General features: G+C 71.7%; 50 protein-coding genes and 2 pseudogenes (1 of these 52 cut by a window edge). 16 read left to right on the forward strand and 36 right to left on the reverse strand.

Going from position 1 to position 55249, the window contains the following annotated elements; all coding sequences use genetic code 11:
• Window positions 1-553: pseudogene (locus ACZ56B_RS10240) on the forward strand (class I SAM-dependent DNA methyltransferase); its annotated part reaches 125 nt to the left of the window's first position; the annotation flags it as partial.
• Window positions 554-684: 131 nt separating this feature from the next.
• On the opposite strand, the gene ACZ56B_RS10245 reads toward ACZ56B_RS10240, so the two are convergent.
• Together ACZ56B_RS10245 and ACZ56B_RS10250 are read right to left on the reverse strand one after the other, a co-directional pair.
• Window positions 685-2730: an AMP-dependent synthetase/ligase gene (locus ACZ56B_RS10245; protein ID WP_468788239.1), complete on the reverse strand. Its 2046-nt coding sequence runs from the start codon at window positions 2728-2730 to the stop codon at window positions 685-687.
• 186 nt (window positions 2731-2916) lie between these two features.
• The gene (locus ACZ56B_RS10250; protein WP_468788241.1) at window positions 2917-4203 is read right to left on the reverse strand and encodes an acetyl-CoA C-acetyltransferase; all 1287 of its coding nucleotides are present in this window, start codon (window positions 4201-4203) and stop codon (window positions 2917-2919) included.
• Window positions 4204-4327: 124 nt separating this feature from the next.
• Between ACZ56B_RS10250 and ACZ56B_RS10255 the strand changes: the two genes are divergently transcribed.
• Together ACZ56B_RS10255 and ACZ56B_RS10260 are read left to right on the forward strand one after the other, a co-directional pair.
• On the forward strand, window positions 4328-5635 hold the full coding sequence (locus ACZ56B_RS10255) for a 3-oxoacyl-ACP reductase (protein WP_468788243.1): 1308 nt from the start codon (window positions 4328-4330) through the stop codon (window positions 5633-5635).
• 98 nt (window positions 5636-5733) lie between these two features.
• Entirely contained in the window at window positions 5734-6573 is an 840-nt protein-coding gene (locus ACZ56B_RS10260; RefSeq protein ID WP_468788244.1) for a MaoC family dehydratase, read from the forward strand.
• Here ACZ56B_RS10260 and ACZ56B_RS10265 read toward each other — a convergent pair.
• The 8 genes from ACZ56B_RS10265 to ACZ56B_RS10300 form a co-directional block, all read right to left on the reverse strand.
• Window positions 6543-7382: a TetR/AcrR family transcriptional regulator gene (locus ACZ56B_RS10265; protein WP_468788246.1), complete on the reverse strand. Its 840-nt coding sequence runs from the start codon at window positions 7380-7382 to the stop codon at window positions 6543-6545. The genes ACZ56B_RS10260 and ACZ56B_RS10265 overlap by 31 nt on opposite strands.
• A 186-nt stretch (window positions 7383-7568) precedes the next feature.
• The gene (locus ACZ56B_RS10270) at window positions 7569-8888 is read right to left on the reverse strand and encodes a dicarboxylate/amino acid:cation symporter (RefSeq protein WP_468788248.1); all 1320 of its coding nucleotides are present in this window, start codon (window positions 8886-8888) and stop codon (window positions 7569-7571) included.
• A gap of 80 nt (window positions 8889-8968) precedes the next feature.
• Window positions 8969-9148, reverse strand: coding sequence for a putative leader peptide (locus ACZ56B_RS10275; RefSeq protein ID WP_468788250.1), 180 nt, complete (start codon window positions 9146-9148; stop codon window positions 8969-8971).
• 72 nt (window positions 9149-9220) lie between these two features.
• Entirely contained in the window at window positions 9221-9532 is a 312-nt protein-coding gene (locus tag ACZ56B_RS10280) for a DUF4229 domain-containing protein (protein WP_468788390.1), read from the reverse strand.
• Window positions 9533-9680: 148 nt separating this feature from the next.
• Window positions 9681-10205 (reverse strand): GNAT family N-acetyltransferase, encoded by a 525-nt coding sequence (locus ACZ56B_RS10285; RefSeq protein WP_468788252.1) that lies wholly within the window; start codon window positions 10203-10205, stop codon window positions 9681-9683.
• Between the two features lie 182 nt (window positions 10206-10387).
• The gene (gene mqnE, locus ACZ56B_RS10290) at window positions 10388-11551 is read right to left on the reverse strand and encodes an aminofutalosine synthase MqnE (RefSeq protein WP_468788254.1); all 1164 of its coding nucleotides are present in this window, start codon (window positions 11549-11551) and stop codon (window positions 10388-10390) included.
• A 71-nt stretch (window positions 11552-11622) separates the two neighbouring features.
• The gene (locus ACZ56B_RS10295; protein WP_468788392.1) at window positions 11623-12090 is read right to left on the reverse strand and encodes an Lrp/AsnC family transcriptional regulator; all 468 of its coding nucleotides are present in this window, start codon (window positions 12088-12090) and stop codon (window positions 11623-11625) included.
• A 137-nt stretch (window positions 12091-12227) separates the two neighbouring features.
• Entirely contained in the window at window positions 12228-12908 is a 681-nt protein-coding gene (locus ACZ56B_RS10300; RefSeq protein WP_468788256.1) for a UbiX family flavin prenyltransferase, read from the reverse strand.
• Window positions 12909-13043: 135 nt separating this feature from the next.
• Here ACZ56B_RS10300 and ACZ56B_RS10305 point away from each other — a divergent pair, with 135 nt between their 5' ends.
• A complete protein-coding gene (locus tag ACZ56B_RS10305; RefSeq protein WP_468788258.1) occupies window positions 13044-13649 on the forward strand; it encodes a rhomboid family intramembrane serine protease in 606 nt (201 codons plus the stop codon).
• A 172-nt stretch (window positions 13650-13821) separates the two neighbouring features.
• On the opposite strand, the gene mqnP is transcribed toward ACZ56B_RS10305, so the two are convergent.
• Both mqnP and ACZ56B_RS10315 read right to left on the reverse strand, forming a co-directional pair.
• Window positions 13822-14727, reverse strand: a complete 906-nt coding sequence (gene mqnP, locus ACZ56B_RS10310; RefSeq protein WP_468788260.1) for a menaquinone biosynthesis prenyltransferase MqnP — start codon at window positions 14725-14727, stop codon at window positions 13822-13824.
• Window positions 14724-16175: a menaquinone biosynthesis decarboxylase gene (locus tag ACZ56B_RS10315; RefSeq protein ID WP_468788262.1), complete on the reverse strand. Its 1452-nt coding sequence runs from the start codon at window positions 16173-16175 to the stop codon at window positions 14724-14726. The genes mqnP and ACZ56B_RS10315 overlap by 4 nt, the downstream gene beginning before the upstream one ends.
• A gap of 88 nt (window positions 16176-16263) precedes the next feature.
• Here ACZ56B_RS10315 and ACZ56B_RS10320 point away from each other — a divergent pair, with 88 nt between their 5' ends.
• The gene (locus ACZ56B_RS10320) at window positions 16264-16605 is read left to right on the forward strand and encodes a PLD nuclease N-terminal domain-containing protein (RefSeq protein ID WP_468788264.1); all 342 of its coding nucleotides are present in this window, start codon (window positions 16264-16266) and stop codon (window positions 16603-16605) included.
• 674 nt (window positions 16606-17279) lie between these two features.
• Window positions 17280-18023 carry a TioE family transcriptional regulator gene (locus ACZ56B_RS10325; RefSeq protein ID WP_468788266.1) on the forward strand — a complete coding sequence of 248 codons (744 nt, stop codon included), beginning with the start codon at window positions 17280-17282 and terminating at the stop codon, window positions 18021-18023.
• 366 nt (window positions 18024-18389) lie between these two features.
• Here the strand turns inward: ACZ56B_RS10325 and ACZ56B_RS10330 are convergent, their stop codons facing one another.
• The 14 genes and pseudogenes from ACZ56B_RS10330 to ACZ56B_RS10395 all read right to left on the reverse strand — a co-directional run.
• Window positions 18390-18788 (reverse strand): SRPBCC domain-containing protein, encoded by a 399-nt coding sequence (locus ACZ56B_RS10330; protein ID WP_468788268.1) that lies wholly within the window; start codon window positions 18786-18788, stop codon window positions 18390-18392.
• A 238-nt stretch (window positions 18789-19026) separates the two neighbouring features.
• Window positions 19027-20097 (reverse strand): c-type cytochrome biogenesis protein CcsB, encoded by a 1071-nt coding sequence (ccsB, locus tag ACZ56B_RS10335; protein WP_468788394.1) that lies wholly within the window; start codon window positions 20095-20097, stop codon window positions 19027-19029.
• A gap of 71 nt (window positions 20098-20168) precedes the next feature.
• Window positions 20169-21977, reverse strand: coding sequence for a cytochrome c biogenesis protein ResB (resB, locus tag ACZ56B_RS10340; protein ID WP_468788270.1), 1809 nt, complete (start codon window positions 21975-21977; stop codon window positions 20169-20171).
• Between the two features lie 4 nt (window positions 21978-21981).
• Complete coding sequence (locus ACZ56B_RS10345; RefSeq protein ID WP_468788272.1) at window positions 21982-22755, reverse strand: cytochrome c biogenesis CcdA family protein; 774 nt, start codon at window positions 22753-22755, stop codon at window positions 21982-21984.
• A 1-nt stretch (window position 22756) separates the two neighbouring features.
• The gene (locus tag ACZ56B_RS10350) at window positions 22757-23386 is read right to left on the reverse strand and encodes a TlpA family protein disulfide reductase (protein ID WP_468788274.1); all 630 of its coding nucleotides are present in this window, start codon (window positions 23384-23386) and stop codon (window positions 22757-22759) included.
• A 64-nt stretch (window positions 23387-23450) separates the two neighbouring features.
• A complete protein-coding gene (locus tag ACZ56B_RS10355; RefSeq protein WP_468788396.1) occupies window positions 23451-24761 on the reverse strand; it encodes a polysaccharide deacetylase family protein in 1311 nt (436 codons plus the stop codon).
• 181 nt (window positions 24762-24942) lie between these two features.
• Window positions 24943-25590: a histidine phosphatase family protein gene (locus ACZ56B_RS10360; RefSeq protein ID WP_468788398.1), complete on the reverse strand. Its 648-nt coding sequence runs from the start codon at window positions 25588-25590 to the stop codon at window positions 24943-24945.
• A 41-nt stretch (window positions 25591-25631) separates the two neighbouring features.
• Complete coding sequence (gene hemL, locus ACZ56B_RS10365; RefSeq protein ID WP_468788276.1) at window positions 25632-26948, reverse strand: glutamate-1-semialdehyde 2,1-aminomutase; 1317 nt, start codon at window positions 26946-26948, stop codon at window positions 25632-25634.
• A 326-nt stretch (window positions 26949-27274) separates the two neighbouring features.
• Window positions 27275-27598: an SCO5918 family protein gene (locus ACZ56B_RS10370; protein ID WP_468788278.1), complete on the reverse strand. Its 324-nt coding sequence runs from the start codon at window positions 27596-27598 to the stop codon at window positions 27275-27277.
• A 60-nt stretch (window positions 27599-27658) separates the two neighbouring features.
• Window positions 27659-28009: a CBS domain-containing protein gene (locus tag ACZ56B_RS10375; RefSeq protein WP_468788280.1), complete on the reverse strand. Its 351-nt coding sequence runs from the start codon at window positions 28007-28009 to the stop codon at window positions 27659-27661.
• 71 nt (window positions 28010-28080) lie between these two features.
• Entirely contained in the window at window positions 28081-29580 is a 1500-nt protein-coding gene (locus tag ACZ56B_RS10380) for a DEAD/DEAH box helicase (RefSeq protein WP_468788282.1), read from the reverse strand.
• Between the two features lie 190 nt (window positions 29581-29770).
• Window positions 29771-29974: a cold-shock protein gene (locus tag ACZ56B_RS10385; protein ID WP_468788284.1), complete on the reverse strand. Its 204-nt coding sequence runs from the start codon at window positions 29972-29974 to the stop codon at window positions 29771-29773.
• Between the two features lie 432 nt (window positions 29975-30406).
• Entirely contained in the window at window positions 30407-31363 is a 957-nt protein-coding gene (locus ACZ56B_RS10390; protein ID WP_468788406.1) for a hypothetical protein, read from the reverse strand.
• Between the two features lie 477 nt (window positions 31364-31840).
• Window positions 31841-32128: pseudogene (locus ACZ56B_RS10395) on the reverse strand (helix-turn-helix domain-containing protein); the annotation flags it as partial.
• A gap of 70 nt (window positions 32129-32198) precedes the next feature.
• Between ACZ56B_RS10395 and ACZ56B_RS10400 the strand changes: the two are divergent.
• From ACZ56B_RS10400 to ACZ56B_RS10415, 4 genes are all read left to right on the forward strand, one after another.
• Entirely contained in the window at window positions 32199-33008 is an 810-nt protein-coding gene (locus ACZ56B_RS10400; protein ID WP_468788286.1) for a DUF4232 domain-containing protein, read from the forward strand.
• Window positions 33009-33337: 329 nt separating this feature from the next.
• Window positions 33338-34765 (forward strand): phosphatase PAP2 family protein, encoded by a 1428-nt coding sequence (locus ACZ56B_RS10405; RefSeq protein WP_468788288.1) that lies wholly within the window; start codon window positions 33338-33340, stop codon window positions 34763-34765.
• A 118-nt stretch (window positions 34766-34883) separates the two neighbouring features.
• Window positions 34884-35432: a SigE family RNA polymerase sigma factor gene (locus tag ACZ56B_RS10410; protein ID WP_468788290.1), complete on the forward strand. Its 549-nt coding sequence runs from the start codon at window positions 34884-34886 to the stop codon at window positions 35430-35432.
• Window positions 35429-36379, forward strand: a complete 951-nt coding sequence (locus ACZ56B_RS10415) for a hypothetical protein (RefSeq protein WP_468788292.1) — start codon at window positions 35429-35431, stop codon at window positions 36377-36379. The genes ACZ56B_RS10410 and ACZ56B_RS10415 overlap by 4 nt, the downstream gene beginning before the upstream one ends.
• A 258-nt stretch (window positions 36380-36637) precedes the next feature.
• Here ACZ56B_RS10415 and ACZ56B_RS10420 read toward each other — a convergent pair whose 3' ends face one another.
• Window positions 36638-37249: a TetR/AcrR family transcriptional regulator gene (locus tag ACZ56B_RS10420; RefSeq protein ID WP_468788294.1), complete on the reverse strand. Its 612-nt coding sequence runs from the start codon at window positions 37247-37249 to the stop codon at window positions 36638-36640.
• Window positions 37250-37338: 89 nt separating this feature from the next.
• Between ACZ56B_RS10420 and ACZ56B_RS10425 the strand changes: the two genes are divergently transcribed.
• The 3 genes from ACZ56B_RS10425 to ACZ56B_RS10435 all read left to right on the forward strand — a co-directional run bounded on the left by ACZ56B_RS10425 (window position 37339) and on the right by ACZ56B_RS10435 (window position 41459).
• Window positions 37339-38106, forward strand: coding sequence for an SDR family oxidoreductase (locus tag ACZ56B_RS10425; RefSeq protein WP_468788296.1), 768 nt, complete (start codon window positions 37339-37341; stop codon window positions 38104-38106).
• Window positions 38107-38299: 193 nt separating this feature from the next.
• Window positions 38300-39946: a helix-turn-helix domain-containing protein gene (locus tag ACZ56B_RS10430; protein WP_468788298.1), complete on the forward strand. Its 1647-nt coding sequence runs from the start codon at window positions 38300-38302 to the stop codon at window positions 39944-39946.
• A 211-nt stretch (window positions 39947-40157) separates the two neighbouring features.
• On the forward strand, window positions 40158-41459 hold the full coding sequence (locus ACZ56B_RS10435; RefSeq protein WP_468788300.1) for a type III PLP-dependent enzyme domain-containing protein: 1302 nt from the start codon (window positions 40158-40160) through the stop codon (window positions 41457-41459).
• 823 nt (window positions 41460-42282) lie between these two features.
• Here ACZ56B_RS10435 and ACZ56B_RS10440 read toward each other — a convergent pair.
• The 4 genes from ACZ56B_RS10440 to ACZ56B_RS10455 all read right to left on the reverse strand — a co-directional run bounded on the left by ACZ56B_RS10440 (window position 42283) and on the right by ACZ56B_RS10455 (window position 46455).
• Window positions 42283-43371: a hypothetical protein gene (locus ACZ56B_RS10440; RefSeq protein ID WP_468788302.1), complete on the reverse strand. Its 1089-nt coding sequence runs from the start codon at window positions 43369-43371 to the stop codon at window positions 42283-42285.
• A 32-nt stretch (window positions 43372-43403) separates the two neighbouring features.
• Entirely contained in the window at window positions 43404-45671 is a 2268-nt protein-coding gene (locus tag ACZ56B_RS10445; RefSeq protein ID WP_468788304.1) for a DUF6571 family protein, read from the reverse strand.
• Between the two features lie 47 nt (window positions 45672-45718).
• Window positions 45719-46171: a hypothetical protein gene (locus ACZ56B_RS10450; protein WP_468788306.1), complete on the reverse strand. Its 453-nt coding sequence runs from the start codon at window positions 46169-46171 to the stop codon at window positions 45719-45721.
• Between the two features lie 68 nt (window positions 46172-46239).
• The gene (locus tag ACZ56B_RS10455; protein WP_468788308.1) at window positions 46240-46455 is read right to left on the reverse strand and encodes a hypothetical protein; all 216 of its coding nucleotides are present in this window, start codon (window positions 46453-46455) and stop codon (window positions 46240-46242) included.
• A 652-nt stretch (window positions 46456-47107) separates the two neighbouring features.
• Here ACZ56B_RS10455 and ACZ56B_RS10460 point away from each other — a divergent pair.
• Complete coding sequence (locus ACZ56B_RS10460; RefSeq protein ID WP_468788310.1) at window positions 47108-47470, forward strand: type II toxin-antitoxin system RelE/ParE family toxin; 363 nt, start codon at window positions 47108-47110, stop codon at window positions 47468-47470.
• Complete coding sequence (locus tag ACZ56B_RS10465) at window positions 47467-47805, forward strand: XRE family transcriptional regulator (protein WP_225627202.1); 339 nt, start codon at window positions 47467-47469, stop codon at window positions 47803-47805. Before ACZ56B_RS10460 ends, ACZ56B_RS10465 begins: the two co-directional genes overlap by 4 nt.
• A 252-nt stretch (window positions 47806-48057) precedes the next feature.
• Here ACZ56B_RS10465 and ACZ56B_RS10470 read toward each other — a convergent pair whose 3' ends face one another.
• The 5 genes from ACZ56B_RS10470 to ACZ56B_RS10490 form a co-directional block, all read right to left on the reverse strand.
• Complete coding sequence (locus ACZ56B_RS10470; protein WP_468788312.1) at window positions 48058-48294, reverse strand: hypothetical protein; 237 nt, start codon at window positions 48292-48294, stop codon at window positions 48058-48060.
• Between the two features lie 138 nt (window positions 48295-48432).
• A complete protein-coding gene (locus ACZ56B_RS10475) occupies window positions 48433-48921 on the reverse strand; it encodes a DUF6650 family protein (RefSeq protein WP_176154797.1) in 489 nt (162 codons plus the stop codon).
• A gap of 438 nt (window positions 48922-49359) precedes the next feature.
• Window positions 49360-50817, reverse strand: a complete 1458-nt coding sequence (locus ACZ56B_RS10480) for a hypothetical protein (protein ID WP_468788314.1) — start codon at window positions 50815-50817, stop codon at window positions 49360-49362.
• Window positions 50818-51294: 477 nt separating this feature from the next.
• Window positions 51295-52746, reverse strand: a complete 1452-nt coding sequence (locus ACZ56B_RS10485; RefSeq protein ID WP_468788316.1) for an ApeA N-terminal domain 1-containing protein — start codon at window positions 52744-52746, stop codon at window positions 51295-51297.
• A gap of 416 nt (window positions 52747-53162) precedes the next feature.
• Window positions 53163-54257, reverse strand: coding sequence for a DUF1152 domain-containing protein (locus tag ACZ56B_RS10490; protein WP_442650721.1), 1095 nt, complete (start codon window positions 54255-54257; stop codon window positions 53163-53165).
• A gap of 85 nt (window positions 54258-54342) precedes the next feature.
• Between ACZ56B_RS10490 and ACZ56B_RS10495 the strand changes: the two genes are divergently transcribed.
• Window positions 54343-55083 (forward strand): GntR family transcriptional regulator, encoded by a 741-nt coding sequence (locus tag ACZ56B_RS10495; RefSeq protein WP_468788318.1) that lies wholly within the window; start codon window positions 54343-54345, stop codon window positions 55081-55083.
• Window positions 55084-55249 lie beyond the last annotated feature (166 nt).

Here is a 55249-nt window from a genome sequence, read left to right on the forward strand (position 1 = left end):
GGCCCAGCCCCTGGACCGGGCGTTACTGGCCGGTTTCGCCGGGCTGACCGGGAAGGACGGCCAGGTGGCCGACCTGGGGTGCGGTCCGGGCGGGGTGACCGCGTACCTCGCCTCCCTCGGCCTCCCCGTCCTCGGCCTCGACCTGTCCGCCGCGATGGTCGGGATCGCCCGCCGCGAGCACCCGGAGCTGCGCTTCGAGCAGGGTTCGATGCTGGAGCTGGACCTCCCGGACGGCGCTCTGGCCGGCATCGTCTCCTGGTACTCGACCGTCCACACCCCGCACGACGGGTTCCCCGCCCTCTTCGCCGAGTTCCGCCGGGTGCTGGCCCCCGGAGGGCATCTGCTGCTCGCCTTCCAGGTCGGCGACGAGCCCCGGCGCTACGAGCGGCCCTTCGGCCACCCGGTCCCCGTCGAGTTCCAGCGCCTCCGGCCGGAGCGGATCGCCGGGCTCCTGGAGGAGGCCGGGTTCACGATCGTGCTGCGCTCCGTGCGGGCGGCGGACGAGGGCCTCGGCGAGTCCGCCCCGCAGGCGCTCCTGATCGCCCGCCGGCCGCCCCGCACCCCCGCTCAGCACCTTTCGTCGGGCTCGGGCCGGGCTCGCGGGGTCCGGCCCGATCCCGACGGAAAGGCCCTGGCCGCGTCGAGTCCTCCGAGGGGGCCGGCCCGCCGCGCCGCCCCCTGGCCCTACCCCCCGTACAGTCCCTCCACCTCCCGCGCGAAGTCCCGCATGATCGCCTCGCGCCGCAGTTTCATCGACGGGGTCAGGTGGCCCGCCTCCTCCGTGAAGTCCACCGGGAGGACCGCGAAGCGGCGGATCGACTCCGGGCGGGAGAGGGTCCTGTTGGCCTCGTCGACCGCGCGCTGGAGGACGGCGCGCAGCTCCTCGTCGTCGGCGGCGCGTTCCGGTGGGACCGGGGGCCTGCCGTTCATCCGGCGCCAGTGGGTGATGCCGTCGGGGTCCAGGGTGATCAGGGCGCAGACGTAGGGGCGGTTCTCGCCGATCACCATGGCCTGGGAGATCAGGGGGTGGGAGCGGAGCCAGTTCTCCAGCGGGGCCGGGGCGATGCTCTTGCCGCCCGCGGTGAGGATGAGCTCCTTCTTGCGGCCCGTGATCGTCAGGTAGCCCTCGTCGTCCAGTTCGCCGAGGTCTCCCGTGGGGAGCCAGCCGTCGGGGGCCGCGGGGACGACGCCGCCCGCCCGGGAGTCCCAGTAGCCGCGGAGCACGTGCTCGCCCGCGACCAGGATCTCGCCGTCCGCCGCTATGCGGATCCGCGTGCCGGGCAGCGGCCAGCCCACCGTGCCCAGGCGGGGCTTGAGCGGGGGCGTCACCGTGGTGGCGCCGGTCGTCTCCGTCAGGCCGTAGCCCTCGAAGACCTCGATGCCGGCGCCGGCGTAGAACGCGGCGAGGCGGCGGTCGAGCGGGGAGCCGCCGCAGATGGCGTAGCGGACCCTGCCGCCCATGGCGTTGCGGATGCGGCGGTAGACCAGGGGGTCGTGGAGGGCGCGGCTCACCCTCAGGGAGCGGGACGGGCCGGAGCCCGTCCCGGCCTGCCGGGCCTCCAGGTCCTCGCCGTAGCGGCGGGCGACCGACGCCGCGCGGTCGAAGACGGACACCCGCCCGCCCGCCTCGGCCTTGGCCCGGGCGGCGTTGAAGACCTTCTCCAGCATGTAGGGGATGGTCAGCAGGCAGGTGGGCCGGAAGCTCGCCAGGTCGGGCAGCAGGTCCTCGGGCTTCAGGCTCGGCGCGTGTCCGAGGCGCACCCGGGCGCGTACGCAGGCGACGGCGACCATGCGGCCGAAGACGTGGGACAGGGGCAGGAAGAGCAGGACGGAGGCGTCTTCGCCCGTCCGCTGCCGGAAGACGGGGTAGAGCAGTTCGACGGCGTTGTCCACCTCGGCGAAGAAGTTGCCGTGGGTGAGGGCGCACCCCTTGGGGCGGCCCGTCGTGCCCGAGGTGTAGACGAGGGTGGCGAGGGTGTCGGGGCCGAGGACGCCGCGGCGTACGTCCACCTCCTGGTCCGGGAGGTGCGCGCCGGCCTCCGCGAGCCGCTCGACGTGGCCCTTCTCGACGACCCACGCGTGCCGCAGGTCGGGCAGGTGGGGGAACTCCGGGCCGAGGGCGGCGGCCTGCGCCGCGGTCTCCGTGACCAGGGCGACCGCGCCCGAGTCGTGCAGGATCCAGCGCGCCTGGAAGACGGAGGAGGTGGGGTAGACGGGGACCGTGACCAGTCCGGCCGCCCACGCGGCGAAGTCGAGGAGCGTCCACTCGTAGACCGTGCGGGCCATGACGGCGATCCGGTCGCCCGGCACCAGGCCCTCGGCGATCAGTCCCTTCGCCACGGCCATGACCTCCGCGGCGAAGGCGGCGGCCGTCACGTCCCGCCAGCCGCCGTCCGGCGCCTTCCGGCCGAGGACCACCGCGTCCGGGTCCGCGCCCGCGTTGTCGAACGGCAGGTCGGCGAGTGATCCGTGCCGCACCGGCCTGGCGAGCGGCGGGACGGAGGCTTCCCGTACGACTCCGTCCCGCCGCAGGAGTCCGGGTTCGACCAGGACGGGTGCCCCGTAGACGGCGTCGTCGAGGGCGGAGGCGGCGAAGGGAGCGGAGGAAGCTGAGGGGACTGAGAGGACTGAGGGAACTGAGAAAGCCGAGGGATCCGGGTGTTCGGCGGAGGGGTGCGCGGGGGACACGGGGCGGCTCCTGGGGCGTGCAGTGGAACTGCTTGCTGCCATGACGTACGGGCCTCGCACGCCGAGGCGCTCATCGGCGGCGCCCGGGCAGGGGGTCGCCGCAGGCCGGACTCGGGATCGTACGGCCCCCGCGTGAGGGGCCCGTGCGGGTTCGGGGAGGGTCCGGAGCCGGGCGTGTGCAGTCTCGGGGGCGACCGCGAGGGCGGCCCGCGGCCGCCCTCGCGTCGTTCACGGGCGTTCGAGGATCGCCGTCACGCCCTGTCCGCCGGCCGCGCAGATCGAGATCAGTCCCCGGCCGGGGGCGTCCCGTTCGGCGAGGAGCTTCGCCAGGGTCGCCACGATGCGGGCGCCGGTGGCGGCGAAGGGGTGGCCGGTCGCCAGGGACGAGCCGGCCACGTTCAGGCGGGCGCGGTCGACGGGGGCCAGCCCCCGCTTCTGCCAGGCCGCCAGCGTCGCCAGCACCTGGGAGGCGAACGCCTCGTGGATCTCGATCAGGTCGAAGTCCTCCATGCCCAGCCCGGCGCGCTCCAGCATGCGCGGGACCGCGTACGCCGGGGCCATCAGCAGGCCGTCCTCGCCGCCCGCCACGTCGCCGTGCACGAAGTCCACGGCGGCCGTCTCGGAGGCGGTCAGGTACGCCAGGGGCTCCAGGCCCCGTGCCGCCGCCCACTCCTCGCTCGCCAGCAGCACCACCGCCGCGCCGTCCGTGAGCGGTGTCGAGTTGCCCGCCGTCATCGTCGGTTCGGGGTGGTCGAGGCCGAACACCGGCTTCAGCGCGGCGAGTTTCTCCGGTGTCGAGTCCGGGCGCAGGTTCTGGTCGCGGACCAGGCCGCGGAAGGGCACCACCAGGTCCGTCAGCAGGCCGCGTTCGTACGCCGCGGCCAGCCGCCGGTGACTGGTCGCCGCGAGGTCGTCCTGGGCCTCGCGGGTGATCCCCCAGGCCCGGGCGGTGACCGCGGCGTGCTCGCCCATGGAGAGGCGGGTGCGCGGTTCGGCGTTGCGCGGGACGTCGGGGAGGAGGTGGCCGGGGCGCACCTTCGCCAGGGCCTTGAGGCGGGCGACGGGCGACGTGGCGCGCCGCGCCTCCAGCAGCACCTTGCGCAGGGCGTCGTTGACGCCGAGGGGCGCGTCGCTCGCGGTGTCCGCGCCGCCCGCGACCGCGGACTCCGTCTGGCCGAGGGCGATCTTGTTGGCGGCGGCGACGACGGCCTGGAGGCCGGTGCCGCAGGCCTGCTGGACGTCGTAGGCGGGGGTGCGGGCGTCCAGGCGCGAGCCGAGGACGGTCTCCCGGGCGAGGTTGAAGTCGCGGCTGTGCTTGAGGACCGCGCCGGCGACGAACTCGCCGACGGCGCCCGGGGCCCGCAGGTCGTACCGCTCGACCAGGCCGTCCAGGGCCGCAGTGAGCATCTCCTGGTTGGAGGCGGTGGCGTACGGGCCGTCGGAGCGGGCGAACGGGACGCGGCTGCCGCCGATGACCGCGACGCGCCGCACGGCGGTCGGCTCCAGGGGACTCATCTCGACCTGCTCCTCACCGGTGACATAGGATTACCTCCGGTAACCTTACTCCGGAGTAAGCGACAGGGTAAGCACCGCGGTGCGTGTCCGGAGCGAGCTCCCCCGTCCCCGTTGGGAGTCCTGCATGGCCGACCGCTATCTGAGCTTCACCGGTACCGCGCCCGGCCGCTTCCTGACGCGCCGCCTCGGCCTGCCCCAGCCCGCGGAGCTGCGGCGCTGGTCCCCCGGGCGGCCGGACCTGGACGGCGGCCTCCTCCACCTCACCGCGGGCGGGTCCGGCCTCGACCTCGCCCCCGTCCTCGCCCGCACCGGGCTCGGCACGGACGACGCCACGGGCCGGCCCGCCGCCGTCGTCCTGGACGCCTGCGGGGTACGGGACGTCGAAGGGCTCGCCGGGGTGCACGCCGCCCTGCACCCCGTGGTCCGGTCGGTCGCCGCGAGCGGCCGGATCGTGGTGCTGGGCGCCCCGCTCGACCCCGCCGACCACCACCAGGCCGCCGCCCAGCAGGCGCTGGAGGGCTTCGTCCGCTCCCTCGGCAAGGAGATCGGCCGGGGCAGGACCGTGAACCTGGTCCGCCTCACCGACGCCGGCGCCGCCGAGTCCACCCTCCGCTTCCTGCTCTCGCCCAAGTCGGCCTACGTCAGCGGCCAGGTGATCGAGGTCGGGGAGCACGGCCCCGTCGGCCCCCACGACGGGGACCGCCCGCTCGCCGGCCGCACCGCCCTGGTCACCGGCGCCGCACGCGGCATCGGCGAGGCGGTCGCCGAGACGCTGGCCCGGGACGGCGCCCGGGTGGTCGTCCTCGACGTCCCGCAGGCCGGGCAGGACGCGCGGCGCGTCGCCGAACGGCTCGGCGGCACCGCGCTCCCGCTCGACATCACCGCCGCCGACGCGGGCGCCCGGATCGCCGACGCCCTCCCCGACGGCCTCGACGTGCTCGTCCACAACGCGGGCATCACCCGCGACCGGCGCCTGGCCAACATGCCCGCCGAGCGCTGGGGCCCGGTGCTGGAGGTGAACCTGGCGAGCGTGCTGCGCACCACCGACGCCCTGCTCGCCGCCGGGGCGCTGAGGCGCGGCGGCCGGATCGTCGCCACGGCCTCCATCGCGGGGATCGCCGGGAACGCCGGGCAGACCAACTACGGGGCGAGCAAGGCGGGCGTCGTCGGCCTGGTCCGGTCCCTCGCGCCGCGCGCGCTCGCCGGGCACGGGGTGACGGTGAACGCGGTCGCGCCCGGGTTCATCGAGACGAGGATGACGGCCGCCGTCCCGCTGTTCATCCGGGAGGCGGGCCGCCGGATGAACTCCCTCGCGCAGGGCGGTCTGCCGGCCGACGTCGCCGAGACCACCGCCTGGCTCGCCCATCCGGCCTCGGGCGCGGTGAACGGGCAGGTCGTGCGGGTCTGCGGCCAGAGCCTGCTGGGAGCGTGACCGCCGTGACCCCCGCGGACCCCACGCCCACCGGTTCCTCCCCGTCCTCCGGACCCTCCCCCTCCTCCGGACCTTCTCCGTCCTCCGGACCCTCCGTCGTGCTCACCGCGCCTCCCGCCCTGGCCCCGCTGCTCGCCCGGGGTGCCCTGGCGTCCCCCTTCCGACGGCCCCGCCCCGACGCCGCCTTCCCGCGCACCCGGCTGGTGCTGCCCGGGCTGCGGATCGACCGCGCGCGCCTGGCCGCGTACGCGCGGGTGTGCGGCTTCCCGGCCGGGGCGGACGCGCTGCCGCCGGCCTATCCGCACGTCCTGGGCTTCCCCCTGGCCATGCGGCTGATGAGCCGCCGGGACTTCCCGCTGCCGCTGCTCGGGCTGGTCCACACGTCGATCGGGATCACCCGCCACCGGCCGCTGCCGGTGGCGGGGACCTACGAGCTGGCGGTGCGCGTCGAGGGCCTGGCGCCGCACCGGCGCGGCACCGAGGCCGCCGTGGTCACCGAGGTGCGGACCGGCGGGGACGTCGTGTGGGAGTCCCGGAGCACGTACCTGGCCCGGCACCGGACCTCCGGGCGGGACGCCGCGCACCCGGCGCACCCGGCGCGGGAGGAGCGCGCGCCGCTGCCCGCCGTGGCCGAGTGGCGGCTGGACGGGGACCTCGGACGGCGGTACGGCGCCGCGTCCGGCGACCGCAACCCCATCCACCTGCACCCGCTCACCGCCCGCCTCCTGGGCTTCCCCCGCGCCCTCGCGCACGGCATGTGGAGCGTGGCCCGCTGCCTCGCCGCGCACGGCACCCCGGACGCGGCGGTGGTGCGGGCGGACTTCAGGGCGCCGGTCCTGCTGCCGGGGACGGTGACGTACGCGGCGGAGGGCGGCCGTTTCGAACTGCGCGGCGACGGCGACCGGCTTCACCTGGCCGGCGAGGTCCGCCCCGCCTGATCCGCCGGGGTGCCGGGGCCGGACCCGGCGGTGCCGTCGGCGTCGTCGGCGTCGTCCGCGCCCCCGGCGGCGCCGGTGCCACCGGTGTCGTCGTCGGGCGGTGACCAGCGGTTTCCCGCCATCAGGTCGCCCAGTCCCGCCCAGGCGAAGTTCATCAGGACGGCGGCCGACTGCCGGGCCGTGACGCCGGGGGTGGCGTTGGCCCAGTCGGCGAGCGACTCGGCGGCACCGACCAGGGCCTCCGCGAGCCCGGAGACCTCGACCTCGGGGAGGTCGGGATCGGCGGGGGTCCCCCCGGCACGTGGGGGTCCCCCCTGCTCGGGCGGGGTCGAGCCCCTGGGGGAACAGCCGAGGGTCCGGGGGAGGGCCTCACGGGCGGCGGCGAGGATGAGCTGGGTCACGAACGCCACGATCTCCGCGCGCATCGCGGCGACCTCGGCGGCGAAGACCTCGCCGTGCGTACGGGCCTGGAGGTGCAGCACGGACCAGCCGTCGGGGTGGAGCGCGGTGTGCGTGAAGAACGCGGTCAGGCCGGACCAGAGCTGGCGGTCCGCGGGCAGGTCCGGACGGGCGCCGGCGCGCACCGCCTCGGTGAGGGCCTTGGCCTCGCGCCGGATGCAGGCGGTGAACAGGTCTTCCTTGGAGTTCAGATAGAGGTAGACCAACGGCTTGGACACGCCCGCCAGTTCGGCGATCTCGTCCATCGACGCCGCCGTGTACCCCCGCTGGCCGAAGGTCCGTACGGCGGCGTCCAGCATCTGCTGTTCGCGGACCGCACGCGGCATCCGCTTGGTCTTCACGGCACCCATGCGCAGTAGCGTACGGGCCCGCGGCCGCCGGTCCGGCCCGCGGCGGCGTTCACCGGACACCCGCGGGGCGCCCCCGCCCACCGCTCGCGGGGACGACGGCGTCCGCCCGCGGCAGCCGTGTTCCGGGCTGCCGCGGGCGGACGTGGGGTCCCTGGGGGGAGGCGGTGGCGGGGACGGCCGGGCCGGTCAGGCCGCCACGGGAACCCGCCGGGGCTCGTCGGCCGGGGCCTCGTCGACCGGGGAGGAGTGGACCGTGTCGTAGGCGTCGCGGTCCAGCAGGCCCTCGCGGGCGGAGACGACGACCGGGACCAGGGCCTGCCCGGCGACGTTGGTGGCGGTGCGGATCATGTCCAGGATCGGGTCGATGGCGAGCAGCAGGCCGACGCCCTCCATCGGCAGGCCGAGCGTGGAGAGGGTGAGGGTCAGCATGACCGTCGCGCCGGTGAGTCCGGCCGTGGCGGCGGAGCCGACCACCGAGACGAACGCGATCAGCAGGTAGTCGCCGACGCCGAGCGGGACGTCGAAGATCTGGGCGACGAAGATCGCGGCGATGGCGGGGTAGACCGCGGCGCAGCCGTCCATCTTCGTGGTCGCCCCGAACGGGACGGCGAAGCTCGCGTACTCCTTCGGCACGCCCAGGCGCTCGGTGACCTTCTGGGTCAGCGGCATGGTGCCGACGGAGGAGCGGGAGACGAAGGCCAGCTGGATCGCGGGCCAGGCGCCCTTGAAGAACTGCAGCGGGTTGACCTTGGCGACGGTCGCGAGCAGGGCCGGGTAGACGCCGAAGAGGACGATCAGGCAGCCGACGTAGATGTCGGCGGTGAAGGTGGCGTACTGGCCGATGAGGTCCCAGCCGTAGGTGGCGATCGCGTTGCCGATGAGGCCGACGGTGCCGAGCGGGGCGAGCCGGATGACCCACCACAGGGCCTTCTGGAGGAGTTCGAGGACGGACTCGCTCAGCGTGAGGATCGGCTGGGCCCGCTCGCCGAGCTGGAGGGCGGCGATGCCGGCGACGGCGGCCATGAAGACGATCTGCAGCACGTTCAGCTCGGTGAACGGCGTGATCACGTCGGTCGGCACGATGCCGGTGAGGAAGTCGATCCAGGAGCCGGTCCGCTCGGGCGCGGCCCCGTCCGCCGGGGTGAGGCCGGTGCCCGCGCCGGGGTTGGTGAGCAGGCCGATGGCGAGACCGATGGCCACCGCGATCAGCGAGGTGATCATGAACCAGAGGAGGGTCCGCGAGGCCAGGCGGGCCGCGTTGTTGACCTTCCGCAGGTTGGTGATGGAGACCAGGATCGCGAAGAAGACGAGCGGGGCGACGGCCAGCTTCAGCAGGCCGATGAAGGTGCCGCCGACCTTCTCCAGGGTGGTGACGAGCCAGGAGACGTCCTGGCTGCGGGCGAGCCAGCCGAGCAGGACGCCCAGGACGAGGCCGGCGAGTATCTGGGCCCAGAAGGGCGCCCGGAAGGGCAGCTTGAACGACTTCGTGTTCGTGGACACGGACATGCTCCGATGAAGAGGACGCGTGAGGGAGGTGACGTGGTGCTCGGGTCGCGGAACGTCAGGGACGACGGTTCACGCAAACCTCAGGGAGGACAGTTCGCGGAGGCGACCCGGCAGAGGTCCACGTGCAGGCGCGCCACGAGCGGAACTCTCCGGGGCGTGGGGAACACGGCTGCTGACATCACCCGAAGACCGTAACACCTGAACTTTGAGAACCTCAAAGCCTTACTTTGACAGGCACGAGGGAATACGTACCCGTACATCACAAAGCGCCCTGGTATCCGGTGGTTTCGGAGACCGGGGCGCTGCGCGGTGCCGCGCGGGTGTGACGGAGCTTACGGGGTCTGGCCCTGCGCCTGCCCCTGCGAGCGGGCGGCGTCGTCGGCGACGTCCTCCTGGTTGCGGTTGGCCTCCAGGCTCGCCTTGGCCCGGTCCACCCGCCGCACGATCTGCTCGGAGGCCCGGTCCCGCTCCTTGCGCAGCGCGACGAAGCTGATCGGGGCCGAGAGCACCAGCGCGAGCAGCACGATCCACAGGCCGTTGGAGTCGCCGAGGCCGCGCGGGGCGAGACCGAAGGAGACGAGACCCCAGACGACCACGAGGCAGCCCACGAAGATCCCGAGGCGCATCAGCGTGTAGCGGAGCATCTCATCCACTCTTCCTACGTCCGGCCGGAACAGGCCCCAGAGCGTCCCAAAGGGACAAAGGGGCACCCCCAGTGAAACACGCCCGGACCACCGGCCCCCCAGGGGGGTGCGGCCCCGGGCCCCTCAGGTCCTCGGGTCCTCGGACCCCTCAGGTCAGCGTCAGCAGCATGGCGATGTCGTCCCGCTCGTCGCCGGGGGCCACCCGGATCGCGCCGGGGACACGGCCGACCTCCTTGTAGCCGCAGGAGGCGTAGAAGTGCTCCAGGCCGAGGCCGCCGCGGCAGCCGAGGCGTACCGCCTCGATGCCGTCGAAGCCGCGGGCGGCGCGCTCGACCGCGGCCAGCAGGTCGCGGCCGTACCCCTTGCCCTGGTGGCGCGGGTGGACCATCACCGTGTAGAGCCAGATCCAGTGGGTCATCAGGCGGTGGGCGTTGAAGGTGAGGAACGCGGTGGCGGCCACCCGTCCCTCCTCGTCGTGGCCGACGAGGAGGCGGGAGCGGCCCTCCGCCATCGACGCGAAGTGCCGCAGCAGCTCGGGGCGGATCTCCTCGCGCGTCACCGGCGGCACGAAGCCGACGGCTCCGCCCGCGTTGACGACGTCGGCCCACAGGTCGAGGACGCCGTCGCGGAGGTCGGGGGTGACGGCGGGATCGAGCGTGAAGGTAAGGGGCATGACGCGATCGTAACCATTACCGAAGCACGCGCGCCCTGCTTTCCGGACCCGCGCCCGGACCGCCCTTTCCCGGACGCCCCCTTCCCGGACCGCCCCCTCCCGGACCGCGTCCGGCCCGTGCCGGAGCGTGCCCGGCCCGCGGCCGGACACCCGCCGCGTCCCCGTCCCGTGCCGGGGAGGACTCACACCCGCATCGGCTGCGGGGAGTCCCGGCGCGCCGGGTCCGGCCCGTCGTACTCGCGGATGACCTCGTACCGCGTGTTGCGCTCCACCGGGCGGAAGCCGGCGTCGCGGATCAGGTCGAGGAGGTCCTCGCGGGCCAGCTTGCTCGGGGTGCCGTAGTTGTCGGCGTCGTGCGTGATCTTGTACTCGACGACCGAGCCGTCCATGTCGTCCGCGCCGTGCTGGAGCGCGAGCTGCGCGGTCTGGACGCCGTGCATCACCCAGAAGACCTTGACGTGCGGGACGTTGTCGAAGAGCAGCCGGGAGACGGCGAAGGTCTTCAGCGCCTCCGCGCCGGTGGCCATCTGCGTCCGCGCCTGGAGGCGGTTGCGGATCTTGCCGTCCTTCATGTCCACGAAGTCGTGCTGGTAGCGCAGCGGGATGAAGACCTGGAAGCCACCGGTCTCGTCCTGCAGCTCACGCAGCCGCAGCACGTGGTCCACGCGGTGGCGGGGTTCCTCGATGTGGCCGTAGAGCATGGTGCACGGGGTCTTCAGCCCCTTCTCGTGCGCCAGGCGGTGGATGCGGGACCAGTCCTCCCAGTGGGTGCGGTGGTCGACGATGTGCTGCCGCACCTCCCAGTCGAAGATCTCCGCGCCGCCGCCGGTGAGGGACTCCAGGCCGGCGTCGATCAGCTCGTCGAGGATCTCGGAGGCGGACAGGCCGGAGATCGTCTCGAAGTGGTGGATCTCGGTGGCGGTGAACGCCTTCAGGGAGACGTCCGGCAGGGCGGCCTTCAGCTCGCGCAGGGAGCGCGGGTAGTAGCGCCAGGGCAGGTTGGGATGGAGCCCGTTGACGATGTGCAGCTCCGTCAGGTTCTCCGACTCCATCTCCTTGGCGAGCTTCACCGCCTCCTCGATGCGCATCGTGTACGCGTCCTTCTCCCCGGGCTTGCGCTGGAAGGAGCAGTACGCGCAGGAGGCGGTGCACACGTTCGTCATGTTGAGGTGGCGGTTGACGTTGAAGTGCACGACGTCGCCGTGGCGCCGCGTGCGCACCTCGTGCGCCAGCCCGCCCAGCCAGGCCAGGTCGTCCGACTCGTACAGCGCGATGCCGTCCTCACGGGTCAGGCGTTCGCCCGCCCTGACCTTCTCCTCCAGCTCGCGCTTGAGCCCGACGTCCATGCCGATCCCTCTTTTCTCCAGGCAGACTCCGTCCACCGTACGCCCCGGCCGGGGCCGCCCCCACCGTGCCCCTACCGGCCCTCCCGCACCTCTTCGGGCAGTTCGCCGACACGGTTCTCCCACTTCGTGGAGAGCACGATGGTGGTGCGGGTCCGGGAGACGCCCTTGGTCCCGGTCAGCCGGCGGATGATCTTCTCCAGCCCGTCCACGTCGCTCGCCCGCGCCTTGAGCATGAAGGAGTCGTCGCCGGCGATGAACCAGCAGTCCTCGATCTCCTTCAGCTCCTTCAGCCGCTGCGCCACGTCCTCGTGGTCGGCGGCGTCCGAGAGCGAGACGCCGATCAGGGCGGTCACCCCGAGGCCGAGCGAGGCGGAGTCCACGGTGGCGCGGTACCCGGTGATGACGCCGGCCGCCTCCAGCCGGTTGATGCGGTCGGTGACGCTGGGTCCCGACAGGCCGACGAGGCGTCCCAGCTCCGCGTAGGAGGCCCGGCCGTTCTCCCTCAGGGCCTGGATGAGCTGCCTGTCCACCGCGTCCATCGATTCGAAGCCTTCCACTGAAGAGGTCTGAGAGTTCCGGAGGTTCTGACGTTTCCAGGGAGCCTGGAAACCGGTTCGGAGGTTCCTGAGGGGCGGGAGGTTCTGGGGGGCGGGTGGCCGGCGGGGGCCCGGCGCGCTCAGTCCGTCCGCGAGCCGCCGAGTTCGCCCTCCCAGCGGTGGTAGAGCCGGTGGGCCACCCCCACCGCGTCGAGCACGCGTCCGGCGACGAAGTCCACCAGGTCCTGGATGTGCGTCGCGCCCGCGTAGAAGGCCGGTGAGGCGGGCACCACGGTCGCGCCCGCGTCGTCGAGGGCGACCATGTGCCGCAGGGTCTGGCCGTTCAGCGGGGTCTCGCGCACGGCCACGACCAGCGGGCGCCCCTCCTTCAGGGTCACGCTCGCCGCCCGCTGCAGCAGGTCCTTGGACAGCCCGAGCGCCACCCCGGCCACACAGGCCGTGGAGGCGGGCACGATCAGCATGCCCTTGCTCGGGTACGACCCCGAGGACGGCCCGGCCGCGAGGTCACCGGCGGCCCAGTGCCGTACGCCGTCGAGGTCCACGGTGAAGGTGTCCGGCTTGCCGTCCGCCCCGCGGGACAGCCATCGGCGCAGGTCGTCCCGCCAGTGGGCGTCCCGGAAGGAGATGCCGGTCTCGTCGAGCAGGGTGAGCCGCGAGGCCCGGCTGACCACCAGGTCGACGCTCTCCCCCGCCTGGAGGAGCGCACGCAGCACGGCTGCCGCATAGGGCGTGCCGGAAGCGCCGGATACCCCTAGGATCCAAGGTGTTCGCGTCGTCTCTCCTGGCTTGAGATGGTTCACGACATCGAGCCTATACGGAATCGTGGGCCGGGAACCGGCTCAGGGGTTGTTCCGTTCTTCAAGCGTCCTCGAGTCCTCGAGTGTCCTCGGGTCCCCGGGTGTTCCCGAGCGGGCGAGCACGTCATGGGGGTCGTCATGTCCGACACCGGTCCGCGGGGGACGGGGCGCGCGCGGGCGAGGACCGCCGCCGTGGTGATGGTGGTCTGGGTGGCCCTGCTGTGGCTGCTGGAAGGGGTCGACGTGCTCTCGGGCCACGCCCTGGACGGCTTCGGCGTCGAGCCGCGCACGACCGGTGAACTGGCCGACGTCGTCCCCTCCGCCTTCGTCCACTTCGGCTTCGCCCACGTCGCGGCGAACAGCGTGCCGCTGCTGGTGCTCGGTTTCCTGGCGGCCCTCGGCGGCCTGCGCCGGTTCGCCGCCGTGTGCGCGCTGATCGTCGTCTGCGACGGCCTGGGGGTGTGGCTGGTCGCCCCGGCGGACACCAACACGGCGGGCGCCTCCGGCCTGATCTTCGGCCTGTTCGGCTTCCTGGTGTGCAGCGGCTTCGTGGAGCGCCGGCCGATGGGCGTGGTCGTCGGTGTGCTGGTCGGCGCGGTGTGGGGCGGCTCGGTCCTCGCCGGTGTCGTCCCCGGCCAGGCCGGTGTCAGCTGGCAGGGCCACCTCATCGGCCTGCTGGCGGGCGTGGCCGCGGCCTTCCTGTTCCGGCGCCGGCCCGGCCGCCGGGGCGTGCCCGCCGGGTGAGGCCGGGACCGGTGCGCGCCCCCCGGTCCGCGGGCGTCCCCGGGCCGGGGAGCACGAGGGGGGACCCGCGGCCCGCCCGCTCCCCGGCGGCCGGGGACCGGACACGGCCGCCGGGGAGGGCTCGGGCGTGCGTGCCGGGCGTCGCCGGGCGGGCGGGCCCTTCGACACAGCCCTACAGGGTCAGGCCCCGCACCAGCAGGTCCAGCAGCGCGCACACGAACAACGCGATGCCGATGAAGCCGTTGACGCTGAAGAACGCCCGGTTCAGGCGGGACAGGTCGTGCGGGCGGACGATGGTGTGCTCGTAGACGAAGGCCGCGGCGACGATCAGCAGGCCCAGCCAGAAGAACACCCCGGCGCCGGTGAGCACCGCGTACCAGACGAACAGGGCCGTCGTCACGGTGTGGCAGGCGCGGGCGCCCCAGATGGCGGCCGGGACGCCGAAGCGCGCCGGGACCGACTTCACGCCGATCTCGCGGTCGGCCTCGACGTCCTGGCAGGCGTAGATCAGGTCGAAGCCGCCGATCCAGACGCCGACCGCCAGGCCGAGCACGACCGCGTCCCAGGACCACGCGCCGGTGATCGCCAGCCAGCCGCCGACCGGGCCCATGGCCTGGGCCAGGCCGAGGATGGCCTGCGGGAAGTTCGTGAACCGCTTGCCGTACGGGTACACCACCATCGGGATCACCGCGACGGGGGCGAGGGCCAGGCAGAGGGGATTGAGCAGGGCCGCCGCGCCGAGGAACACCGCGAGCGCGATCAGCGCGCCGGTCCAGGCGTGCTTCACCGACACCGCGCCGGTGACCAGTTCGCGGTGGGCGGTGCGCGGGTTGCGGGCGTCGATCTCGCGGTCGATGATCCGGTTGGCGGCCATCGCGAAGGTGCGCAGGCCGACCATGGCGAGGGTGACCAGGAGCAGCCGGCCCCAGTGGATGTCGCCGTCCCGCTCGTACATCGCGGTGAGCGCGGCGATGTACGCGAAGGGCAGCGCGAACACCGAGTGCTCGATCATCACCAGGCGCAGGAAGGCCTTCGTGCGCCCCGGCCGCCGCGGCAGCGCGGCGGAGGCCGACGTCACAGTCCGTACTCCTTCCAGCGGCGGTCGACCTTCGCGGCCGTCTCCGGGTCGGACTCGACCATGTCGGGCCAGCCGCCGTCGCGCGTGTACCCCTCCTCGGGCCACTTCTTCGTCGCGTCGATGCCCGCCTTGCCGCCCCAGAACTGCTGGTAGGAGGCGTGGTCCAGGTGGTCGACGGGGCCCTCGACCACGCTGAGGTCACGGGCGTAGTCGGTGTTGCCGAGGGCCCGCCAGGCGACCTCGTGCAGGTCGTGCACGTCGCAGTCGGAGTCGACGACCACGATCAGCTTGGTCAGCGACATCATGTGGGCGCCCCAGATGGCGTGCATGACCTTCTGCGCGTGCTTGGGGTACTTCTTGTCGATCGAGACGATCGCGCAGTTGTGGAAGCCGCCGGCCTCGGGGAGGTGGTAGTCCACGATGTCCGGGACGATGATCTTGAGGAGGGGGAGGAAGAAGCGTTCCGTCGCGCGGCCCAGGGGGCCGTCCTCCGTCGGCGGCCGACCGACCACGATCGACTGGAGCAGCGGGCGCCTGCGCATCGTCACGCAGTCGATCGTCAGCGCCGGGAACGGCTCCTGCGGGGTGTAGAAGCCGGTGTGGTCGCCGAAGGGGCCCTCGGGCAGCATCTCGCCCGGCTCCAGCCAGCCCTCCAGGACGACCTCCGCCTGGGCGGGGACCTGGAGCGGGACCGTCTTGCAGTCGACCATCTCGATCCGCTTGCCCTGGAGGAACCCGGCGAAGAGGTACTCGTCGATGTCGCCGGGGAGCGGGGCGGTGGAGGCGTACGTCACGGCCGGCGGGCAGCCGAAGGCGATGGCGACCGGCAGCCGCTCGCCGCGCCGGGCGGCGACCTGGTAGTGGTTGCGGCTGTCCTTGTGGATCTGCCAGTGCATGCCGATGGTGCGCTTGTCGTGCCGCTGGAGGCGGTACAGGCCGAGGTTGCGCACGCCCGTCTCGGGGTCCTTGGTGTGGGTCAGGCCCAGGTTGAAGAAGGAGCCGCCGTCCTTGGGCCAGGTGAACAGGGCGGGGAGCTGCTCGAGGTCCACGTCGTCGCCCTGCAGGACGACCTCCTGCACGGGTCCGTCCTTCACCTTCTTCGGCGGGACGTGGGTCATCGCGCCGAGCTTCCCGAACGCCTCGCGCACCCCGACGAAGCCGTGCGGCAGCTCGGGCTTGAGCAGGCCGCCGATCTTCTCGCTGATCTCCGTGTACGACTTCAGGCCGAGCGCCTTCAGCAGGCGGCGGTCGGTGCCGTACACGTTCATCGCGAGGGGCATGCTCGAGCCGCGCACGTTCTCGAAGAGCAGGGCGGGACCGCCGGCCTTCTGCACCCGGTCGACGATCTCACCGACCTCCAGGTGCGGGTCGACCTCGGCCTTGATGCGCTTGAGGTCGCCCTCGCGCTCCAGCGCCCTGAGCAGGGAGCGAAGATCGTCGTAAGCCATGGGGTCAAGTATCCCCGAGCGGCTACCCTGACCCTGTACCTGGGGCTGCCTCGACGGCCCCGACGCCCCGACAGTCTGGAGAGGCCACATGCTCCGGGTGCTGATGTTCCTCGTGCCGCTGGCGCTGAGCATCTACGCGTTCATCGACTGCATCAGCACGAAGGACGAGGACATCCGCCACATGCCCAAGCCGCTGTGGGCGATCCTCGTGCTGCTGTTCCCGCTGGTCGGCTCGATCTCCTGGATCATCGCCGGCAAGCGGCGCAGCCCGGCCGCCGACGGCTGGTCCGGTGTGCGCGGCGCGCGCCCGAACCGCCAGTGGGTCGCGCCGGACGACAACCCCGACTTCCTGAAGTCGCTGGACGAGGACCGCAAGGACGACGACCGGCCCGGGGACAAGCCCGGCGACGGCGGACGTGACGGGTCCTGAGGGGTTCTGACGAGTCCTGACGGGGTCCGGGTCCGCAGCGGCCCGCACCGGTCCGGTCCGTCGTGGTTCCCCGTCCCCGTCGTCCTCCGGCGGCCCGGCACCGCTCCGGTCCGGTCCGCCGCCCCGCCGCCCGCTTCTCCCCGTCTCCGGCGGCGGCCCGCCCGTTCCCCCGCGGCGACGGGCGGACGCGCACGCCGGGGGATCAGTCTGGGGCAGTGCGCACCGGGACCGGAAGCGAATTCCGGGAATTCACTCCAGAAAGGCACGGCGGCCCACGCGATGAGTCCTGAGCAGCGCCGCGGCGAAGTCACCGCCGGAGCCCTTCCGGACACGGCCCGGGAGGGGAGCGGGGTCCCGGTCCGGGCGTGCCCGGGCCTCGTGCGGGAGCACCGGGACGCCGCGCCGCTCCCGCGCTCCTCCCGTGCGGGCCGGGTCGGCGTGGAACGGGCCCGGGAGCTGCGTGACGCCCGGAAGGCCGGGGTGCCGGCGTTCGCACGGCGGCCCGCGCTCCGGAGCGCGGCCGGTGGACCGGCCCCGCTTCCCCCGCCCTCGCCGGCATCCCCCGGCCCCGGCCTCGGGGCCGGCCGCCGCCGGCTGACCGTCGGGGACGTCGACCTCGACGAGGCGGCGCGCGTCCTGCCGGACCGCCTCCGGTGCCCGGTCGGCGCCGGGTGATGCCGCCGGCACCGGGAGGGCGCCGGCTGCGCACCGCCGACCTGGCCCGGGCGGCCGGTCTCTCGACGCAGCAGATCCGCAACTACGAGGACGCCCGCGTGCTGCCGCCGGCCGCGCGGACCGCGGCCGGCCACCGGGTCTTCGGGGAGGTGCACCGGCGGGCGCTGCTGGCGTACCGGGCTCTGCTGAAGGGGTACGGGCCGGTGACGGCGACCCCGGTGATGCGGCGCGTGCACGAGGGGGACGTGCCGGGCGCGCTCGCGCTGGTGGACGCCGCGCACGCCGCGCTGCACGAGGAGCGCACCGCGCTGCGGGCCGCGCGGGAGGCGGTGGAGTCCCTGGCCGGGGAGGGGGACGCGCCGCCTCCCTCCCCGGGGCTGCGGATCGGCGAGGTGGCCGCGCTGCTGGGGGTACGGACGTCGGCGCTGCGGGTGTGGGAGGCGGCCGGGCTGCTGGCGCCGCCGCGTGAACGCGGCACCGGGTACCGTCTGTTCGGCCCCGCCGACGTGCGCGACGCCCGCGTCGTCCACACCCTGCGCCGCAGCCACCACCTCTTCGACCGGATCCGCCCGGTGCTGGAGGAGCTGCGCCGGGAGGGCGACGGCGAGGCCCTGCGGGCGGCGCTCGACGCGCGGGACGAGGCGCTCACCGCCCGCACCCGGGCCATGCTGGAGGGCGCGGGCGCCCTGCACGCCTACCTGGAGCACCGGGAGTGCCCCGGCGCGGCCGGGACGACGGCATGAGGACCGCGGCGCGGACCGCGGGCCGGGCCGGGGATCACCGGCGCCGGCGGCGGCCCCGCGGACGAGCGTGGTCCGGGTCGACCGGTGCGGGGGGACGGGGTGCGCACCGGCCGGCGGGTCGTGCGCGGGGACGTCGTGCGCGCGTGGAGCCGGCCGGTGCTCGCCGTTGCGGCTCGCCGGCCCGGCCCGCGACCGGCGGGCCTCCCGCGGCTCCCCCGGTACCGGTGCGGGTCCCGGGGCCGTTTCCCCTCCCCCTGGGACCGAACGCCACCCGCGCGGCGTGATCGGCCGGGGGGCGCGGCGGTCCCGTGGCGCGTCGTGCGGCCCGGTCCGCCCGGCGGCTCCGGGGTGCCGCGCCCCCGGCCCTCAGGCACCGCCCTCCAGCAGGTCGATCAGCCGCTCGAAGCGCAGGCGCCAGCGCTGTTCCGACTCCGCCTCGCCCTGGAACTCGTGGGTGAAGCGCAGGGCGGAGCCCTCGCCGTCGCGTTCCAGGTGGAACCTGACCCGCCCGCCCTCCACCGTGTACTCGGCCACCCGGTCCACGTCCCAGGCGGTGATCCGCCCGCTGCCGAGCCCGCGCAGCGTGACCTCGCCGCCGAGCCGCGGTTCCAGGACCTCCGCGGAGGTGAACCAGCCCGCGAGACCCTCCGGGGTGGCCAGCGCGGGCCACACCCGCGCCATGGGCCGCGGCAGCCGCACCAGGAAGTGCAGGATGTGCGTGTTCCCGTGGGTCTGACTGGTGCCCTGCTCGATGGAACCGGTCATGACACCAGCCTGACCCCGCACGGGGCCTTTCGCACGCGGCCACGGCCGCCGGCGGACCGGAGGGCGCGGGTGCGGACGGAGCCGTGCGGACGCGCCGGAGGGAGCGCCGGACGCGTCGCGGTCCCCCGCGCGGGCGCGTCTTCGCGGGTCCGTGGCCGCGTCCCTCGCCCCCGGACGACGCAGGCCGGCTCCCGTGACCCCGGGTCACGGGAGCCGGCCCCGGAGGCGGCGCGGTCCGTCAGAAACCGGCGGACTGCAGCACGCCCAGGCCGACGTCGGCGTAGGAGTGCTTGCCGGAGACGAAGATGTTCACGCCGTAGTAGTTGAACAGCCAGCAGGCGAAGGCGGCCAGGGCCAGGTAGGCGGCCTTGCGGCCCTTCCAGCCGGCGGTGGCGCGAGCGTGCAGGTAGCCGGCGTAGGCGACCCAGGTGATGAAGGACCAGGTCTCCTTGGGGTCCCAGCCCCAGTAGCGGCCCCAGGCGTCACCGGCCCAGATGGCGCCCGCGATGATCGTGAACGTCCACAGCGGGAAGACGGCCGCGTTGACCCGGTAGGCGAACTTGTCCAGCGAGGCGGCGGCGGGCAGCCGCTCCAGGACCGAGGTCGCGAAGGCGCCGGGCTTGCCGCCGCCCGCCAGCTTGTTCTCGTAGGAGTCCTTGAAGAGGTACATGACCACGCCGAACGCGCCGACGTAGAACACCGCGCCGCACAGGATCGCCGTGGAGACGTGGATGTACAGCCAGTACGAGTGGAGCGCGGGGACCAGCTGGTCGCTCTCGGTGTACAGGACGGTGACGGCGAGGCCGAGGTCGAGCAGGACCGTCGTGGTCAGGAACAGCCCGAGCCAGCGCACGTTCTTCTTCAGCGCCAGCAGCAGGAGGTACACGCCGACCACGGTGGTGGAGATGGTGATGTTGAACTCGTACATGTTGCCCCACGGCGCCCGCTCCACGGACAGCGCGCGGGTGAGCACCCCGCCGAACGCGAGCAGGAACGCGAGCACGGTGAGGGAGACGGCGACCCGCCCGAAGAGGTCGCCCTGCTCGTCCCCGCCGTGCGCGCCGGGCCCGTCGGGCACGTCCCGTGTCCCGCTCGCGGCCCGCACGACGACCTTCGGCCGCTCCAGTACGGCGGTGCCGCCCTCCTGCCGCACGGTGACGGCGGGGGCCTTCTTCGCCTCGGCGCGGGGGGTGAGCGCGGCGGCGGTGCGGGCGACCTTGCTGCGGCTGCCGAAGATCCACTCGGCGATGTACGCGAAGAAGGCCAGGGTGTAGACGGCCATCGCGGAGTAGATGAGCACGTTGCTCATCTCCGCCAGGCTCTCGTTGGACGCGGCGGCCAGGCTCGTCGAGGCGGCCAGCTCGGTTGCGGCGGCGGGAGTCACTGCTTCTCAGCCCCTTCAGCGGGTGTGACGCGGGGGTCGGTGTCGGTGGGGTCGGAGGATGCCTCCGGACCGTCGTCCGGGCCGGAATCCGGATCGGGGCCGCCGCCGGGATCCGGATCGCGATCCGGGCCGGGCGCGGCAAAAGCCTGCTCGTGGAGGATCGCGGCGAGGTCGCCGAGTTCCTCGGGCACCTTGGCGGACTCGCTGCGGCCGAGGCCGGCCATCTCCACCACGGTGACGCCGTCGGGGCCCTCGGTCGCGCGCACCCAGACGCGGCGGCGCTGGATGAACAGGGAGGCGGCCAGTCCGCCGATCGCGGCGACGGCACCGCCCAGGGCCCAGCCGGCGCCCGGCTCCTGGACGACCTGGAACTGGGCCCACTCCTTGATGTCCTTCTCGAAGGTGACCGAGCCGGCGCCGCCCGGGAGCTCCATGGTCTCGCCGGGCATGAGCAGCTTCTTGAACAGCTCGCCGTCGGCGTCCTTGAACTCCTTCATCTTGCTCTTGTCCATCTGGTACACGCTCTGCGGAATGCCGGAGTCGGCCTTCAGGTCGCCGTGGTAGGCGTTCAGCGCGAGCACCGGATAGTCCAGCGCGGGGAACTGGGAGATCATCGTGCCGGCGGCCGAGCCGCCGAAGGTCGGCACGAAGAACGCCTGGAAGCCGAGCTGCTCCCTCTTCCCCTCGGGGTTGCGGTAGCCGTCGAGGACCTTGACCACGCCGGAGGAGGTGACGTTGCCGTCGAGCGGCAGCAGCGGCACCGCGTCCTGGAAGACGATCTCGCCCTCGCCGTCGCGGACGGTGACCACGGGCGCGTAGCCGTGGCTGGTGAGGTAGACCTTGGCGTCGCCCATCTCCAGCGGCTCGTTGACCTTGACGGTGGTCTTCTTCTCCGCGCCGTAGGCGCCCTGGCTGTAGGTGAGGTCGGCCTCGTAGGTGCGCGGCGTCCCCTTGTTGGGGCCGGTGCGCTCGTACGTGCCCCGGAAGTCCTCCAGGTGGAAGCTGAACGGTTCGAGGTCGTCGGCGGAGAAGAGGTTGCCGGACTTGAAGTCGTCGTACTGCGGGAGCGTGTTGGAGAAGCCGCTGCCCTCGACGATCAGCTTGTTGCCCTCGGACTTGAACAGCTGGCCCCAGCCGAAGGCGATCAGCATCACGATCAGCGCGAGGTGGAAGACCAGGTTGCCGGCCTCGCGCAGGTAGCCCTTCTCGGCGGCGACGGCGTCCCCGGCGAGGTGGACGCGGAACCGGCGCTTCTTCAGCAGGGCGAGCGCCGCCCCGCGGATCTCCTCGGGCCCGGCCCCGGTGCGCCAGGTGGTGTGGGCGGGCAGCCGGGTCAGCCGCCGGGGCGCGGCCGGCGGACGGCCGCGCAGCTGGCCCACGAACTGCCAGGTGCGGGGCACGATGCAGCCGATGAGGGAGACGAACAGCAGCAGGTAGATCGCCGAGAACCACACCGAGCTGTAGACGTTGAACAGCCCGAGCTTGTCGTAGATCGGCGCGAGGGTCTCGTGCCGCTCGCGGAAGTCGGCGACCTGCGTCTGGTCGATGCCGGTCTGCGGGATGAGCGAGCCGGGGATCGCGGCGAGCGACAGCAGCAGGAGCAGCAGCAGGGCGACCCGCATGGAGGTGAGCTGCCGCCAGAACCAGCGGGCCCAGCCGATGACGCCCAGGGAGGGCAGGTTCGGCGTCTCCTCCGTGGGGGCGGTGGACAGCCGGGAGCCCGCGGCGCCCAGGTCCTGCTCCTGCTCGGGGGTCCCGGGACCGGCTCCGGTCTCCCCGGGGCCGGTCTTCGAAGTCGTGCTCATCGCGTCAGATCCCCACAGTGAAGCCGTTGGACCAGGTCTGCATCTGCGCCACGAGGCTGTCCCACGCGCCGGTCAGCAGCAGCACACCGGTCACGATCATCATCGTGCCGCCGATGCGCATCACCCAGGTGTAGTGCCGCTTGACCCAGCCGAAGGCACCGAGCGCCTTGCGGAAGGCGACGGCGGCGAGCACGAAGGGCACACCCAGTCCCAGACAGTACGCGACGGTCAGGACGGCCCCGCGTCCGGCGCTCTCCTGCTGGGCGGAGAGGGTCAGGACGGAGGCGAGGGTGGGGCCGATGCAGGGGGTCCAGCCGATCCCGAACAGGGCGCCGAGGAGGGGGGCGCCGGCCAGTCCGGCCGCCGGCCGCCGGTGGAAGCGGAACTCGCGCTGGGTGAGCCAGGGCATCAGGCCCATGAAGAAGGCGCCCATGAGGATCATGAGGACGCCGAGCACCTTGGACAGGACGCCGGACTGTTCCTGCAGCGTCTGCCCGAAGTAGCCGAAGAAGGCGCCGCCGGAGACGAAGACCACGGTGAAGCCGAGGACGAACAGGGAGGCGCCGGTGATCATCCGGCCGCGCCGGGCCTCGGCCAGGTCGGTGCCGGAGACGCCGGTGACGTAGGAGAGGTAGCCGGGGACCAGCGGCAGCACGCAGGGCGAGAAGAAGGAGACGAGCCCGGCGAGCAGGGCGATGGGCAGGGCCACCAGCAGGGCGCCGTTGAGCACCGTGCCGTTGTAGGCCGGTTCGGCGGCGAGCGTGTGCAGGACCGTCACGTCACTTCTCCGCGACGACCGGCTCGAGCATCTTCAGCAGCCGTTCCTCGCTGAGCGCGGACAGCGAGCGGGCCGCGACCCTCCCGTCCCGGTCCAGGATCAGGGTGGAGGGGATCGCCTGCGGGTTGAGCGTGCCCTTCTCGAAGCGGAGCATCAGCTTGCCCGCCGGGTCGTACAGGCTGGGGTAGGTGATGCCGAACTCCTCCTCGAAGGCGAGGGCGGAGCGGGTGTTGGTGTCCCGGGTGTTGATGCCGACGAACTGCACGCCCTTGTCGGCGTAGTCCTCGGACACCTTGGCGAAGTGCTTGGCCTCCGCGCGGCACGGGTTGCACCAGGAGCCCCAGACGTTGAGGACGACGACCTTGCCCCGGTAGTCGGCGACGTCGAGCCGCTCGCCCTCCAGGGTCTTCCCGGACAGGTCGGGCGCGGCGTCGCGCTCGCCCTCGGCCACCGTCGCGATGCCGTCGGTGCCGGTGACGAAGTTGGTGTCGCCGCCCCCGCCGGACGTTCCGCCGGAGCTGCACGCGGAGACGAGGAGTGCGGCCGCGGCGGCACCGGCGGTCAGGACGGCGCGGCGGCGGACGCGGGGAGCGCGGTTCGAGCGCTGGGGGGCACGGCTGGCGGCACTCATGTGAAAAGTTTCGCATGCCCGTTCTGGGGATCTTGCGCACCCCCCGCGCGGGGGAGGAACCCGCTTATCGGGCGGCGTTCCGGTCACCCGCCCCGGTGCCGAGGCCGCCCGTTCCGCCGCCGGCGCCGGGGCCGCCCGTCTCCCGCAGGAAGTCCTTCCAGCCGCCGGCCGGTTCCTGTCCGACCTCCAGGGTGCGGAGCCGGTCGAGCACCTCCGGCCTCTGCACGTCCAGCCAGTCGACGAACTGCCGGAAGGAGACCAGGCGCACGTCGCCGCCCTTCTCCTTCTCGCGCGCCATGTGCCGCAGCGCCTCCTCCACGGCGTCCATGTAGATGCCGCCGTTCCACTGCTCGAAGTGGTTGCCTATGAAGAAGGGTGCCCGGTTCGTCTCGTACGCCCGCTTGAATCCCGATATGTACGCCTGGGCCGCCTGCTCCCGCCAGCGCGGGTGGTGGCGGGCGGGGGCGTTGGTCGAGTTGACCGACTGGTTGGCGAGCAGGTTGTAGTCCATCGACAGGACCTCGAAGGAGCGTCCGGGGAACGGGATCTGCTGGAGCGGAAGGTCCCATATGCCCTGTTTCTTCGTCGGCCAGACCTGGCGCCCGCCCGGCGAGGAAGCGTCGTAGCGCCAGCCGAGGGCACGGGCGGTGGGCAGCAGGTTGTCCTGGCCGAGCAGGCAGGGCGTCCGGCCGCCGACGAGTTCCTTGTCGTAGTCGAAGGGCAGCGGTTCCAGGTCGGTCCAGCCGGAGTTGGTCCGCCACCGCTTCACGAACGACTTGGCCTGCTCGATCTCGCTGCGCCACTGCCGCGGCGTCCAGGTGCCGACGCTGCCGGGGCCGGCGCAGAAGTGGCCGTTGAAGTGGGTGCCGATCTCGTGTCCCTCGAGCCAGGCCCGGCGCAGGTTCCTCAGGGTGTCCTTGATGTGCTCGTCGGTGAGGTAGCCGATGTCGGAGGCGCCGCGCGGGTTGTTCGGCGGGTCGTAGAGCTGCTTCTTCGACTCGGGGAGCAGGTACAGGCCCGAGAGGAAGAAGGTCATGTGCGCGCCGTGCTCCCCGGCGAGGTCCAGGAAGCGCGGGAAGAGCCCGTTGCCGACCTCGCCGGCCCCGTCCCAGGAGAAGACGACGAACTGCGGCGGGGTCTGCCCCGGTTCCAGCGGCACGGGGCCGTCGGGCTGGCGGGGCTGCGCGCCGGTGAAGGAGGTGGAACCGTCACCGATCGGACGGGCCGTCCTGGTCGGCTCCGGCGTCCCGGGCCGGTCGCCGCCTCGGGGGCGGGGACCGCCGCCGGGGGCCGCGCCGCCCGGACCCGTGCGGTCGCCGCAGCCGGTCAGCGAGACGGCGGCGACCGCACCGGCCCCCGCGCCGAGCCCGAGCATTCCCCTGCGGGAGAGAGCGCGCACGGCGTCCCCCTTCGTCACGTCCTCCGGTGGTCACTCGTTCAGAGGACGTGACGGAGCGGGGGGTTCCCGCCGGCCGCGGAGGTTTCGCGACGAAGCCCCGCGCGGGCGTTGCCCGCCGGGCCCCACGGGCGCCGGGCGCGCAGGGCCTTTCCCGGGCCTACGCCCCGTAGGCCTTGCCCTTCCCCTTCACCGGCTTGGCGCCGGCGAGCAGGTGGGCGGGGACGAGGTCGCGGGCCGGCTCGCTGTAGCCGACGGAGACGATCCGGTCGCCCTGGTAGGTGAAGGTGGTCAGCGAGGCGAGCGTGCACTGCCGCCGGCGCGGGTCGTGCCACAGCCGCCGCTTCTCGACGTAGGACCGCACGATCCAGATCGGCAGCTGGTGGCTGACGAGCACCGCCTCGTGACCGCGCGCCGCGTCCTTGGCCGCGTTCAGCGCGCCCGTCATGCGCACGACCTGGTCGATGTACGGCTCGCCCCAGGACGGCCTGAACGGGTTGACGACGTGCTTCCAGTTGGCCGGGCGGCGCAGCGCGCCGTCCCCGATGCCGAAGGTCTTGCCCTGGAAGACGTTCTCGGCCTCGATCAGCCGCTCGTCGGTGGCGATGTCCAGGCCGTGCGCCTTGGCGATGGGCTCGGCCGTCTCCTGCGCCCGCTCCAGCGGGGAGGCGACGACGTGGGTGATGTCGCGGGAGGCGAGGTGCTCGGCGACCCGGTCGGCCATGCGCCGGCCCAGCTCGGAGAGGTGGTAGCCGGGCAGCCGGCCGTAGAGGACGCCCTTGGGGTTCTCGACCTCGCCGTGCCGCATGAGGTGGACGACGGTGACGTCGCCGTCCTTCTTCGGGGTGCTCACGCCGTCGCCTCCGCCGCCGCCCGGGCCGCCGCCGGCAGGGCGTCGGCGATCCGCTGCACCGCCCGCTCGTCGTGCGCGGTGGACACGAACCAGGACTCGAAGGAGGACGGCGGCAGGTAGACGCCGTCCGCCAGGAGGGAGTGGAAGAAGGCGGTGAAGCGGAACGACTCCTGCGCCTTGGCGTCCTCGTAGTCGCGCACCGGGCGGTCGGTGAAGAACACGGAGAACATGTTGGAGGCGTTCTGCAGCGTGTGCGCCACGCCCTCCTTGGTCAGCGCCTCGGTGACCAGGGACTGGATCTGCGCGGAGACGGCGTTCACCTTCTCGTACGCGGCGTCGTCGAGCAGCCGCAGCTGCGCGAGGCCCGCGGCGGTGGCGACCGGGTTCCCGGAGAGGGTGCCGGCCTGGTAGACGGGGCCGGCGGGGGCGAGGTGCGCCATGACGTCGGCCCGGCCGCCGAAGGCCGCGGCCGGGAAGCCGCCGCCCATCACCTTGCCGAAGGTCATCAGGTCCGGCCGGACCCCGTCCACGCCGAACCATCCGGCGCGGCTGGTGCGGAACCCAGTCATCACCTCGTCCGAGATGTACAGCGCGCCGTTCGCGGCGCACGCGTCCTTCAGGCCCTGGTTGAACCCGGGCAGCGGCGGGACGACGCCCATGTTGCCCGGCGACGCCTCGGTGATCACGCAGGCGATCTCGCCGGGGTGCGCGGCGAAGGCGGCGTGCACGGCGTCGAGGTCGTTGTACGGCAGGACGATGGTGTCGCCGGCCTGGGCGCCGGTGACGCCCGGGGTGTCCGGCAGCGCGAACGTGGCCACCCCCGACCCGGCGGAGGCGAGCAGCGAGTCGACGTGGCCGTGGTAGCAGCCGGCGAACTTGACCACCTTGGAGCGCCGCGTGAAGCCGCGGGCGAGCCGGATCGCCGACATGGTGGCCTCGGTGCCGCTGGAGACGAGCCGCACCTGTTCCAGGGGCTCGATCCGGGCGACCATCTCCTCGGCGAGCGCGACCTCGCCCTCACCGGGCGTGCCGAAGGACGTGCCGCGGGCGACGGCCTCCTGCACGGCGGCGATCACCTCGGGGTGCGCGTGCCCGAGGATCATCGGGCCCCAGGAGCACACGAGGTCGACGTACTCCCGCCCGTCGGCGTCGGTCAGGTACGGCCCGCTGCCGGACACCATGAACCGGGGCGTGCCGCCGACGGCGCGGAAGGCGCGCACCGGCGAGTTCACGCCACCGGGGGTGACGGCCGCGGCACGGTCGAACAGCGCCTGCGAGGCTTGGGCTTCGTAAGGGTATGGCAGTTCGCTCATGACCTGCGACTTCTCCGACCTTCTCCGACTTCTCGGGCTTCCCGGGCTCCGGGCGCGCGTGACTTGTTCAGGGTAGGCCAGGGGCGGGCGGGGCGGCCGGGGGGCGGGATCCGGGGCGCCCGGGGGCGGGGGGGGGGGGGGGGGGGGGGGGGGGGGGGGGGGAGAGGGGGGGGGGGGGGGGGGGGGGGGTTCCCCCTCCCCCCCCCCCCCCCCCCCCCCCCCCCCCCCCCCCCCCCCCCCCCCCACCCCCCCACCCCCCCCCCCCCCCCCCCCCCCCCCCCCCCCCCCCCCCCCCCGGGGTCCCGGGGGCGGTTGCCCGCCCGTCCTCACACGCCCGCGGCGCCGGGGGTGTCGGTTCCGCCGAGCAGCGCCGACGCGGCCCGGAGCGGATCGGAGACGCCCCCGGACGCGGCCTCGGGGCGGGGGTGGCAGGTGAAACCGAGGCGCTTCATGGCCCGGGTCACCTCGCCGGCGGTGAAGTCACGGGGATCCTGCCGCGTGATGATCCGGCCCACCTGCTTGACGGGGTAGCGGCGGCGGCCGATGGTCACGGACTCGCCCGTGACGGGTTCGGGCTTGACGCCCTCCATCGAGGCCAGCACCCCGCTCCTGGTCAGGTCGAACGGGTACTGGGCGATGACACAGCGCATGATGCCTCACAAGGGAGAACTCACAGGGAGAAGGGGAACGGGCCGATCCGGCGAGCCGGGTCAGCGGGAGAGGGCGGGCGCGCCCCGGGCGCGGCCGTCCCCACCGGCGCCGCCGGACGGGGCGCCGGGCGAGGGGGGCGGTCCGTCCAGGACGTCCCGCAGGCGGATCCGGTCCGTGTACGCGGGACTGCCGCGGAGGGCGGCGAGCCGGGCCAGGGTGACCGAGCCCGTGCTCTCGTCGTCCCCGTCGCACACGGTCAGGTGCTCGACGCGGGCGCCCGCCATGACGGCCAGGGCCACCTCGACGGTCATGTCGTCACAGACCCGGGGCCCGCGCGCCTCGGTGCCGCCGGCCGTGGTCGTGACCGGGTGAGCGGGGTCCGTCGAGCGGTACTGCGTCCGTGCCGGCATCCGAGGTGCCTCCTGTGGTGGGGGTGGGTCGTCCTGGTGACCGCTGCGGTCCGGGGAGACCGCCGCGGACCCTAGGCGGCCGAGTCGAAGCCGGACCGTCCCTGCGCCCCGCGGCGCACCGCCGTGCCGGCGGGCCGGCCCCGGCCGCTGCGGCCCCGGCGGTTCCGGGACGTCGAGGACGTGCGGCGGGGGCGTTCCGCGGGCGGCGCGGTGGCGATGACGACCGGGACGCCGGACGGGGTCCGGGCGCCGGTGACGCGGCTCAGCTCCGCATCGCCCGGCCGGACCGGGGTGACGTGCGGGGTGATGCCCGCCGCGGCCATCAGCCGGCTCATGTCGCGGCGCTGGTCGGGGGTCACGAGGGTGACGACCCTGCCGGACTCGCCGGCGCGGGCCGTGCGGCCGCCGCGGTGCAGGTAGTCCTTGTGGTCGCCGGGCGGGTCGACGTTGACGACCAGGTCGAGGCTGTCGACGTGGATGCCGCGGGCCGCGACGTTGGTGGCCACCAGGACCGTGACGTGGCCGTCCTTGAACTGCGCCAGCGTCCGGGTGCGCTGCGACTGGGACCTGCCGCCGTGCAGGGCGGCGGCGCGGACACCGCTGCCGAGCAGGCGCTTGGTCAGCCGGTCCACCGCGTGCTTGGTGTCCAGGAACATGATGACCCGGCCGTCCCGCGCCGCGATCTCGGTCGTCGTCCGGTGCTTGTCCGCGTCGTCGACGTGGAGCACGTGGTGCTCCATCGTGGTGACCGCACCGGCCGACGGGTCGACGGAGTGGACCACCGGGTCGGTCAGGTAGCGCCGCACCAGCCGGTCGACGTTGCGGTCCAGGGTGGCCGAGAAGAGCATCCGCTGCCCGCCGGGGAGCACCTGGTCGAGCAGGGCGGTGACCTGGGGCATGAACCCCATGTCGGTCATCTGGTCGGCCTCGTCCAGGACGGTGACGGCGACGTCCCCCAGCCGGCAGTCGCCCCGGTCGATGAGGTCCTTGAGCCGCCCCGGTGTGGCGACGACGACCTCGGCCCCGGCCCGCAGCGCGCCCGCCTGCCTGCCGATCGACATGCCGCCGACCACGGTGGCGAGCCGCAGCCGTACGGCGCGGGCGTACGGGGTGAGCGCGTCGGTGACCTGCTGGGCGAGCTCGCGGGTGGGGACGAGGACGAGGGCCAGCGGCTGCCGCGGTTCGGCCCGCCGGCCCGCCGTACGGGCCAGCACGGCGAGACCGAAGGCGAGGGTCTTGCCCGACCCGGTGCGGCCGCGGCCGAGCACGTCACGGCCGGCCAGGGAGTTCGGCAGGGTCGCCGCCTGGATGGGGAACGGTGCGGTCACGCCCTCCTGGGCGAGGACGGCCGGGAACTGCTCCGGAAGGGCGAGTTCGGCGAACGACTCGACGGGCGGCAGCGCGGGCGTGAGCGTCTTCGGCGGCGCGAAGTCGGTCTGCGCGGCCGGCCGTCTCCCCTGACCCTGGGAACGGCTCCCCTGGCCCTGGGAACGGCGCGGAGCGCCGGAACGGCCGGTGGCGGCGCTCCCTCCGGAGCGGCCGTGGGTTCGGTTCGTGCGGGCACGATTCATGCGGGACCTTCCTTGACGAGGGCACGTATCAAGGAATTCCCGCAGCGGAGTGAACAGCGCAGAGAATTGCGAGAACGAGCCGGAAACAGCGAGGGCGAATCGCCCCGGAAAAGTATCTGGAAAACAAGCGAGCCGGAGCCCGCACCCGAAGGTGCGGGCCCCAGCTGCGAAGTGTGCGTCAGCGCCGGTGTCAGGCGGGAACGATGTTCTCGGCCGTCAGGCCCTTCTGGCCCTGCGCGACGTCGAACGACACCTTCTGGCCCTCCAGCAGCTCGCGGAAGCCCTGGGTGGCGATGTTCGAGTAGTGGGCGAAGACGTCGGCGCCGCCGCCGTCCTGCTCGATGAAGCCGAAGCCCTTTTCCGCGTTGAACCACTTGACGGTACCGGTAGCCATGTTTTTCTCCTTCGGAGGCGGTGTCGGGAATCCACCCTGTGCGGATTCCGTGTCGCCGTGATGATCAGCCGTCGGAAAAAACCTTCTGGCAACCACACCTGCAACTGACGTCGACAGTAGCACGTCGCGCTCGGACCGGTACGGTGAATAATCCCGGACCGCCCGCCGCCCCGGGAATATTCCCCGTGCGCCGTGTCGATTTCTCATCCCGCAAAAACAGATATTGCTCCCCCGGGCCGGGGTGTTCCCGCCGGACCTTTCCGGCCGCCGCCCCCCGTGACCTCCGTCGACGGCCGGCGCGCGGCTGTCCGCGGCCGGCCGCCGCCCCCGGCGGACGGGAGGCCGCCGGGGGCGCCGGGATCCGGCGGTGAGACGAATGCCACAGTGCGGTCCCGGCGGGACGGCCCCGCCCCCGGGTGCTCAGCCGGGCACTCAGCCGGGAACGACGGAACCCCCCTCGTTCCGCCCCCACTCGGAGGAACCGAGCGGATGGGCGTACGCGGGCCGTCCCGCGTTCCCGCTTGTCCGGAAGGGCCTGCCGTGGTCGTCGACGCGCACGGTGCCCCGCCGGTGACCGCTGGACCAGGTCAGCTCCAGGTACCAGCTCACGTGGTGCGCCCGCGCGTCCGCGAAGACGTAGAGGACTTCGGGATCGGACTCGCTCACCTTGAGCGGGAAGTCGCGCTGACCGGCCCTGGGGGAGAGCACGGGCCGCCCGGCGTCGAGGTCCACCCCGAAGGCCGTCGTCCCCACGTCACCGCCGCACCCGACGCCCATCACGAAGTCGTTCCAGGCGAGGGGCGCGCTCTTCTCCACCACCCGCACGTGCAGTTCCTCCAGGACGACGGTGGCCCTCCCGGTGCCCTGCACGGTCAGCGCGAGCATCTGCCGCCCGCCGGCGACCCCGCCCAGCGCAGTGACCCACCCGCGCGCGTCCGGCTCGCCCGGCGGCGGAGGCACGTGCTCGGGTTTCCGGTCGATCAGGTAGTGCTGGCTGCACGGCCCCTCCCACTTGTACGGGTTGACGGCGACGGCGGGCGCGGTGGCCCCGTCCTCGGGAGCGTCGCCCCGGGCCGTTCCGGCCGCACCGCCCGGGGCGGCGGAGGCGGAGGCCGTGGGACCGCCGCGCGAGGCGGACGGCGAGGCCGGCCGGTCCTCCGCGGCGGCCGACCCGGACGCACCGGGGCTCTCGCCGGCGGAGCCGGGGGAACCGGCGGAGGGGGAGGCGGAACCGACGGAGCCGGCGGAGGGGGAGACGGCCCCCACCGGCTGCCGCCCGCCCGGGGCGTCGTCGCCCGTGCCGAACACGAGGTGCGCCGCGAGCGCGACCGACACGAGGGCGGCGGCACCGGCGAGGACGGCGGTGCGCCGCCGCACCGCGGGAGCCACCGCCGGGGACCGCCGTCCACCCTCGGAACCGGCCTGGTGCGCCCTTCCGGCCTGGTGCGCCCTTCCGGCCTCGTTCGCCTCTCCGGCCTCCGACGTTCCTTCGGGCTCGGTTGTCTCTTCGGCCTGGGTTGTCCCTTCGGCTTGGACTGGCCCTTCGTCCCGGGCTGTCCCTTCGGGCTCGGTTGTCCCTTCGGCCCGGGCTGTCCCTTCGGGCTCGGTTGTCCCTTCGGCCCGGGCTGTCCCTTCGGCCCGGGCTGCTCCCTCGGCCTCCGCCGTTCCCGTCCCGGTCCTCCCCGCCCCGGCCTCCGCCGTTCCGGTCCCGGTTTCCTCCGCCGTCCGCGCCCGGGGACCCTCCTCCGCAGGGGCCCCGCCCGCCTTCCGTCTCCGCCGGGCATCCGCGAGCACCCACCGCCGGTGCAGTTCCACCAGTTCCTCGGGCGTCGCCCTGCACACCCGCGCGAACCGCTCCACGGGTGCGTAGTCCGTCGGCACGGCGTCCCCGTTGACGTACCGGTGGAGCGTGGACGCACTCGTGTGCAGCCGCTTCCCGAGCACCCCGTAACTGAGCCCGGACCGCTCCTTCAAGCAGCCCAACAGCTCGGAGAATTCGTCTCCCGCCACTGTTCCGTTCCCTCCCCACGTCCCGGAACCGCATTCCAGGGGATGGTCATTCCCCCAGGTCGGTGCCCTTGCGAGCGTTCCAGCGTCCCGGATGTCCCGGCAACCGTGGCGGCCGGGACGGATCACCGCACAAGCTCGGGTCATCCAAGCACGCCGCTCCCGGCATCCGGGTGATCGGCCCCTGCGACCACACGTACCGACCAAGGGGGATCACATGTCCACACGCACCCACCGCACCCGCCGCACCCGCGTCCGCATGTTCGCCGCTGCCGCGTTCGCGGCCACCGCGCTGACGCTGACGGCGTGCGGCGGGGGAGAGGGCGTCCGCGACGAGGGGGCGGCGGCGGGATCCACCGCCGTGTCGGAGCCCGCGTCCTCGCCCGGGGCGAACGGGGGAGCCTCCACCGGGGCGGAACAGGCCGACCCGGCGGGCTGGTCCTCCGGAGACTCGGCGGGCGGCGCGACCGGCGCGGCCGGCTCGAGCGGCACCACGGGATCCACGGGTTCCAAGGGCACCACGGGATCCACGGGTTCCAAGGGCACCACGGGCTCCTCGGGCGCCACGGGCGCCAAGGACTCGTCGGGCGCCAGGAACTCCAAGGACCCGGCGTCGGCCTCGACCCCCTGCTCCACCGCCTCCACCCGGACGGCCGCCACGGAGATCTCCCGCCCCCTGAACCACCTTCTCCTCACGGTCACCAACACCGGCTCGAAGAACTGCGACCTGATCGGCTACCCGGCGGTCCGGTTCGGCGAGGCCCAGTCCGTCCCGCCGGCCTTCGAGGACTCCAAGCCGCAGGCGGTGGTCACGCTGGCCCCCGGCGAGTCGGGCTACGCGAGCGTCCTCCTCTCGGCCGCGGACGGCAGCGGCTCCCACGGCTACACGGCCAAGTCCCTCGCGGTCTTCTTCAACGACGGCGCGGGCGTCGCCCACCCGTCGCTCCCCGCGAAGGGCGTGTACGTGGACGACTCGATCGGCGTCTCGTACTGGCAGTCGACCATGGCCGACGCCCTGGCCTGGTGACGCACCGGTCCACCGGCGCCACGGTTCGGAAGGCCGGGACCACGGCCGCGACGGAGGTCTCCGCCGAGCCTCCCGGCGCGGATCCGGCACACGACCACTGATCACAGCAGACGGCAGGAAGGCCCGGGTCACGCGACCCGGGCCTTCCGCGTGGAGCGGGTGCCGGGAGCCGAGGGTGACGCACGCGACGACGGGTCCGCCACAACCCGGGCCGTGCTTCGTCCGTCACAGCAAGACGAACAACTCCTCGTAAGAGAAAGCGGTTCCGAACGGAAGGCGACGGGCGAGAACCGTCTCGTCATGAACAGAAACTGACGAAGCAGTCGGAATTGAGACACATACCACCGCGGGACGTTCCGCGAACAAGCCGGAGAACCGCGCTCTGTGCGGGACGTCGGTCACGGGCGGGTCTCTGGGCCGCGGCGGGCGCCGTGACGCTCGGGCTCCTCGTCGCGCTGGAGCTCGCCGCGCGTCGCCACGGCCTGCCGGGGCCGATCACCCACCAGCTGCGCGAGATGGTGCACGCCCCCAGGTCGGGCGGCCTGCTGTACGCCGCCCTGGCGCTGACGACGGTGGTCCTCACCTGGCGGCAACGGTTCGTCGCGGTGGGCGCGGCGATCGGCATCGACGTCGTCCTCGCGCTGGTCCGGTGGGCGGTGGACGCCGGGACGGCCGGCGGCCACCCCTTCGGCAACGGCGCGCTGTGGGTGATCCTCGGCCTCGCGGTCGTCGCGGTCACCCGCCGCACCGGCCGGGAGCGCGTCCTGCTGCTGAAGGGCGTCGGACTGGGCCTGCTGCTGGTGGCCGGCCGCAAGACCGGCGACACGTGGCTGCTCCTCACCTCGAAGACCCGCCCGACGGTGCTCGACCCGTACGTGGCGACGGCCGACCACGCGCTGGGCGACCCGTCGTGGCTGGTGGGCCGGTTCGTCACGGCCACCGGCTCCGTCGGCTTCAACCTCCTCGACGTCGTCTACGGCCAGCTCGCGGTGGCCGCGGTCGTCGTCGCGCTGTACCAACTGCGCGGCGTGGCGGCCGAGCGCCGCTTCCCGCGCCATCACCTGGTGCGCACCTTCCTGGCGATCGGCCTCCTCGGGCCGGCCTGCTACATGGTCTTCCCGGTGGTCGGACCGCTCTTCGCCTACGGCGCCGGCACCGACCACTGGGCGGCGGTCAGCCTGTGGGCGCCGGACATCCCGTCCAGCGCGCACTGGGCGGTGGCCGACCTGTGGCCGCACACGCCACCGCCGTCCGGCACCCCGCACCCCGTGCCGTTCGACGGGATCACTCCGCGGAACTGCATGCCCAGCCTGCACACGGCGTGGGCCGTCGCGCTCTTCGTCCACTCCCGGAAGGGCCCGCGCGTCCTGCGGTACGCGGGAACGTCCTGGCTGGTCGCCACCCTCGTCGCGACGCTGGGCTTCGGCTACCACTACGGCGTGGACCTCATCGCCGGCGTGGTGTTCGTGCTCACGGTCGAGGCGGCCCTGCGGTCGTACGACCGCGGCTGGGACCGGTCGGGGGTCCGCCTGGTCGCCCACGGCGCGACGGTCTTCGTCGCGCTGCTGCTGTCCTACCGCTTCCTGCCGCTGGAGATGGCCGCGTACCCGTGGGCGGCCGGGCCCCTGCTCCTGCTGGCGACGGCCTCGGTGGTCCACGGCTACGTGCGGACCACCGCGGCGTGGGAGCCGGGGGCCGCACCGGCGCACCGGCCGGAACCGCACCCTCGGCCGGAGCCACAACCGGATCCGGCCTGAACCGGCCTGAACCGGCCTGAACCGGCCTGAACCGTTCGCGCCGGAGACCGACGGGCGCCGGATCCCGGGCAACCGAATCCGCCGGAACGGTGGTCTGGGGGGCGAGGGAGGGTGCTTGATGCAGGCCAGACAAGAGGCCGAGTTCCAGGAATTCGTCAGAGCGCGGTGGTCCCACCTCGTGCGGACCGCTTACCTGCTCACGGGCGACGTGCACCACGCCGAGGACCTGACCCAGACGGCGCTGGCCAAGGCGTACCGCTCATGGCGGCGCGTCTCGCGCAGCGACCGTCCGGAGGCGTACGTCCGGCGGATGCTGGTCAGCTGCAACAGCGACCGGTTCCGCAAGCGGCGGGTGACGGAGGCCCTGACCGCGGCGCCGCCGGAGGCGGCCGGGCCCGACGAGGCCTTCTCGTGGGCCGACGAGCGCAGCGCCCTGCTCGCGGCGCTGGCCGGGCTGCCGCCGAAGCAGCGGGCGGTGGTCGTCATGCGCTACTGGGAGGACCTGCCCGAGGCCGAGGTGGCCGAGATGCTCGGCTGCTCGCCCGGCACGGTCAAGAGCCAGGCGTCCAAGGCGCTGGCGAAGTTGCGTACGCATCCGGGGCTCGCACAGGTCGTGGACGGACCGGTCCGCGGCCGAGTGCCGTCCGGGCAGGGAGGCAGCAGGTGAACGAGGAGCGGGAACAGCGGAAACAGCGGGAACGGCGGGGGACGGGCGGCGGCTTCGAGGAGCGGCTGCGCGAGCTGCTCGCCGAGGACGCGCACACGGTCCGGCCCGCGCCGGTGCCGTACCCGGCGATCCGCCGCCGGGGCGCGCTCGAGCGGCGCCGCCGGGTGGCTGCGGCCGGGGCGGCCCTGGTGACGCTGGCGGCGGTGCCCGCGGGGGCGTACGCGCTGGCCGGCGGGGACGCCGGCGGGAACACGGTGGCGTCGACACCGCCGGCCGGCGCCGCACCGCGGACAGCGGCGCCGCCGTCCGCGTCGCCGGCGGGGCCCGCGCGGCCGGCCACGCGGGACCAGCTCCTCGACGGGATCACCTTCGGGCAGGCCGCCGACGGGCTGGAGAAGTGCCTCGCGCTCGACCGGTCGCACACCCGCGGTCCGTCCGGTGACGGCACGGACCTGGGCGCGGCCGGGGAGTACCGGATCATCCTGGCGATGAACAGCACCGGCGACTCCAACGCGCCCGGCGACGGCATGCACGTCGTCGCGGTGAAGGAGCGGCCGAAGCAGACCCGGCTGATCTGCACCGTGAGGAACGGCGGGGCGAGCGGCCTCAACGTCAGCGTGGGCTCCGACGACGTGCCCGGTTCCGGCCCCGTGACGGCCGACGTCAACAGCGGCAAGCTCTACCAGCAGTCCGTCCTCGACCGCGGCAACTGGAAGCTGCCGTTCCGGTGGGGTCTCGTCGGCACCGTCGAACCGTCCGTGGCCCGGGTGACCGTCTCCTACGGCGGCGCCACCAGCCGGGCTGCCCTGGACCACGGCTGGTTCGCCGCCTCCGGCGTCCTGGACCGGCAGGTCACCGCGGCCCCGCGCATCAAGGGCTACGACGCCGACGACAGGCTGGTCTACGACTCCGACGAGGACGAGACCTACGCGAAGCAACTGCCGTAGCGCCACCCGGCCGGGGGCGCCGCACAGGGGACGGCGCCCCCGGATCCCGGTCGGCGGTGCGGCACGGGGGCCTTCCCGGCCACCGCCGCGAAGGAGGCGGACCGCACCGCGCCGGAAGGCCCTCACCCGCGTCCGCGGACGGCCCGTCCGGACGGCTGCGCTCCGCTCGGCCGGTTCCCGCACCGCACCGCGGCGGCCGGCGGCGGGGACGCCACCGCCCTTCACGACGGCGCCGCGGGCGGCCGCTCCGCCGGTGCCTCAGGCGGACGGCTCGGGCCAGGCGGCCATGGCGTACTCGGCCGTGCGCCGCAGTTCCGCCGTGGTCGCCCCGTCCCGCGCCTGCTGTGACATCCCCTGGACGACCGCGGCGAAGTAGACCGCCAGGGCCCGGGTGTCGGTCCCCTCGGGGAGCGATCCGCGGGCCTCGGCGTCCTTCAGCCTCGCCTCGAAGGACCGTACGTTCGCCACCCTGCGCGCGCGCAGGTCCTGCCCGACGTCGGCCGTCTGCGGGGAGCAGTTGGCCGCCGCGGTGACGACCAGGCAGCCCGCCGGGTGATCCGGAGCGGTGTAGGACACCGCCGCTTCGTCCAGCATCCTCGCGAAGCCCGCGCGCGGGTCGCTCTCCCGGTCCAGCGCGTTCTCCATGAACGCGCCGAACGTGCCGCCGTAGCGGTCGACGACCTCGGCGAAGAGCGCGCGCTTGTCGCCGAAGGCCGCGTACAGGCTCGGCGGCGAGATCCCCATGGCGGCGGTCAGGTCGGAGACGGACGTGCCCTCGTAACCGTGCTGCCAGAACAGGAGGGTGGCCTGCGTGAGCGCCGCCTCCCGGTCGAAGCTCCGCGGCCTGCCGCGTTTCGTCCTCGTGCCCATGGACGAATTTTACAGCGATCGCTAGGAAATTCGTGCGGGACTATTGCATAGTCATCGCTACAGAATTGCGACGCGCGAAGGGAGAGGCCATGGGAGCGCTTGCGGGCAGGACGGCGCTGGTGACGGGGGGCGGCCGCGGGATCGGGCGTGCGATCGCCGAGCGGCTCGGCGGCGCCGGGGCGGCGGTGGCCGTGCACTACGGGCGCGACGCCGCAGCCGCCGACGAGGTCGTCGGCGCCGTCCGCGCCGGGGGCGGCACCGCGTTCGCGGTCCGCGCCGAACTGGGCCGGCCCGGTGACGTGGAGACCCTCTGGGAGGGCTACGACCGCCAGGCCCTGGAGCACACCGGCGGCACCGGCCTCGACATCCTGGTCAACAACGCCGGCGTCACGCCGCGCGGCGAGATCGGGGAGACCACGGCCGAGGCGTTCGACGAGGCCGTCGCCGTCAACATGCGTGCGCCGTTCTTCCTCACGCAGCAGGGACTCGAGCGCCTGCGGGACGGCGGGCGGATCATCAACGTCTCCTCCGGGGCGACCCGGATCGCGCTCACCGACATCATCGCGTACGCCATGACCAAGGGGGCCGTCGACGCCTTCACCCGCACCCTCGCCAAGGCGCTCGGCGCCCGCGGCATCACGGTCAACGCGGTGGCGCCCGGCATCATCGACACGGACATGAACGCCGCCTGGCTGCGCGGCGACGAGGCGGCCGAGAAGTCCGCGGCCGACCTGTCGGCCCTCGGCCGGGTCGGCCGTCCCGAGGACGTGGCCGACGTGGTCGCCTTCCTCGCCTCCGACGACGCCCGCTGGGTGACGGGGCAGGTCATCGACGCCACCGGCGGCTCCCGGCTCTGACCGGTGACGCCCACCCGGGCCGGACCCGCGCCCACGCGGGGGCGCCGACGGCGACACGGCCGCCCGGCGCGCCCGGCGCGGTCGGCGGGCCCGGCGCGCAGGCGGGCGGCCGGCCGTCTCCGCACGCCTCGCGCCGCTTCCGTGACTCCTCCTACACTCACCGTCACACGACGCACCGACGCGAGGGGGCCGGATGGTGCCGGACGGAACGGCCGGGCAGGGGGACGCCGCGGCGGGGCCGACGCTGGAAAGACTGCTGTCGGTCATGGGGGCCGGTGCGCTGGAGCCGTGCGTGGCTCCCCGCGGCCTGGGGGGCGTGGTCGAGGGGATCACGGTGCTGGACCCGCTGGAGCCGGGACTGCCGCGGGGGCAGGTGCTGCTGGCCGTGGGCGTCGATCCGCAGTCGGCCGCCGCCGTCGACGTCGTGCGCGACGCCGCCGGCTCGGGGGCGACCGCGGTGGTCTTCGGCCCGGGCAGGTCGGGACGGCTCCCGGACGCGCTGCGGGCGGCCGCCGAGGACGCCGGTACGGCGGTGCTCTTCCGGACGCCGTGGTGCGGCTGGACCGAGCTGGTCGGCGCACTGCGGGCCGGCCTGGTCCTGTCCGGGGTCCCCGCCGATCCGGCCGTGGCGGCCGTGGCACCGGGCGACCTGAACGGGCTGGCCGACGCGGTGGCGGTCCTGGTCGGCGGCGCGGTGACGATCGAGGACGTGGAGTCCCGGGTGCTGGCGTACTCGTCCACGCAGGAGGACGTGGACGAGTTGCGCCGGCTGACGATCCTCGGCCGCCGGGTGCCGGAGTGGCGCGTGGCCGCCATGCGGGAGGCCGGGTTCTTCCGGGCACTGTGGGGCTCGGGGGACGTCATCCACCGGCCGGCGCACGGGGAGAACCCCGAGCGCCTGGTGGTGGCCGTCCGGGCGGGCGGGGAGATCCTGGGGTCGATCTGGGTGGCGGCCGCGGGCGGCGACCTCCTGCCCCACGCCTCCGACACGCTGCGGTCGGCGGCGCGGGTGGCCGCCGCACACCTGCTGCAGCACCGGTCGCACCGCACGCACGCCCGGCTGGTCGAGGACGCGGCCCGTGCGCTGCTCGACGGACGGGGATCCGCCGGCGTACTGACCGAACGCGCCGGGATCCCGGCACACGGGCACTGCGCCGTCCTGGCGGTGTGCCCCGGAGTCCCCTGCACGGGGGAGGAGGCCGGGAGGCTGTGCGCCCTGCTGGCGGTGTACTGCGGCGCGAACGACCTCACGCCGGTGGCGGTGCCGGTGGGCCGGGGCGCCCTGGTCCTGGTGGGCGGGCTGCACCAGGACGCGCAGCGGGCCGTCGAGCAGGTCGCACGCCTGGGCAGGGCACTGGTCCGGCAGGTGGCCGACGCGTTCGGGCCGGGGGCGAGGATCGGCCTGGGCACGGTGGTCGGGACCCCGGCGGAACTGCCCGAGTCCCGCCGGTCGGCGGACCTGGCCCTGCGGGCCCTGCTCTCGGAGGGGGAGCACCGCACCGTCGCCTCCGCGAGCGAGGTGGCCGAGACGATCGCCCTGAACCAGATGCTGGACACGCTGACGGGACCGGCCCCGGCACCGGAGACACCGGTGGCCCGCCTGGTGGCGTTCGACGCCGGGAACGGCGGAGGCACCATGGTGCGGACCCTGCGGGCCTACCTCGACCACTTCGGTCACGTGCCGGACGCCGCCCGGGCGCTGGGCGTGCACGCGAACAGCCTGCGGCACCGCATCAGCCGGCTCACCGAGGTGTCCGGGCTCGACCTGCGCAGTCCGGACGCCCGGCTCCTCGCCCACCTGCAACTGCGCCTCCTCGAACGCGGCGGCCGGGAGGAGTGAGCCTTCGGGCGCCGCCACGAAGGAAGGGCCGCCTCCCCGTGCCCGGGCACAACGGCGGCCGCGCCGCGTCCGCGGTTCCGCCCCGCGGTGAGAACCGCGCGGCAAAACACCGGCGCTCCCGACGAAGACGCCCGCACCGCTCCGACGGGAGCCTGGTGCCCCGCCCGCGGCAGCCGTGGGCGGTGGGACCCCGGCTCAGGGAGGGTGCACGATGAGTGGTTGCGACAAGGCCGACCGGCGCGAACGGATTCTGCGGGCAGCGGTACGGCAAGGACTCCTGGACCCCGAGACGGCCGTACTGGCCGGGTTCGTCGACCTCGACGGCGTCGACGGGACCGTCACGTCCCTGCGGAACGCGTTCCCCGACTCCCTCCGGGTCCTGCACGCGTTCGCGGCCAAGGCGAACTGCCTGGTCCCCGTGCTCGAGGAACTGCGCCTGAGCGGCATGGGCTGCGAGGTCGCCAGTGCCGGCGAACTCGCCCAGGCGCTGGAGGCGGGCTTCGAACCCGCGCACATCGTGTTCGACTCCCCCGCCAAGACGCGGGCCGAACTGGCCCGGGCGCTGGACCTGGGGATCACGGTGAACGCGGACAACTTCCAGGAACTCTCGCGGCTGGACGAGATCCTGGCGACCCGCCCCTCCGGCTCGCGGATCGGCGTGCGCGTCAACCCCCAGGTCGGCGCCGGCTCGATCTCCGCCATGAGCACGGCCACCGCGACCTCGAAGTTCGGCATCCCCCTGGAGGACGAGGGCAACCGGCGACGCCTGCTCCAGGCGTACCGGGACCGTCCCTGGCTCACCCTGGTGCACACCCACGTCGGCTCGCAGGGCTGCCCCCTGGACCTGATCGCCCGGGGCATCGCGAAGGCGGTGGAGTTCGCCGGGGAGGTCAACGCCCACCTCGGCCGCCGGCAGGTCACCGGCATCGACATCGGGGGAGGACTGCCGGTCAATTTCGACAGCGACGAGACGACGCCCGGCTTCGACACCTACGTGGACCACCTGCGCGAGCACGCACCGGCCCTCTTCTCGGGCGAGTACGAGATCATCACCGAGTTCGGCCGTTCCGTGCTGGCCAAGAACGGGTTCACCGCCGCGTACGTCGAGTACACCAAGACCGTCGGCGGACGTCCCATCGCGATCACCCACGCCGGCGCGCAGGTGGCCACCCGGACGGTGTTCGCCCCCGACGCGTGGCCCCTGCGGATCGAGGCCCACGACCCCCGCGGCCGGGCCAAGCACGGCCGGCCCGTGCCGCAGGACATCGCGGGCCCGTGCTGCTTCGCCGGTGACCTGCTGGCACGCGACCGCGCGCTGCCCCTCCTCGACGCCGGCGACCTCGTCGTCGTCCCGGACACCGGCGCCTACTACTTCTCCACGCCGTTCCACTACAACAGCCTGCCCGAACCCGCCGTGCACGGCGCCCGCGTCGATGCCGACGGCCGGGTCACCTTCCGGCAGCTCCGCCCCGCACAGGCCGCCCACCCGATGCCGGCCCTCACCGGACGGTGACCCCCGCTCTCCCGCCCGACCCCACCGGAACGCCGCTCACCGCCACCCGGGCCGGCGCGCCCCGCGCGGGCACGCCCGGCCGCCCGGAGGAAACCACAACGCCGAGAAAGGCAGGTGTAACCGCCATGAAAGTACGGTGCGCCCGGTCAGGGGGCCCCACGGAGAAAGCGGCACCCCCGGACCGACGGAGGGCCGTCGGCCGACGGCTGTCCGCCACGGGACTGCGCTGCCGCCGAGTGACGGGTGACGCCGTGCGGTGGATCTCACGGCGCCGGCGCGTCGCGGCCGACCAGTTCCTCCGGGGCGCGTGCTACGGCGCGGGCACGGCCGTCGTGGGCCTGCTGGCGCTGTGGGCACGAACCCGCTGACGACGGGGAGGGCCCGGCCCACCGGCCCGGGCCCTCCCCCGGGCCCTCGCGAGTGCGCACGGCACCTTGTCCAGGGCACGTCCGTCACGTCTGATGCCATGTCCGCGCGCCCCGGGTCGACCCGGGACGGCCATGTACGCGGCCCGAACAGGTCCGCGCCGACGAAGCCCACGGCTCCCGCGCGAACCGCGAACACCTGCGGCGACGCGGTATCCGGTGCGCCGTCCCGGAGAAGCGCGACCGGATCGCCCACCACAAGAAGCACGACTCCCACGGGGCCGGCCGACGGAGTCGGAGCCCGCGTCCACCGGCTTCCGGGACACGCCCCGGCCACGTACTCGCCGCGCCTGCCGCGGCCCGAGCCCAGGGCCGGGGCCCGCCCCGCCGACCCGGCTCGTCGTCAGGAACTCACACACGACAACGTGACGGCGCCCTCTCCCCGCGGTCCCGTCCTCTCAGCTTTCCGTAAGCGTGACGTCGGGGCAGGAATACAGATCGGCGGCGGAGGCGAGGAAGGCGGCGAACGTGTTCCCTCGCACCTTCGAGACCCGGTCATGCCTGTCCGAAAGGGCGCCGGTGTACTCGCTGTTCCAGTGAAGGGCGAAGTACACGTCGCCATCGGCGCAGTGCAGAACGGCTTGGTCGAAGGAAGCGACACCGTGACCGTCCGGCAGTTCGCGGAAACCACGAGTGTCCTGAAGGGCCGCATCGACCATGTCCCGGTCCGAGGTCGCGGCGAAGGAGACGGCGGCCCCGGCGCTGCCGGCCAGGGCCAGATCGCACGCCCACACGTCCTTCGCGTCCTTGCTGACCTGCTCCTGACCGGGTTCGGCGACACCGGTGATCACGGCGTCGCCGGGCAAGGAGAAGCCCGGCAGCCCGCACACCTTCCCGACGTCCGTCGTGCGCACGTCGTCAGGTGCGGCGAGTTCCGGTGACTCCTCCAGCGCAGGGGTGGCGCATCCGGCGTCCGCGGCGACCTCCCGCGCTGCACGGGTCAGGAGCCGGGCCAGCCCTTCCGGGTCGGCCCGGCCCTTCGTCACGGTGGCCTCGACGGCGGACACGCCGTCGTCGCCGGGCGGGACGATGCGGGCTCCCTGTATGCCGCCCACCTTGCTCCAGCACGACTTCGGCAGGACGACGTAACCCCCGGTGGGCGTCACGGCGCCGTTCGTCCCGCCCTTGAAGTAGGAACGTGCGCCGGGGTTCTTCCACACCTGAGTGGTGTACGGGAAGGGCCCGTGCTCGCTCGCGGTCCTCAAAGTGACCTGCTGGTCCTCGTGCCCGGGGAGGCGACTGGTGCGCTCGATCACGCAGGTGAACTCCGGCTTGCCGGAGGAGCTTTGCAGGCGCCCTTCCAAGACCCGGCCCGAGGAATCCAGGGCAGCCTGCGCGTCCGCGGCACCCACCCGCTGGCCGCAGAACGATGCCGACCCCATCACATTCGTGTTCTGCCACACGTGGGCCGAGACAAGGGCACCGACGGAAACCAGTGTTCCCGCAGTGATGAGAAGTGCTTTCTTCCTGCGCGGGCTGGGGGTCATGTGTGTATCGGTTCCTTGTCTCGGACGTGGATTCAGCGGGACCGCAAAGCTTCGTACGCGGTCTGCCGCCCGGAAATATAGCTCTGCTGGGCCTCGCCGGCGGCGTCCTCGGCGATCTCCGGGGCCAGGCTTCGTTCCTCGCCCCACTTGTCGAAGTAGCGGTCGATGCTGTCCTGCGCCACGTCGTTGCTCCGGTTCAACTCCTCCTTTGCCAGGGAACCCTCTTCTGCCTGCACTCCCGCCAGCCAGTTGTTGAGGGAGATGTCCACCAGGCGTTGGGACATGTCCCCCACCATCGGAATATTGGTGATCAGGCCACCGCCGATGTGGTAGCCGTAGAACCGCGTATCGGTCGCTTCGGAAATCCTGTCGTCGTGTACGTCCATCTTCACGTCACCGCCCACGGCATTGAGGGCGCCGGTGACTTCGCCGTATTTGCGGGCCTCGTTCAGGGCGGCGGTGGCGTTCGGAAAGTCCTTGCTCATCAGTTGCTCGGACATGTAACCCTGCTGCGCATGATAAATGCGCTCGAAGTTCTGGATGTCGTCTGCTTCCGATACGCCACGCATCATGCGTATCAGGCTGCTGCGGCTGTTCTGGATCCGGGAATCGTCGCCGTTCTCGTAGGCGTCCGCCTTGCCGGCGCGACCACCCGGGGCGTCGCCGTTGATGGTCTCCACGACATCCGGTGAGTAGTCGGCGAGCGCCTGGGAGAGGGGCGCGCGCAAGGCGGCGTACTCGTCACCGGCCAGCAGTTCGTCGGCCTTCCCGGTGCGCGGCTCCTTCTTGTCCTCACCGAACGTGCCGTCGATGTGTCCGTAGTCCAGGAGGTTGACCGTGCCGTGCATGACGCGGGCCTGTGCGGCCGTGTGGCGGCCGAGCTCGGTGCCGTCGGCTCCCGCCACGTTGCCCGTGGCGCCTGCAGCCAGCGCGAGCCCCAGTCCTGCCCGTACGTCCTGGTCGAAGGTGTCCTCACCCGTCACCTGGACCTTGCCCTGCCAGCGGGTGGTGTCGACATGGTTCCAGTCCCGCTCCGTGAGCAGGTACGTGAGGTTGTCGTTCTTTCCGTCGGGGCCCGGGTCGAGGTAACCGGTGGCCGTAGCGGGGTCCTTGGCCATGATGCCCAGCACACCGTCGAGCGGGTCATTGGCGAACCAGCCGTCGTCTCCGTCGAAGCGGCCACTGAGGTCCCATACGTCGGGGTCCCCGCCCTGCTTCTCGTCCTCGACGGCTCGGATGTCGGTGGCCAGGTCCTCGAGGAACTGCCCGGAGTACCCGTCGCCCTCCTGCATCAGAGTGACCAGGCTCTGGTAGCCGCGCACTTGCTGGCCGTGTCCGACACCGACCGGGATCTTCTCGGCGGCGACGTCGAGGTCGAACCTCTGGACACCGACTCTCCGCATGTCGGTGAGGAACTTCTTGTAGAAAGCGGAGCCGGGATCCTTCGTCGCTGTCGCCAGGGAGTTGGCCAAGCCCTCCTGAAGGCCCGCGAACGTTTTCCCGTCCTTGCCGCCGTGGCTGAGTGTGCTGAGCCGGTTGGTGAGCTCGATGGTCCTCGAAGCGCCCAGGCCGCTGAGGAGGGTCTGCGTGAATTCTTTGCTCTTGCCATTGTCCCGGAAGGCGCGGTCGAGTTCGGCGAGTTCGGCGGCGGACACCTTCTCGCCTCCCGCGAGGCGGGTGGCGATGTCCTCGGCGTTCTCGGCCTCGTACTTCTCGATGTCGCCCTGTGCCCGGCCGTTGAAGCCGTTGGCGGTGCCGTCGGTGAGGTCGGAGTCGACAACGACGGCCCGGAAGGCGATCTCGACGCCCTTGTCGGCGTCGGTGACGTCCTCGACGAGCCGGTCGATGCGGTCCTGCCAGGAGCGGACGCTCTTGCGGACGCTCTCCTGGAAGTCGGGGTCGTGGCGGTAGGCGGTGCGGGTGCCCTCGTCGAGCCGGGCGGTGTCGTAGGCGACGACGCCCTGGTCGGACACCCTCATGCCGGCGTCGACGGCGTCCTGGCGGGCGGCCCCGAGCCTGCCGCGCAGGTCGGCGAACTGGGTGTGGGCGTCCCGCAGCAGGGAGGCGATGGCCTTCGCCTCGGTCTGGGCGTTCCGGTACTCCTTGAGGGTGGTGTCGAAGCGGCGGTTGGCGGCGTCCGCGCTCAGGCCCAGCCAGGTCCGGCCCATGGATATGCCGTGCACGTCCCGCCTATAGGCCTTCTCCTGCTTGCTGAACTCCTTGGCCATGTCGTCCCAGGCGTCGGCCGCCGTGGTGAGCGTGGCCAGGTCGGTCGTCATGATCTCGTGGTACGTCGGCATGCGTCCCCCGTGGTGCGCGTCGGCGTGAAAAGTCGGCGGCGGGCGGCTCAGTAGCCGTCCAGGCTGGACGACCGGCGGATCCCCTGCCCGACACCGAAGTCGGTGCCCTGGAACAGGAGGCCGGTGCTGCGCAGGGCCTCCTTCTCGGAGCCCAGGCGGTTCATCAGGTGCCGCACCTGCTCGCCCCAGGTCTGGTGCGCCTTCTGCAGCGCCGCGGAGGTGACCCACCCGTGGCCGTCCTTGGCGGCGAAGGCCCTGACCGCGGCGCCGGTCTCCTCGTCGGCCCGGTCGCCGGCCTTGCGGGTGTCGGGCTCGAGGTGCTCCTCGATGGCCCTGGCCGCGGCCTTCTTCTGCGCGGGGGTGGACGCCAGGTCCCTTCGGCCGCCGGTCACGGGACCGGGCGCGCCTCCCGGGTCCGCCGGGTACTGATTCAGCCGCATCCCGGCCGGCTGCCCGGCCCCGCCGTCGTTCCCGTACCGCTCCGCGACAGGCTCCGTCATGCCTTCTCGCCCCCCGTTCACTCGATCGCCGTGCGCCCGACAGGCTAACAATCAGGCCGACTTGTGGATCACCAGAGCGTTCGTCCGCCGCGACCGCTGCCTGCCGTCACCGACCAGGGCGCCACCAGGGCAACCCGTTCGTCACGCACTTCGGGAGGCCCGAAGACGCCCGCGACGTCCGCGGAGCGCATGGTCGGCAGTGCGATGTCCGCGTACGGCGCGCGAGCGGTCCCGTGGCCGCGGACGGCCGCCACCCACGTCAGGGCGTTCGAGGCGAACTGCATCGGTCGCGGGATCGTCGATGCAGGCGTCCGAGCCCGGGCGCGACGCGGGGAACAGCGAGCACGCCCCGTCCAGCCCGGGTTTCCACGACATCGGCTCCGCGCAGTCGTCCTCCACGGCCCCGGCCCCTTCGGGGGAGGCGACCCGTGCGGCATCACGGGTGAGTCCTCCGAGCGGCCCGACACCGCGTGCGCGCAGTCCCTCCGGCAGGGCACCACCTGTGTTTCCGGTGGCTCCGACCGGTCCGCCGAGAAGGCGATGGTGATCCACCGGCTCTCCGACGAGGAGCGGCGGGGAGGCCGCCGCCGGGCTGGACGATCCCGTAGGCGTCAGCGAGCGAAGCACCACACCGACGACCGTGCGCACCACAAGAGTGACTCGGGAAGGGTCATTACAACCGCACAGGGTGGGTGCTCGGCTGCCATGCGATGCGGGGCGGTCTCCGGACACGAGTCCGTCAGCAGGTACCGGCGGCGCGGCCGGCTCGGAGCCGTCCCGGGAAGTTGCTGCCGGGCCGAGGCTGGAACCGTTCGCGGGGTGTGGCGGATGCGGTGAGACAGTCTGCCCTCGTGCCGCGCCGTCTGGGGCACCGGTCTCTTCAGCACAGCTCGTGTTAACGCTTGCATTAACATAGGGGTCGTGGCTCAATGAGAAGTGGTCCTCGTCGCCGAGGTCGCGGCATGGTTCGAAGCGCTGGCGGAGGAGGACTGGGACAGCGCCGAGCAGGTGGAAGACGCCGTCGACATGCTGGCGGTCACAGGTCCGACGCTGGGTCGTCCGCTGGTCGACCGGATCAAGGGTGCCGACAGCCATCACTTGAAGGAGCTGAGGCCGGGCTCGTCCGGGAGCAGTGAGATCCGGATCCTCTTCGCTTTCGATCCAGTGCGACGGGCCGTGTTGCTGGTGGCTGGCGACAAGGCCGGAAACTGGCGTCGTTGGTACGACGTCAACATCCCGATCGCCGAGGAGCGCTACCAGGTGCATGTGACCGATCTTGAGACCAGGGAGTACGAATGAGCACAGTCAGCTGGGAGGAGACCAAGCGCAAGGCGCGTGAGCGGCGCGAGGCCGCTGGACTGCCGGTGCGTTCGGCTCAGGAAAAACAGGCGTCCATGGACAGGCTGACCGCCGAGGTGCGCGCCCACAGGCTGGCAGAGGTCCGGCGTGAACAGGCGTTGACCCAGCGCCAGGTCGCCGCGTCCATGGGAGTCTCTGCTCCTCGCGTCTCCGCGATCGAGCACGGCGAGCTGGACCGGGCCGAGGTGGCGACGCTCCGGGCTTATGTGGAAGCACTTGGTGGCCGGCTGCGCGTGATCGCAGATTTCGGCGATGCGGAGTACACCGTCGCTTGAGGCGACTGTCATTTACGACGCTCACGTACCTGTTGAGGACCTGGCCGACAACCCTCCGGATCGGCTCTCCCGTCCTTGGCCCTTCGGGGATGAGGGCTGACGGATCCCGGTGGCCGAAGCCTTACTGTTCCCAAGCCTCCTTGGGGGCCGTGGGCTCGGGGACGCGGCAGACGATTCGGAGGGAGGCTTCTCGCTTGCCCCTGGTTCCGGGGCTGGTGTCGTTCTCCGGCACTCTGCCGCATGCCTCTGACATCAGGTCTCCGGACGGTGAAGAGCGAAAGAAGGAGCACCATCGGCCTTGACGTCACCGTCCGGAAGGCCCAGGAAGGTGGCCCGGATGACCGTCAGGAAGCGGTCTGGCGCGAATCTGGCACGCGGCGAGTGATCACCATGAACAGCAGAAAGGCCCAGGTCTCTGACCTGGGCCTTCTTGGTGGAGCGGGTGACGAGAATCGAACTCGCGCTCTCAGCTTGGGAAGCTGCGGTCATTTGCGGCTGACTCGACCGCTGACCTGGGCGAACGGCTAAGGCGCGGCCACTCCGGACTGGGTCTCCTTCACCGTGGTTCCCCGCTGCTCCCCGCCGTATCTGGTGCGGTAGTGGTGCACGTCGCGACGTCGTCGGCACCTACTCGTCATCGGTGTCAGGGGCGGGAAGGATGGCCGCCAGCTCCTCCGAAAGCTCAAGCTTGTAGCGGGCAGCGATGACACCAAGCTGAATACCGAAAACCGCGCGTAGCTCACCAAGCGCCGCACCGAACGTGGCGCTCTGGAAGCGTCCGCGAACATGCCCCGAGTGGTTGGGACCTACGGCGTCTAGGAACCGCCGGCAAGCGGCTCGCATCGCCTTGAGGTTCTCTGCGAGGTCGTCTCCGGTGTCAGGCTCCATCAGGATCTGGGTCAACGTCTCCCTGATCTGCAGCACCGATGCGACGCAGTGGTCTGGCTCCTCGACTGCGTGCATAACGGCACGCGACATCGTGAGGACTCTGCGGTCCTCCAGGTAGACGACGACCTTCTCGGCGACGTCCCGCTGGGGGAGCGGCAGGTCCCAGTCCACACCGCCGAGCGGCGTGCTGAAGCCTTTGATCCGTCGCATGATCTCCAGAACCTTCACGCTCGGCATCCTAGGTAGGCCCGTGAGCGGTTGGGCTCGAAACAGGTGGCATGGCTTGAATCAGTACGCGCACTCTTTCCAACTGTGTTGGTGGGCTCGGGGCCCGCGTCAGGGGCGTTCACCTGCGTTCATGGGAGGCCAGCTCGTTGGCTGCACCTGGCTCCTGGTCCCGTTTGAACCGCCGTGAACGGGACTGAATGAGACGGAAACTGAGACGGACGGCCATCATGAGTTACCTGGTCACGCACTCAGGAGCGTCTTCACACTCACCGGGCTTGCCACGGTTCCACATGGCGGATGCATAGGCCCTCGGCGCATCTTGACTGGGGCGAACCGTCGTTGACCGCGGTTGACCGCGCTATGTGGCACGGCTGTGGCGCGCGCCGTCACACGCATCCTTCTCTTGATCAGCACGTGAACTATAGCGCGCTCCGTTGGTTAGCTTGTGGATCGCCGGACCACGCGAACTCGCAGGCCGGTCCCGTCGTTCCCGACCGAGACCGCATGATGTGCGATGTGATTCCCGGCCGCTCCATCCGGGACGACTTGCCAAGAGTCGCGTAGTCGATCAGCTCGTCTCAGGTAGGAACTGATTTTTCCCTCACGAAGACTTTCATACATCCCCTTCTCGACACCTCTAAATATTTCAAGAGATGCACCATCGGGGAGTGGCATCGAATACTCAACACCGATGAACTTATGCGAGCGAATTCTGGATTCGGAACTTACCGTGAAGTCTTGCCAGTCGGGAGTCAAACCATCTATCGGGAGGCGTTCGTACTCACTGGCTCTCGTGATAGCGAACTGCGAAGCCGAGCTGTTATCTCCAGCGAATCTCAGGATGGAATGAGCGGCATTCCTCGCAAGGATGCGGAACAGCCATTTTTTGCCGTCCTCTGGTATCCGGAAAACGACTGGCAGATCATTCACGTTTGCTTCATAATCAGCACGGGCGGATCGTAACTCCTCCTCGTCAGGCTCGCCCTCTATGCCGGAGAGCTCTCTTCGTCGTGCCATAAATTGCTCAAAGGTTGGCTTGCCGGATGTCCACTGCTGTGGCCCTGGATCCTGTGATACCAGCTCATCGAATTGCCCATACTCGCCAGCCCATAGATCGTCATCGCCAGGCGGATCAAACACGTTTACCGATATTCCCGCCATAGAGAGACGGGAGGCCACTATAAGACTCGGCAAAGTTCGCGAGCCCAATTCGATAGAACCTACCTGCAAAGAGGCGGTGGCCAGTTGCTGTCTGGCGTGATACGCGCTTCCGTGAGTCCCTTTACATTCTAGTGCATATACTTTACAGCCCGAGGTTCCACCTCCAGCGCGCTGCCCGACCAAGAAGTAGTCCGGGCGCATTGTTGCCTTATTCTTCTGCCGGACCGGCCCTACTCCGTCAATGAAACCCGCATGCAGGGCCACATCTACGTCTACGCTGGAGAATAGCCAACCGGGATATTTTCGCTCAAGTATCCGCTTGGCGACCACTAGGGCCAAACCGATGCCCAATTGCTCAGATTGAGCTACCTTGTGATGGTGAACGACATCAGAGCCGCTCTTAGTTAGAGCCAGGATTCTTTTTTGATTACTAGCCAGGGTTGCACAGTAACGCACGTGAGCCCAGTGGCGGGCTATATCTGCAAACGGCGAAGCTGTAACGAAGGTGGTCGCCAACCCCAATTCGCGTAGCACTTCTGCCGGACTGGATACGATCCCGTTAAACAGGGAGGGTTCTATTGGGTACACCGGCTTCCGGTACAAATAGGAAGCTCCGCGTTTGGGGCCAATTCTCTCGCGGGCTTCCCTTTCGACTTCTTCCGCGAGTTCTGGCTCAGAGTTCACAATGAGGTTGGCAGGAGTTCCCAACTCTCGCACTAATGAACTGAAGTCCACGTGCACTCTCCCCCAATGAAGTTGCGCCCTCCAGGGGTCCCGACGGTAGGTTCTTAGGCTCAGGGGCGCAAGACCACCTCCCCGGCGCACAGTTGCAGGGACGCTGCTTGGTTAGCGCCTCCTGCCGCCCGCTCGGGCAACAAGGGAGTAGTGCGGCCGGTCCGCCGGCCCCGCCAAGCTCCAGCTTGAGCCGTACGGCTGGTAGGGCTTCAGGCATGGCTTCTCTGACCGGGCCTCCGTCCTCACAGCTTCATACCGCAGCCGTCAGTAGCTTGTGCAGCATGGTGGCGCTAGCAGCCACAAGTGATCGGCGGGATCTCTGACCTGCGGCCGTGCAATCGATCAACGCTGCGACCTGCGACTTAGCTGTCGGTGATTGTCAGGATTGGTCATTATTGAGCGCCCTTCCACGGCCCGGGGACGGCCCGGGAGGGCACTCACACGTCCCTGTCCTACCCAGGCGCCTACGCTGGCTCGTCACTGTGAAAGAGCTGACACTTCCTTCTTGAATTGACGGCTGATGTGACTAATCCTTGAATTCATCTCAACCGCTCGCCGTTGAACCTCCTGACCAACTCCCAACTCTGACATCAGAACTAGACAGAGCAAGGCGTAGGTGACTTCCATAAGCAGGAAAGCCTGGGAGATTTCGTCACTTTCAGAGGATCTTTCATTCGCGTGCGCTAGATCGTTCCTGGCTTTCTTTAGCGCCTTGGCCCACTGCTCACGATTCCCTAGAAGAGCATCGACCGCTTTATCGTCAGGTATTGAAGCGAGCTCGAGCATACGCTCATTGTACGTAGGGTTGTTATGTAGGCCCTTATTGACGAAGTCAACCAGATGCTTGGGCTCGTCGGATATGGCTGCAAGAAGCTTATCCTTGAGTTGCCTATATTGCTGTTTAGTGAGAGGGGTGCTGGCCGAACGGAGAGCCGCGTGAATACTCTCTGCTGCTGTAGCGACCCCTAGGAGGCGAGTTCCGACGTACCCTTTCTCGATATACCTGAGACCGAACAAGATATTGCACCCCGTGCGGGCCTTCTGCTTCAAGTTGAGCCATGCGGGAATGATTTCTGCGAAATTAACGTCAGCGAGACTGAACAGAATTTCGGTGTCTCTATTTCGCTTTTTTTGGCTCGGTGTCCGATAGATCTGGCGGCCGATTACCTCGACTTCTTTAGGTTCGCCGTCAGATCTCATATAAGTGAGCGTTCTGCTTAGTGCGCCGCAAGGTTCGTAGGCGCTGAGGGTGAGCAGGTCCTGCATGTCCTTCTCGACCTCATCGAAGTATTTACAGGAGACGAGACGTGGTGGTGTGAAGGTAAGTACTGCCGACTCCCTCCCTGAAATGGATCTTTCATTCGACACTATCTGATCTTCATATTGAAAATCCCTTGTAAGTAGGCGCAGTGACACTTCAAGGTCGTTGTGCCTCACCGTTACGGGTTCTACTTCCACCCTTTCCACTCGCTTCGATCGAGGAAGTTCCCCTTCCCTCATTTCCATGGAAAGCCGGAAGGCGGACTGACTCGACCAATGCAGTAGCCGCTCAAGCCTAAGATGAGCGCGAACAAATATTGGAGCGTCGAGACTCTCTAGGTGCACTCCGCGTAGGGTGCGAATGGAGGTCCAATCCTGCTTGGTAATGTCACCATCGAAGAATCCAAGGCCACTACTGTGAACGCAACTGTTGTCCAGCAGTGTGAACTTCTCACTTCCTGAGAGTCCATGAATCAATGGGACGTCGCGCCTGTCGCTGCTTACTGAGTATCCATTTCCGCTGGGTAGCGGTTGTCGGATCGTGATATCGAAGCCGCCGACAAGTTCCAGCCTGACTTCGCCTTCTTCGTTACAGTGCAGAATACCGGGTATCTTTGCTTCCGGTGTTGCAGCTTCCCACCAGTATCCGCGCCAAGTACGTTCAGTCATGGAGGCAGGGTAGCGGCTTAACAGTCGTGTTGGGTGGCCGATGCTAAAACGCGCGGAAGCTATGCCGACTAGGTCGGTGTAGCGGCTTTGGGCTGGAGCTGCTTTGGGGCGAGTGATCATGGCCCCGTAAGCTTGCGGCGCGTCGGGCAGTCTGTGGACCTGCCCGTTAAAGCACGACGTTGGGGCCATGATCTTAGAGGCTCGCCCCAAAGTGGCTGCCTAAAGCCGTGGAGCCGACCGCCCCAGCCACGACGTGTTCTGACCTCATGCACCGTGTGCCTGCCCCTTGGGCGGGAGCGGGCGGCCGGCGGTGCCAAGCGGGGCGGAGACATGAGCGCGGGCGCCGCCGGCCGCCCGCGCCCGCCCGGAGGAGCGAAGCGACGACGGGTGCTTGAACCCGTGAAGAAGGTTGTAACTCAGTCGTCGGATGGGATGTGCCACAGGGGAGCTGCGTACTGCTCCGGGCGGCTGCTGATGAGCAGCTGGCGCAGGGCGTCCCTGTGAGATCCGCTGAGGTTCAGGGCCTCGGTGAGGTGGCGGAACGTCGTGTGGGTGACTCCGCGGGTTCGGGCCTCGCTCTGGAACTGGTCGAGCCGGGACAGTACGTCGTCGGGGTCCAGGTTCGTCGGTGGCCGCTCAGTGAGCCATGCTGCCTTGTTGCGCTCGTAGTCGATTTCCGAGAAGCCGCAGATCTCGCGGCTGTATGCCTCGGCCTCGTCCAGGGCGGCGGTCGTCATGATGGCGCGGGCCAGGCTGTTGCGGCTCACCGCGTCGTCCAGGTCGACTTCGTGGACCGTGGGTCCTTCGTCGGTGAGGGGGACGGGAAGGCGGGCGTCGCGCACCTCGCAGATGCCGCGGGCTCCTCGGGCGGTTGCGGCGAGCATGGCGGTGGCCTCTGAGGGGTGCCACTCCAGGACGCTGCCGATCGTCTCCACGTCCTCGGCCGTGAAGGTGTGGACGAGGGTGCCGAGCAGGGGGCGCAGGTCGTCGGCGGGGATCTCGCCGTCCAGTCCGGGGCCTGCGACCAGGAGACGGATCGGAGCGTTGACCTGGCAGCAGGCGGCGAGGGTGAGGGCGTCGGCGAGTGGGCTCTTGAGGGTGGGTTCGTCGCCCTGGGCGAGGATGTCGCCGCCGACGTCGAGCAGATCGATCGAGGCCGGCGCCAGGTGGGACACCAGCTCTTCGAGTTGGCGGGTGATGCCCTCGGCGCCGTGGTGCGGGTCGAGCAGGGCCAACGTGTGCGGGAGCTCTGCCGCGAGTCGGGGGAGGGTGGAGCCCGCCGGGGCGATCGGCTGGGCCTCGGCCGGCACCGACCGGACGGACTGGGTGACGGGTTCGAGTCCCGTGAAGCTGTCGGCTCCTCGTGGTCCCGGGAGGGGGTCGATCAGGAGGCGGTCCCAGGCGTACGTGAGGATCACCGCCTGGTCCTCGTCGCCGTAGAGGGCGGCGTGAAGCATGGCGGCGGCGACTGCGTCGCCCCCTCCTCCTGCTGCGACGATCAACCGCGTCATGCGCTCAGAGTACGGGTTCACGGGTTGGCCACTCACCCTATAGTGGCCAAAGGCCATAGCCACTTGGACGAGGAAGGGAGGGGAGATGCCGCAGATCGAAGAGGCTCAACCGAAGTATCTCCAGATCGCCCACTACATCCGTGACCAGATCCTTCGGGGTGACCTGCGGCCGGGGGACGAGGTTCCCTCGGAACGGCAGCTCGCTGCGGACTGGAAGGTGTCCCGGCCCACGGCCGCGCGGTCGTTGGAGGCGCTGAGCCATCAGGGCCTGGTCGAGAAGCGCCAGGGCTCGGGGACGTACGTGCGCAGCCTGGAAGTGAACCGGCGAGCAAGGGAGTTGTACGGGCGCGCCCGGCAGACCGGGAAGATCTACACGCCCGGTGAGTACGCGGTGATCACCTCGGCCGGCTGGCTGGAGGCTCCGGACTACGTCGCCGAGGCCCTGGGGTTGGTGAAGGATCGCCGAGCCGTGCACCGCCGGCGGGTGACGAACAACCAGGACGGTCCGATCAACTTGTCCACTTCGTGGTTCGCCGCGGACGTCGGCCAGCGGGCGCCCAAGCTCACGGATCCCGAGCGGATCCGGGAAGGGACGCTCATGTACGTCGAGCGGATGACCGGGCGTCAAGGCAGCTATGCCGAGGACCGTATGTGCGCTCGGGCCGCCACGGACGAGGAAGCGGCCGACCTGCGGTTGGAGCCGGGGTCCGCGGTTCTCATCGTCCATCACGTCGTCTTCGACCTCCAGGACCGCCCTCTGGAGTTCGCCGAAGCCACCTACCCGCCGCACCGCTGGGCGTTCGAACAGGGCTACCCGCTCACCTGACGACGACTCGCCAGTTCCGGCGAACCGCTTGCACCTCCGAAGTGGCTAATGCCACTATCCAGAAAGTGGCTAAGGCCACTTGAGGAGAAGGGGGCACGACGTGACGAGTCGGCGGCCGGTGCAGGATGCGCGGTTAGCTTGCCGGGGGTGTCGGGGGCGCGGTTGG

This window comes from Streptomyces sp. NPDC034670 (assembly GCF_055574875.1).

What these genes read in the sequence shown, in the direction of transcription:
- ACZ56B_RS10245 (WP_468788239.1), bottom strand. Translation starts at nt 2,730, where the DNA reads ATGGCAGCAAGCAGTTCCACTGCACGCCCCAGGAGCCGCCCCGTGTCC.
- ACZ56B_RS10250 (WP_468788241.1), bottom strand. Translation starts at nt 4,203, where the DNA reads ATGAGTCCCCTGGAGCCGACCGCCGTGCGGCGCGTCGCGGTCATCGGC.
- ACZ56B_RS10255 (WP_468788243.1), top strand. Translation starts at nt 4,328, where the DNA reads ATGGCCGACCGCTATCTGAGCTTCACCGGTACCGCGCCCGGCCGCTTC.
- ACZ56B_RS10265 (WP_468788246.1), bottom strand. Translation starts at nt 7,382, where the DNA reads ATGGGTGCCGTGAAGACCAAGCGGATGCCGCGTGCGGTCCGCGAACAG.
- ACZ56B_RS10270 (WP_468788248.1), bottom strand. Translation starts at nt 8,888, where the DNA reads ATGTCCGTGTCCACGAACACGAAGTCGTTCAAGCTGCCCTTCCGGGCG.
- ACZ56B_RS10275 (WP_468788250.1), bottom strand. Translation starts at nt 9,148, where the DNA reads ATGTACGGGTACGTATTCCCTCGTGCCTGTCAAAGTAAGGCTTTGAGG.
- ACZ56B_RS10280 (WP_468788390.1), bottom strand. Translation starts at nt 9,532, where the DNA reads ATGCTCCGCTACACGCTGATGCGCCTCGGGATCTTCGTGGGCTGCCTC.
- ACZ56B_RS10285 (WP_468788252.1), bottom strand. Translation starts at nt 10,205, where the DNA reads ATGCCCCTTACCTTCACGCTCGATCCCGCCGTCACCCCCGACCTCCGC.
- mqnE (WP_468788254.1), bottom strand. Translation starts at nt 11,551, where the DNA reads ATGGACGTCGGGCTCAAGCGCGAGCTGGAGGAGAAGGTCAGGGCGGGC.
- ACZ56B_RS10295 (WP_468788392.1), bottom strand. Translation starts at nt 12,090, where the DNA reads ATGGACGCGGTGGACAGGCAGCTCATCCAGGCCCTGAGGGAGAACGGC.
- ACZ56B_RS10305 (WP_468788258.1), top strand. Translation starts at nt 13,044, where the DNA reads ATGTCCGACACCGGTCCGCGGGGGACGGGGCGCGCGCGGGCGAGGACC.
- ACZ56B_RS10315 (WP_468788262.1), bottom strand. Translation starts at nt 16,175, where the DNA reads ATGGCTTACGACGATCTTCGCTCCCTGCTCAGGGCGCTGGAGCGCGAG.
- ACZ56B_RS10320 (WP_468788264.1), top strand. Translation starts at nt 16,264, where the DNA reads ATGCTCCGGGTGCTGATGTTCCTCGTGCCGCTGGCGCTGAGCATCTAC.
- ACZ56B_RS10325 (WP_468788266.1), top strand. Translation starts at nt 17,280, where the DNA reads ATGCCGCCGGCACCGGGAGGGCGCCGGCTGCGCACCGCCGACCTGGCC.
- ACZ56B_RS10330 (WP_468788268.1), bottom strand. Translation starts at nt 18,788, where the DNA reads ATGACCGGTTCCATCGAGCAGGGCACCAGTCAGACCCACGGGAACACG.
- ccsB (WP_468788394.1), bottom strand. Translation starts at nt 20,097, where the DNA reads ATGAGCAACGTGCTCATCTACTCCGCGATGGCCGTCTACACCCTGGCC.
- resB (WP_468788270.1), bottom strand. Translation starts at nt 21,977, where the DNA reads ATGAGCACGACTTCGAAGACCGGCCCCGGGGAGACCGGAGCCGGTCCC.
- ACZ56B_RS10350 (WP_468788274.1), bottom strand. Translation starts at nt 23,386, where the DNA reads ATGAGTGCCGCCAGCCGTGCCCCCCAGCGCTCGAACCGCGCTCCCCGC.
- ACZ56B_RS10355 (WP_468788396.1), bottom strand. Translation starts at nt 24,761, where the DNA reads ATGCTCGGGCTCGGCGCGGGGGCCGGTGCGGTCGCCGCCGTCTCGCTG.
- ACZ56B_RS10360 (WP_468788398.1), bottom strand. Translation starts at nt 25,590, where the DNA reads ATGCGGCACGGCGAGGTCGAGAACCCCAAGGGCGTCCTCTACGGCCGG.
- hemL (WP_468788276.1), bottom strand. Translation starts at nt 26,948, where the DNA reads ATGAGCGAACTGCCATACCCTTACGAAGCCCAAGCCTCGCAGGCGCTG.
- ACZ56B_RS10370 (WP_468788278.1), bottom strand. Translation starts at nt 27,598, where the DNA reads ATGCGCTGTGTCATCGCCCAGTACCCGTTCGACCTGACCAGGAGCGGG.
- ACZ56B_RS10375 (WP_468788280.1), bottom strand. Translation starts at nt 28,009, where the DNA reads ATGCCGGCACGGACGCAGTACCGCTCGACGGACCCCGCTCACCCGGTC.
- ACZ56B_RS10380 (WP_468788282.1), bottom strand. Translation starts at nt 29,580, where the DNA reads ATGAATCGTGCCCGCACGAACCGAACCCACGGCCGCTCCGGAGGGAGC.
- ACZ56B_RS10385 (WP_468788284.1), bottom strand. Translation starts at nt 29,974, where the DNA reads ATGGCTACCGGTACCGTCAAGTGGTTCAACGCGGAAAAGGGCTTCGGC.
- ACZ56B_RS10400 (WP_468788286.1), top strand. Translation starts at nt 32,199, where the DNA reads ATGTCCACACGCACCCACCGCACCCGCCGCACCCGCGTCCGCATGTTC.
- ACZ56B_RS10410 (WP_468788290.1), top strand. Translation starts at nt 34,884, where the DNA reads ATGCAGGCCAGACAAGAGGCCGAGTTCCAGGAATTCGTCAGAGCGCGG.
- ACZ56B_RS10420 (WP_468788294.1), bottom strand. Translation starts at nt 37,249, where the DNA reads ATGGGCACGAGGACGAAACGCGGCAGGCCGCGGAGCTTCGACCGGGAG.
- ACZ56B_RS10425 (WP_468788296.1), top strand. Translation starts at nt 37,339, where the DNA reads ATGGGAGCGCTTGCGGGCAGGACGGCGCTGGTGACGGGGGGCGGCCGC.
- ACZ56B_RS10430 (WP_468788298.1), top strand. Translation starts at nt 38,300, where the DNA reads ATGGTGCCGGACGGAACGGCCGGGCAGGGGGACGCCGCGGCGGGGCCG.
- ACZ56B_RS10435 (WP_468788300.1), top strand. Translation starts at nt 40,158, where the DNA reads ATGAGTGGTTGCGACAAGGCCGACCGGCGCGAACGGATTCTGCGGGCA.
- ACZ56B_RS10440 (WP_468788302.1), bottom strand. Translation starts at nt 43,371, where the DNA reads ATGACCCCCAGCCCGCGCAGGAAGAAAGCACTTCTCATCACTGCGGGA.
- ACZ56B_RS10445 (WP_468788304.1), bottom strand. Translation starts at nt 45,671, where the DNA reads ATGCCGACGTACCACGAGATCATGACGACCGACCTGGCCACGCTCACC.
- ACZ56B_RS10450 (WP_468788306.1), bottom strand. Translation starts at nt 46,171, where the DNA reads ATGACGGAGCCTGTCGCGGAGCGGTACGGGAACGACGGCGGGGCCGGG.
- ACZ56B_RS10455 (WP_468788308.1), bottom strand. Translation starts at nt 46,455, where the DNA reads ATGCAGTTCGCCTCGAACGCCCTGACGTGGGTGGCGGCCGTCCGCGGC.
- ACZ56B_RS10465 (WP_225627202.1), top strand. Translation starts at nt 47,467, where the DNA reads ATGAGCACAGTCAGCTGGGAGGAGACCAAGCGCAAGGCGCGTGAGCGG.
- ACZ56B_RS10470 (WP_468788312.1), bottom strand. Translation starts at nt 48,294, where the DNA reads ATGACCGCAGCTTCCCAAGCTGAGAGCGCGAGTTCGATTCTCGTCACC.
- ACZ56B_RS10485 (WP_468788316.1), bottom strand. Translation starts at nt 52,746, where the DNA reads ATGACTGAACGTACTTGGCGCGGATACTGGTGGGAAGCTGCAACACCG.
- ACZ56B_RS10490 (WP_442650721.1), bottom strand. Translation starts at nt 54,257, where the DNA reads ATGACGCGGTTGATCGTCGCAGCAGGAGGAGGGGGCGACGCAGTCGCC.
- ACZ56B_RS10495 (WP_468788318.1), top strand. Translation starts at nt 54,343, where the DNA reads ATGCCGCAGATCGAAGAGGCTCAACCGAAGTATCTCCAGATCGCCCAC.